Annotated in this window: 49 protein-coding genes and 1 pseudogene (1 of these 50 only partly in view); 21 read left to right on the forward strand and 29 right to left on the reverse strand. The window is 38.1% G+C overall.

Annotated elements, in window-relative coordinates:
- The first annotated feature begins 10 nt into the window (after nt 1–10).
- On the forward strand, nt 11–412 hold the full coding sequence (locus tag FJR11_RS01460) for a hypothetical protein (RefSeq protein ID WP_168501952.1): 402 nt from the start codon (nt 11–13) through the stop codon (nt 410–412).
- 34 nt (nt 413–446) lie between these two features.
- On the opposite strand, the gene FJR11_RS01465 is transcribed toward FJR11_RS01460, so the two are convergent.
- Nucleotides 447–905, reverse strand: coding sequence for an MgtC/SapB family protein (locus tag FJR11_RS01465; RefSeq protein WP_168501953.1), 459 nt, complete (start codon nt 903–905; stop codon nt 447–449).
- A 127-nt stretch (nt 906–1,032) separates the two neighbouring features.
- Here FJR11_RS01465 and FJR11_RS01470 point away from each other — a divergent pair, with 127 nt between their 5' ends.
- Nucleotides 1,033–3,357, forward strand: coding sequence for a putative PEP-binding protein (locus FJR11_RS01470; RefSeq protein WP_168501954.1), 2,325 nt, complete (start codon nt 1,033–1,035; stop codon nt 3,355–3,357).
- A 139-nt stretch (nt 3,358–3,496) separates the two neighbouring features.
- Here FJR11_RS01470 and FJR11_RS01475 read toward each other — a convergent pair whose 3' ends face one another.
- From FJR11_RS01475 to FJR11_RS01490, 4 genes are all read right to left on the reverse strand, one after another.
- A complete protein-coding gene (locus tag FJR11_RS01475) occupies nt 3,497–4,033 on the reverse strand; it encodes a shikimate kinase (protein ID WP_168501955.1) in 537 nt (178 codons plus the stop codon).
- Between the two features lie 48 nt (nt 4,034–4,081).
- Entirely contained in the window at nt 4,082–4,723 is a 642-nt protein-coding gene (locus FJR11_RS01480; protein ID WP_168501956.1) for a LapA family protein, read from the reverse strand.
- Nucleotides 4,724–4,874: 151 nt separating this feature from the next.
- Nucleotides 4,875–5,495, reverse strand: a complete 621-nt coding sequence (locus FJR11_RS01485) for a flavin prenyltransferase UbiX (RefSeq protein ID WP_168501957.1) — start codon at nt 5,493–5,495, stop codon at nt 4,875–4,877.
- Nucleotides 5,496–5,547: 52 nt separating this feature from the next.
- A complete protein-coding gene (locus FJR11_RS01490) occupies nt 5,548–7,896 on the reverse strand; it encodes a ribonuclease R family protein (RefSeq protein ID WP_168501958.1) in 2,349 nt (782 codons plus the stop codon).
- 883 nt (nt 7,897–8,779) lie between these two features.
- Here FJR11_RS01490 and FJR11_RS01495 point away from each other — a divergent pair.
- A complete protein-coding gene (locus FJR11_RS01495) occupies nt 8,780–9,487 on the forward strand; it encodes a hypothetical protein (RefSeq protein ID WP_168502150.1) in 708 nt (235 codons plus the stop codon).
- 209 nt (nt 9,488–9,696) lie between these two features.
- On the opposite strand, the gene clpP is transcribed toward FJR11_RS01495, so the two are convergent.
- The 8 genes from clpP to FJR11_RS01540 all read right to left on the reverse strand — a co-directional run bounded on the left by clpP (nt 9,697) and on the right by FJR11_RS01540 (nt 17,646).
- On the reverse strand, nt 9,697–10,302 hold the full coding sequence (gene clpP, locus FJR11_RS01500) for an ATP-dependent Clp endopeptidase proteolytic subunit ClpP (protein WP_168501959.1): 606 nt from the start codon (nt 10,300–10,302) through the stop codon (nt 9,697–9,699).
- A gap of 664 nt (nt 10,303–10,966) precedes the next feature.
- Nucleotides 10,967–11,926 (reverse strand): FTR1 family protein, encoded by a 960-nt coding sequence (locus FJR11_RS01510; protein WP_168501961.1) that lies wholly within the window; start codon nt 11,924–11,926, stop codon nt 10,967–10,969.
- A gap of 90 nt (nt 11,927–12,016) precedes the next feature.
- On the reverse strand, nt 12,017–12,451 hold the full coding sequence (locus FJR11_RS01515; RefSeq protein ID WP_168501962.1) for a bacterioferritin: 435 nt from the start codon (nt 12,449–12,451) through the stop codon (nt 12,017–12,019).
- A gap of 180 nt (nt 12,452–12,631) precedes the next feature.
- Nucleotides 12,632–13,660, reverse strand: a complete 1,029-nt coding sequence (locus FJR11_RS01520; RefSeq protein WP_168501963.1) for a helix-hairpin-helix domain-containing protein — start codon at nt 13,658–13,660, stop codon at nt 12,632–12,634.
- A 210-nt stretch (nt 13,661–13,870) separates the two neighbouring features.
- On the reverse strand, nt 13,871–14,896 hold the full coding sequence (locus FJR11_RS01525; RefSeq protein WP_168501964.1) for a multicopper oxidase domain-containing protein: 1,026 nt from the start codon (nt 14,894–14,896) through the stop codon (nt 13,871–13,873).
- 434 nt (nt 14,897–15,330) lie between these two features.
- Nucleotides 15,331–15,906 carry a Uma2 family endonuclease gene (locus FJR11_RS01530; RefSeq protein ID WP_168501965.1) on the reverse strand — a complete coding sequence of 192 codons (576 nt, stop codon included), beginning with the start codon at nt 15,904–15,906 and terminating at the stop codon, nt 15,331–15,333.
- A 202-nt stretch (nt 15,907–16,108) separates the two neighbouring features.
- Nucleotides 16,109–17,086 carry a tetratricopeptide repeat protein gene (locus FJR11_RS01535; RefSeq protein WP_168501966.1) on the reverse strand — a complete coding sequence of 326 codons (978 nt, stop codon included), beginning with the start codon at nt 17,084–17,086 and terminating at the stop codon, nt 16,109–16,111.
- A 227-nt stretch (nt 17,087–17,313) separates the two neighbouring features.
- Nucleotides 17,314–17,646: a XisI protein gene (locus tag FJR11_RS01540; RefSeq protein ID WP_168501967.1), complete on the reverse strand. Its 333-nt coding sequence runs from the start codon at nt 17,644–17,646 to the stop codon at nt 17,314–17,316.
- Between the two features lie 151 nt (nt 17,647–17,797).
- Here FJR11_RS01540 and FJR11_RS01545 point away from each other — a divergent pair, with 151 nt between their 5' ends.
- From FJR11_RS01545 to FJR11_RS01575, 7 genes are all read left to right on the forward strand, one after another.
- Entirely contained in the window at nt 17,798–18,160 is a 363-nt protein-coding gene (locus FJR11_RS01545) for a hypothetical protein (RefSeq protein WP_168501968.1), read from the forward strand.
- Nucleotides 18,161–18,165: 5 nt separating this feature from the next.
- Entirely contained in the window at nt 18,166–18,597 is a 432-nt protein-coding gene (locus FJR11_RS01550; RefSeq protein WP_168501969.1) for an HNH endonuclease, read from the forward strand.
- Between the two features lie 286 nt (nt 18,598–18,883).
- Complete coding sequence (locus tag FJR11_RS01555; protein ID WP_168501970.1) at nt 18,884–19,243, forward strand: four helix bundle protein; 360 nt, start codon at nt 18,884–18,886, stop codon at nt 19,241–19,243.
- 52 nt (nt 19,244–19,295) lie between these two features.
- A complete protein-coding gene (locus FJR11_RS01560) occupies nt 19,296–20,219 on the forward strand; it encodes an energy-coupling factor ABC transporter permease (protein ID WP_168501971.1) in 924 nt (307 codons plus the stop codon).
- Nucleotides 20,212–20,871 carry an energy-coupling factor transporter transmembrane protein EcfT gene (locus FJR11_RS01565; protein ID WP_168501972.1) on the forward strand — a complete coding sequence of 220 codons (660 nt, stop codon included), beginning with the start codon at nt 20,212–20,214 and terminating at the stop codon, nt 20,869–20,871. Before FJR11_RS01560 ends, FJR11_RS01565 begins: the two co-directional genes overlap by 8 nt.
- A 10-nt stretch (nt 20,872–20,881) precedes the next feature.
- Complete coding sequence (locus tag FJR11_RS01570; protein ID WP_168501973.1) at nt 20,882–21,646, forward strand: energy-coupling factor ABC transporter ATP-binding protein; 765 nt, start codon at nt 20,882–20,884, stop codon at nt 21,644–21,646.
- Between the two features lie 78 nt (nt 21,647–21,724).
- Entirely contained in the window at nt 21,725–22,216 is a 492-nt protein-coding gene (locus FJR11_RS01575; protein ID WP_168501974.1) for a hypothetical protein, read from the forward strand.
- 84 nt (nt 22,217–22,300) lie between these two features.
- Here FJR11_RS01575 and FJR11_RS01580 read toward each other — a convergent pair whose 3' ends face one another.
- The 4 genes from FJR11_RS01580 to FJR11_RS01595 form a co-directional block, all read right to left on the reverse strand.
- The gene (locus FJR11_RS01580; RefSeq protein ID WP_168501975.1) at nt 22,301–23,794 is read right to left on the reverse strand and encodes an ATP-dependent DNA helicase RecQ; all 1,494 of its coding nucleotides are present in this window, start codon (nt 23,792–23,794) and stop codon (nt 22,301–22,303) included.
- A gap of 203 nt (nt 23,795–23,997) precedes the next feature.
- A complete protein-coding gene (locus tag FJR11_RS01585) occupies nt 23,998–24,942 on the reverse strand; it encodes an isoaspartyl peptidase/L-asparaginase (RefSeq protein WP_168501976.1) in 945 nt (314 codons plus the stop codon).
- Between the two features lie 22 nt (nt 24,943–24,964).
- Nucleotides 24,965–25,126 carry a DUF2256 domain-containing protein gene (locus FJR11_RS01590; RefSeq protein WP_168501977.1) on the reverse strand — a complete coding sequence of 54 codons (162 nt, stop codon included), beginning with the start codon at nt 25,124–25,126 and terminating at the stop codon, nt 24,965–24,967.
- Between the two features lie 17 nt (nt 25,127–25,143).
- Nucleotides 25,144–28,038, reverse strand: coding sequence for a GAF domain-containing protein (locus tag FJR11_RS01595; RefSeq protein ID WP_168501978.1), 2,895 nt, complete (start codon nt 28,036–28,038; stop codon nt 25,144–25,146).
- A gap of 93 nt (nt 28,039–28,131) precedes the next feature.
- On the opposite strand from FJR11_RS01595, the gene FJR11_RS01600 reads away from it, so the two are divergent.
- A complete protein-coding gene (locus FJR11_RS01600) occupies nt 28,132–29,271 on the forward strand; it encodes a quinone-dependent dihydroorotate dehydrogenase (protein ID WP_168501979.1) in 1,140 nt (379 codons plus the stop codon).
- Nucleotides 29,272–29,345: 74 nt separating this feature from the next.
- Here FJR11_RS01600 and FJR11_RS01605 read toward each other — a convergent pair whose 3' ends face one another.
- From FJR11_RS01605 to FJR11_RS01615, 3 genes and pseudogenes are all read right to left on the reverse strand, one after another.
- Complete coding sequence (locus FJR11_RS01605; protein WP_168501980.1) at nt 29,346–30,092, reverse strand: hypothetical protein; 747 nt, start codon at nt 30,090–30,092, stop codon at nt 29,346–29,348.
- Between the two features lie 607 nt (nt 30,093–30,699).
- A pseudogene (locus FJR11_RS01610) lies at nt 30,700–31,485 on the reverse strand (type ISP restriction/modification enzyme); the annotation flags it as partial.
- A gap of 219 nt (nt 31,486–31,704) precedes the next feature.
- Complete coding sequence (locus tag FJR11_RS01615) at nt 31,705–33,987, reverse strand: CHASE2 domain-containing serine/threonine-protein kinase (protein WP_168501981.1); 2,283 nt, start codon at nt 33,985–33,987, stop codon at nt 31,705–31,707.
- Between the two features lie 740 nt (nt 33,988–34,727).
- Between FJR11_RS01615 and FJR11_RS01620 the strand changes: the two genes are divergently transcribed.
- From FJR11_RS01620 to FJR11_RS01640, 5 genes are all read left to right on the forward strand, one after another.
- Nucleotides 34,728–35,249 (forward strand): NYN domain-containing protein, encoded by a 522-nt coding sequence (locus tag FJR11_RS01620; RefSeq protein ID WP_104387051.1) that lies wholly within the window; start codon nt 34,728–34,730, stop codon nt 35,247–35,249.
- Between the two features lie 370 nt (nt 35,250–35,619).
- Nucleotides 35,620–37,212, forward strand: a complete 1,593-nt coding sequence (locus tag FJR11_RS01625; RefSeq protein WP_168501982.1) for a 2-isopropylmalate synthase — start codon at nt 35,620–35,622, stop codon at nt 37,210–37,212.
- 196 nt (nt 37,213–37,408) lie between these two features.
- Entirely contained in the window at nt 37,409–39,097 is a 1,689-nt protein-coding gene (locus FJR11_RS01630) for an NAD(P)H-quinone oxidoreductase subunit 4 (RefSeq protein WP_168501983.1), read from the forward strand.
- Between the two features lie 83 nt (nt 39,098–39,180).
- Nucleotides 39,181–39,744 carry a hypothetical protein gene (locus tag FJR11_RS01635; protein WP_168501984.1) on the forward strand — a complete coding sequence of 188 codons (564 nt, stop codon included), beginning with the start codon at nt 39,181–39,183 and terminating at the stop codon, nt 39,742–39,744.
- Between the two features lie 63 nt (nt 39,745–39,807).
- Nucleotides 39,808–40,551 (forward strand): ATP-binding cassette domain-containing protein, encoded by a 744-nt coding sequence (locus tag FJR11_RS01640; protein ID WP_168501985.1) that lies wholly within the window; start codon nt 39,808–39,810, stop codon nt 40,549–40,551.
- A gap of 28 nt (nt 40,552–40,579) precedes the next feature.
- Here the strand turns inward: FJR11_RS01640 and FJR11_RS01645 are convergent, their stop codons facing one another.
- A complete protein-coding gene (locus FJR11_RS01645) occupies nt 40,580–41,350 on the reverse strand; it encodes a response regulator transcription factor (protein ID WP_168501986.1) in 771 nt (256 codons plus the stop codon).
- Between the two features lie 870 nt (nt 41,351–42,220).
- Between FJR11_RS01645 and FJR11_RS01650 the strand changes: the two genes are divergently transcribed.
- From FJR11_RS01650 to FJR11_RS01660, 3 genes are all read left to right on the forward strand, one after another.
- The gene (locus FJR11_RS01650; RefSeq protein ID WP_168501987.1) at nt 42,221–42,475 is read left to right on the forward strand and encodes a DUF6761 family protein; all 255 of its coding nucleotides are present in this window, start codon (nt 42,221–42,223) and stop codon (nt 42,473–42,475) included.
- Between the two features lie 361 nt (nt 42,476–42,836).
- Nucleotides 42,837–44,039, forward strand: a complete 1,203-nt coding sequence (locus tag FJR11_RS01655; RefSeq protein WP_168501988.1) for a LeuA family protein — start codon at nt 42,837–42,839, stop codon at nt 44,037–44,039.
- 259 nt (nt 44,040–44,298) lie between these two features.
- Nucleotides 44,299–45,777, forward strand: coding sequence for an MFS transporter (locus tag FJR11_RS01660; RefSeq protein ID WP_168501989.1), 1,479 nt, complete (start codon nt 44,299–44,301; stop codon nt 45,775–45,777).
- On the opposite strand, the gene FJR11_RS01665 is transcribed toward FJR11_RS01660, so the two are convergent.
- From FJR11_RS01665 to FJR11_RS01685, 5 genes are all read right to left on the reverse strand, one after another.
- A complete protein-coding gene (locus tag FJR11_RS01665; protein ID WP_174762885.1) occupies nt 45,768–46,613 on the reverse strand; it encodes a hypothetical protein in 846 nt (281 codons plus the stop codon). The two genes, FJR11_RS01660 and FJR11_RS01665, sit on opposite strands and share 10 nt — an antisense overlap.
- Nucleotides 46,591–50,895, reverse strand: coding sequence for an AAA domain-containing protein (locus FJR11_RS01670; protein ID WP_168501990.1), 4,305 nt, complete (start codon nt 50,893–50,895; stop codon nt 46,591–46,593). Before FJR11_RS01670 ends, FJR11_RS01665 begins: the two co-directional genes overlap by 23 nt.
- Nucleotides 50,896–51,254: 359 nt before the next feature.
- Nucleotides 51,255–51,578 (reverse strand): Grx4 family monothiol glutaredoxin, encoded by a 324-nt coding sequence (grxD, locus tag FJR11_RS01675; protein ID WP_168501991.1) that lies wholly within the window; start codon nt 51,576–51,578, stop codon nt 51,255–51,257.
- An 87-nt stretch (nt 51,579–51,665) separates the two neighbouring features.
- Nucleotides 51,666–51,917, reverse strand: a complete 252-nt coding sequence (locus FJR11_RS01680) for a BolA family protein (RefSeq protein WP_015083324.1) — start codon at nt 51,915–51,917, stop codon at nt 51,666–51,668.
- A gap of 78 nt (nt 51,918–51,995) precedes the next feature.
- A complete protein-coding gene (locus tag FJR11_RS01685; protein WP_168501992.1) occupies nt 51,996–52,571 on the reverse strand; it encodes a hypothetical protein in 576 nt (191 codons plus the stop codon).
- 218 nt (nt 52,572–52,789) lie between these two features.
- Here FJR11_RS01685 and FJR11_RS01690 point away from each other — a divergent pair, with 218 nt between their 5' ends.
- Nucleotides 52,790–54,898 carry a S8 family serine peptidase gene (locus FJR11_RS01690; RefSeq protein ID WP_168501993.1) on the forward strand — a complete coding sequence of 703 codons (2,109 nt, stop codon included), beginning with the start codon at nt 52,790–52,792 and terminating at the stop codon, nt 54,896–54,898.
- A gap of 125 nt (nt 54,899–55,023) precedes the next feature.
- On the opposite strand, the gene FJR11_RS01695 is transcribed toward FJR11_RS01690, so the two are convergent.
- The 3 genes from FJR11_RS01695 to grxC all read right to left on the reverse strand — a co-directional run bounded on the left by FJR11_RS01695 (nt 55,024) and on the right by grxC (nt 56,821).
- Entirely contained in the window at nt 55,024–55,815 is a 792-nt protein-coding gene (locus FJR11_RS01695) for a 1-acyl-sn-glycerol-3-phosphate acyltransferase (RefSeq protein ID WP_168501994.1), read from the reverse strand.
- A 112-nt stretch (nt 55,816–55,927) separates the two neighbouring features.
- Entirely contained in the window at nt 55,928–56,371 is a 444-nt protein-coding gene (tadA, locus tag FJR11_RS01700) for a tRNA adenosine(34) deaminase TadA (RefSeq protein ID WP_254444658.1), read from the reverse strand.
- Between the two features lie 129 nt (nt 56,372–56,500).
- Nucleotides 56,501–56,821, reverse strand: a complete 321-nt coding sequence (grxC, locus tag FJR11_RS01705; RefSeq protein ID WP_168501996.1) for a glutaredoxin 3 — start codon at nt 56,819–56,821, stop codon at nt 56,501–56,503.
- Between the two features lie 149 nt (nt 56,822–56,970).
- On the opposite strand from grxC, the gene FJR11_RS01710 reads away from it, so the two are divergent.
- Nucleotides 56,971–57,671, forward strand: partial view of an amino acid ABC transporter substrate-binding protein gene (locus FJR11_RS01710; RefSeq protein ID WP_168501997.1) — the 5' portion only. 373 nt of this gene lie beyond the right edge of the window; the window shows 701 of its 1,074 coding nt (coding positions 1–701); it begins with the start codon at nt 56,971–56,973; its stop codon lies beyond the right edge, outside the window.

The raw sequence follows: 57,671 nt of genomic DNA on the forward strand, positions 1-57,671 counted from the left end.
ATCCTCAACTATGAATTATATTTTAACTGACAATGAAATTACATCTTTAGGTGCATCATTAAGAGCAATTGCACCAAAATTACTGAAACAAAGTCTACAAGAAGGTAAAATTAGAATTTGGTTTCAAGGGGGAGAACCTTATTTTGATCTGTTTTTTGAATTAAATAATCATGAAATAACTTGGTTTCAATTTACATTACGGGGAAAATCATTATCTTGGTGTATCAATAAACCTATACTAAAAACAGGTATTACTAATGAATTAAATATTGATGATGTTAGTTTTTATGCAGCTAGTAAAACTGTTGAAAATGATTGTGACTCAGATAGAGCATTTATTGATTTAGTAAAATCAATTCTCCAAACCAGACCAGAAGAAGAAATTTTTGTCAAAGCACTAACTTTATTTTAAAGTTTATTCATTATCAATGGGAACTGACAAATGACTAGTAAAACTTTTCTAATCTTTTAAATATGTGTAGAATAATTACAGTTAAAACAGCAGCCATTAATCCTAATTGCCATAAACCACACCCAGCCGCAATTCCCAAAGCCGCAGCTACCCAAATTGCGGCTGCGGAAGTCAACCCATGAATTTCCGGTGATTTTGATGTTTGGGAAGATTCACGTAAAATTTCCCCAGCCCCCAAAAATCCCACTCCTGCGGCAATACCTTGAACTACACGACTGAGAGAATCAGCACTAAATTGTGTGCCACCTATTTGGATAGTGATGAGAGTAAATACGGCTGAACCCAAACTTACCAGCATATGAGTTCTTAAACCTGCCGGTTTATTTTTCAGTTGTCGTTCTAAGCCAATTATAGCTCCAATCAATACAGCAAAACACAAACGAAGCGCGGTGTTTAGCCAGTCACTGCTGGCAATATAGTAAGGGTTAATCAAGTTCTGTTGGTGGTAAATAATTTGACAGTGGAATTTATGAAATTAGCAATAAAATCGGCTTTATTGTCTATCTTAATTGGTAATATAGTATCAAAAAGTATGTAATAAATATTATTTAATAAATTGAGTGGATAAACTCTATTGGCTTGACCAAATTAAACTACAAGACCGCGCCAAAGTTGGCGTTCAGGCGTTTTATTTAAGCAAAATTAAACAACGGGGTTATCCAGTTTTACCGGGTTTTGTGGTAGAGGCAGATGTTTTGCGGCAATTTCTAGAAACTCTCCATAGTTCGGAGTCTTTAATTGCTGATTTACCCTATTCTTCTCTACATTTAGATGTACATAATTGGCGACAACTGCAACAGGTAGCTGGCCGCTTACGTCAGGAAATTATCTCAGCTAATGTGCCACCTCATTGGGTGACGACAATTTTTCAAGCTGCGAGACAATGGCAAAGAAGTAGTTTAATTTTGCGTCCCAGTTTGGCAATATCAACTAACCAAGAAATAAAAAATATATCTGGGTTATTAGAACCAGTATTTTGTCCTTGTGAAGAGGAGGAAATAAGTGTTGCTTTAAAACTGCTTTGGAGTCAATTATTCCGGGCGAGAAGTTTACTATATTGGCAAAGTGTCGGTATTAGTTTGCCAAAAATTAATTTAGGGGTATTAGTGCAACCGGTTGACAATGCCATTGCTTCTGGTGTTATAAATACTAAATTATCAACATGGGATATTGAGGCTACTTGGGGTTTAGGATTGGCAATTACCAACGGTGAAGTATTACCAGATGTTTACTACATAGAACCAAAAACTGGCGTAGTCATAGAACGACAATTGGGTAATAAAATGTTGGCGTATCGTCTTCATCATGGCACTAATTTCTCTGCTGAACCACTGCAACCAACATTAGATAGTAATTTTCTCCTGGCTTATATTTTAGAAGAATCTCAACAACAAGAATATGCTTTACCAGAAGAATTTTTGCAAGAATTAATTACTGTGGGAAATCAAATAGTTGGTGAATTAGGTGAAACTTTAACAATGAAATGGACAGTTGCCAAAGAATCTTTAGCCACTAAACTATATATTACAGAAGTCACTGTTCCCCAACCTGTCAAGAAGAGTGTCCAATTTATTCAAGGTGTTGGAGCAGCTAGAGGCAGAATTATTGCTAACGCCCATATTTTTAGTTCATCACAAAAAGCAATACAAGTTCCTAAAGGAGTAATTCTCATCGCACCAGTGATTACTCCTGATTGTTTGCCCTTACTACAAGGAGTTGCTGGGATTATTACAGAACAAGGAGGATTAACTAGTCACGGGGCGATTTTAGCCAGGGAGTTGGGTATTCCTGCGGTGGTGAGTGCCACTGGTGCCACAACTCTTTTACAAGCAGGTGAAAAATTATTATTAGATGGTGATAAGGGAGAAGTATATCGTCTCACAGAAGATGAAGAAAAGTTTCCTAATGAGGAGATAGAAAAATTAACAAATGACGAGAAAATTGTCAGTTATCAGCCAACAAATTTACCAATAATTGCCACTAAGTTACTCATAAATTTGAGTCAAGGACGATTAATTGAACAAGTAAAATGTTTACCTGTAGATGGGGTAGGATTATTACGTTCAGAATTGATGATGTTAAATATTCTGGAGGGAAAACACCCTAAAGAATGGTTAATAGCAGGAAGACAGTCGGAATTATTGGAGTTATTATCTGAGCAGATTAGGCAATTTGCTCGCGCTTTTTCACCTAGACCTATTTTTTATCGGTCTTTAGATTACCTACCCCATAATTTACCATTATTGAGTGCAGATTCCCCATTATCACAATCATCAATTCTGGGTGAAAGGGGTGTTTTTAGCTATATGCAAAATCCGGCGGTTTTTGAATTGGAATTGCAAGCTTTAGCCATAGTTCAAGCTGCTGGTTATAGAAATATTAATTTGCTATTACCTTTTGTTCGCAGTGTTGAAGAATTTATATTTTGTCGTCAAAAAGTTGAGCAATTTGGGTTAACACAAATATCCCAGTTTCAATTATGGATAATGGCAGAAGTTCCTAGTGTATTATTTCTATTACCTGAATATATTAAAGCTGGTGTGGCAGGTATTTCCATTGGCACAAATGATTTAACTCAATTATTATTAGGAGTAGATCGAGAACAGGGAAAACTAGGAACAATATTTGATGAAAGTCATCCAGCAGTAATGGGGGCAATATCTCAATTAATTAAAATGTCTCAAGCTGGGGGCATTCCCTGTTCTATCTGTGGTCAAGCCCCGGTGCTTTATCCAGAAATTATTGATAAATTAATAGAATGGGGAATTACTTCTATTTCTGTAGAACCGGAAGCTGTGGAAAGGACTTACCAAGCGATCGCTCGTGCTGAACAAAAATTAATTTTAGCAGCAGCACGGCGACAACTTAGCAACTTAAAAAATTAATACAGCACTTCCCGGTATTATGAGGTACAACAAGAAATAATTAACCGCAGATGGAAGAAGATGGACGCAGATAAACGCAGATAAATTTGTACTTAATTAGACTAGAAAAGTTTATATCATTCCCGATTCCCAGAAAGAATTATTGCGGTTTGAGAATACTGGGAATTGTGGCGAGGATGCGTGTGGCAATTTCTTCTGGTGTTTCCGTATCGCTAATAGTAATCTGTAAGTCAGCTTGGGAATACATTGGTTGACGTTGTTCCAAAAGCGATTTCAATTTACCTTCGATATCAGCATCTTGTAAAAGTGGTCTGGTATTATCTTCCGCTAACCGCTGTAATATTATTTGTATTGGTGCATCTAACCAAACTATCAAACCATGACGGAGATAACTCCAATTCTGCTGCTGCATGACAATACCGCCACCAGTAGCTACAATCAATTTAGTAAAGGCACAAACTTGAGCTAAAACATCACTCTCCAGTTGTCGAAACTCTGCTTCACCATTTTCGGCAAATATTTCATTGATAGATTTACCTGCGGCTTTGACTATCACTTCATCTGTATCTACAAATCTATAACCAATTTCTTCTGCTAGTAACTTTCCTACTGTTGTTTTGCCAACTCCCATCATGCCAATTAAATAGAGGTTTACTCCTTTTAATAAATTAGTCACCAGTATTTTCTCCTGCAAAATTATTAATTATTATTATTTAAGCTTAAATTAGCGTTTCTGTGGCTTATTTTCGGCATCATCCTCAAAATCATCATCTTCAAAAAAATCCCAGTCATCATCATCTGTTGCTTGATTTTTACCTGATTCTTGGTAAGGGGGAATAATTACCCGATAATCAGCATCATAAACAGATTCAGTTTTACCCACAGCAGTATTTTTCGGTTCTTGGGAACTATAGGAATAAAAGGAACTACTTCGGGAATTACCTGGAGAACTTTGTTGACCTGGGGACGTTTCTTCTATTGGTTGTGAATCTTCTCTATCATCCCAATCATCTTGATTTCGATTTGTGTCCCAATCGTCAAATTGATCATCAAATTGACTTACTGGGGGTGGGGGACTTTGAGGAGGTGGGGTATTTTGCCTGACACGGGGTGGAGTCGGAATTGGTTTAGGTATAGGTGGTTGTGCTTGTAAATTTAAACCAGTAGCAAATTTTAATACCCTGGTAATTATTAAAGATGTGAAAATACCAGCGGTTATGCTCAATAAAATCCACAATGCTAATGGTAATGCTTGAGTTCGCATCCCCACAAACACTAATGGGAGTGAGGGTGACAAATTTTGGACTAATATTATTATTAGTCCCACCATTGCCGTCCCTAAAATAATTAAGCGAATTACAGCCATAAAAATTCAAACTTGCAGCAGAAATTGAGAATATAGTCAGGAAGAACAAAGAAACATAGCTATTGCCACAAAAGAGCAAAATAGAATTAAAAATTAAAAATTTAGTCCTTCCATTTTTAATTTTTAATTATTACTTATTAATTTTTAATTGCTATAAATGACCTTGCCAGCGCTGAATTGGTATACAGTCAATATCCAATTGATCCAGAGCGCGAGCAACGACAAAATCAACTAAATCCTCAATGGTTTGAGGGTTGTGATACCAGGCTGGAATAGCGGGGACTATTCTCACTCCAGTTTCCGCTAAAGTCGTCAAGTTCCGCAAATGAATTAAGCTAAAGGGGGTTTCTCTGGGGACAATTACCAGTTTACGTCCTTCTTTAATTTGCACATCTGCGGCTCGTTCTAGTAAGTCGGAACTCAGTCCCCCAGCAAGTTTTGCGACTGTACTCATACTGCAAGGGATAATGATCATCCCCAAAGTGCGGAAAGAACCGCTGGCAATACCAGCGCCAACATCACTCCAAGGATGACAGCGAAGTTTACCTTGGGACGGAACTCCCGCTTGTTCTCGCCAAAAATCTTCTTGTTTATCTGGTTCTCCTGGCATTCGGATTTCCTGTTCAGCTTGCCAAACTGTGTAAGTTGATCTAGAGGCTACCAATTCAACCTGATATTCTGCGGCCAAGAGAAATTTGAGAGCGCGAACGGCGTAAATCAGGCCAGATGCACCTGTTACGCCCAGGATTAAAGGTTTTGTGTTATTGGTCATTTGTCAGTGGTCAGTGGTTAATATTTAAGAGCAACTAACAACGGACAACGGACTATTCCTGATCATAGGGTTCTTGATCAAAAGAGTCGGTTTTATTAGGTGAATAAATATCTCCTGTATCCTCATTACTACTATTTGCACCCATGCTTTTGGGTAAACCATCACTACCAACGGTAACTAAATCAATTTGTTGGCGGTAATAATCAACACTCTTAACTTGGACACTGACGCGATCCCCCAGTCGGTAGGAAGCCCGATTTTTGCGCCCAAATAAGGCCTGTTGTCTAGCCCGATATTCATACCAATCGTCTTTGAGGGAACTAACGTGTACCAGCCCCTCTACCCGTAAGGTATTGGCTAGATTGCCTTCCGTGGGCGATTCTACTGGAACTTCAATTTCCACAAAGAAACCGTAGGATTGAACACCGGTAATCACTCCTGAAAATACTTCGCCAATGCGTTGTTTCATCAATGACGCTTTTTGAAGTCCAGCTAAATCAGCTTCAGCTTCTTGAACTTCTTTTTCCCGGTCATTAATCTGCACAATGACTCTGGTTAAGTCACTTTGAAGTTCTTGTTGGAGTTCTGGGGGGAGAACGTTCCAATTAATTTCTTCATGACAATTGGAATGGCGCAGGTTAATCCGATCTTTGACGCGGGTATTCCGGCGATCGCGCCCATGCTCTAGTAAGTTATGATACACCCGTTGCAAGAGAATATCTGGATAACGACGTAAGGGGGCAGTGATGTGGACATATTGGGACAAAGCTAGTCCAAAATGAGAACCTTTGGTGGTGCTGTAGACAGAAGGTTTGAGTGTGTCCTGTAATAAGTAGGTAAGAACTTGTTCCGATGGGGAATCAGCAAAAGCCCCCGTTAAGTGTTGATAATCTAGGGGTTGGATTTCCAATTCTGGATCTAGTCCCAATTCCACACCTAAATTAACGGCCAGTTTCAGCATTTCCTGAACATCTTCGGGATCAGGTGTGCCTTGAACTCGCCATAAACTGGGAACTCCCAAGGCACTGAGATGATCGGCCATGAGTTGATTAACTAATATTACCAACTCAGTGATGAGCGATCGCCCAGGTAAATCATTAACCACAACAGATCCCATTGATCCTTCATCATAGTAGGGATTATGGCTGGGTGGGAGATTCAACTGTAAGCTGCCACGCTGTAGACGTACCTGCTTAATAGCAATAGCCAAAGTCTGCAAATCTTGTAATTTCTCTTGTGCTTCAGCGGCTACTTTGGTGGCTTCATTGGCGAGAATACTTTGTGTATCTACTTGACTGATAGCTACATCTACATTAATCACACTAGGTTGAATTTCCCATTCTACCACTGCTCCCGACTGAGGGTTGATGGTGATGACCCATGAGAGAGCCAAGCGATCGCTACCGGGGACTAAAGAACACCGTTCTATCACCGCTGCTGGTAACATCGGCAGTAATAATTCTCCCAGATACACTGATTTACCGCGCTTGAGTGCTTCCCTGTCTAGGGCTTCATCTGCTTGGATATAGTGGGAAACATCCGTAATATGAAATAGTAATCGCCAATTGTCAGCGGTAGTTTTTTCTACACTGAAGGCATTTTCTACCACAGACTCATCACCATTGAAGCTGGCAATAATAAAGGTAAAAACATCACGTAAATCTAGACGATTTTTGAGGTCTGCCTTCAGGAGTCTCTTGGGTAACTTCGCCGCTGTATCAAGGACATGATCGGAAAAAGTTCGGGATAAGTCATGTTTACAAGTTACCAAATCTATATCCGCTGCGGCTTCGGCATCACTGCCCAAAATTTGCACCACTCGACCCAAGGGGGGATATTGTGCCAGGGGATAACGGAGAATTTCTACGTGAGCCAAGTGGTCAATTGCTTCTTCCAACTTCATGCTGTTGAGTTGTAGTTTCAGTTCAAACAGCAATCTGTCATCTAAAGGAACAGCCCGAAAACCGCCATCTACCTGCTTAATTCTGGCTAGTAAGGTGTGATTAGAGCGCTCCATAATCAACTTGACTTCACCTTCTGGTGAGCGCCGACGACTGCCTTCTTTCAGGACTCTAACTAAAACGCGATCGCCATTCCAGGCATTACTCAAATGACTTTCGCGGATGTAAATATCCTCTGAGCCTTCGCTATCTTGAATCGCAAAGCAAAAGCCCTTACTAGAGCAGCGTAATTTAGCCTCAATCAAGCCTTCTTCGGTAATACGGCGGTATTTTCCCCGTTCCTTGACCAAAAGCCCAATTTTTTCGAGTACATCTAGAGTAATTTGTAGTTTTTCTAGACTTTCTTCATCCTCACAACCCAGTTTCTTTTCTAGAACTTTACGAGCTACCAATTTATCATCTGTGAAATTGGCAAGAAGTGTAGCGATTGAAAATTCCATGCAGTGAACCGACCTTTGGTCAAAACATCATTTTTTGTCGAATTTGGTTCTTCACTGTATACCGTTTGCCTGGTTTGTCTAGAATTTATAGATCATTTCCGTCCTGGACAAAACCCTCAAAGTCTACAGACACTTACGGCTGTACGAATTTCGCGTTTGCGTAGTGTTTCGTAGAGAACGCAAGGCTGCCGATAGCGCAGCATGGCGTTAGCCATAGTTGCGATACCGTGCGGTAGGACGAAGCCCCTACTCTGACTTCTCACTGCACGACAATCTCAGAGTTTGCTTACGTGACCCTTGACTTAATCTAAACAATTCTCACCATGCACTCCTTCCTGATACTTAACGATTAGCCACTAGGTAATTAGGTAATGGGTTTGACAAGAGACTTGGTTTATAGAACTCTCCATACCGCCCATAAGCTATAGACCGAGCTAACCACAGGTGTTGGATTGTTTAGATCGAAGGTAATTTCACGCCATCAGCATCTAAGTTTTAAGTAGGAGAAACTGTCGATAAACCCAATTCTCCCATAATGTAGAATCGGTAACAATTAGGTAAGCAGCAAAACACAAGCAGTAAGGGCGAACCTTATCTTTATTATTGTAGATTTAGAGCGCACTTCTTTGAAAATACTTCTAGATATCTAATTGGGTAATTAGTATAGCATTTAAAAGTACAGGGCAATTTTGTGAACAACTGCTAGTATCAGAACATATTTAATGTCTTGAGTGCTTAGTTCTCAGTAAGACTTTATATTGAAATATGGGGTTTTGTCTAGGGGATGGTCAATTATCAATGATCAATTGTTCCGTGTTCCCTCTTTTCCTGACTAGCAATTTACGTTATGACGATAATTTAGATAAAAATGGTTGAAAGTATTATGTTGGCGGAATTTCAGAACTTGCACCCCAACGGCAGTATGATCTCAGAATTAGTAGAAATTTTTCAAGGGAAATATATCGTCCGTGTCAGTATACAACTGGAAGGGATCACTCGTGTGACGGCCATGGCAGGGGCAGAAACAGTAGAAGCAGCAGAAGATCAAGCTAGAAATCGAGCCTTGATAGTTTTGGGACTTAAAAATGTACCACAGGCGGTGGAAGTAACAAAATTTGCCGCACTGCCAGTTACTCCACCACCAATAAAACCTAGTTTACAGGAATCAAAACCTGTTCCTGCTATCAGCAACACACAGATATATACACCACCTTTCCTAGAAGAGCAAATTGATACTCAAGTTACAAAACCCGAAATATTTCCTCATCAAGAACCAGAATATCCACCATTATCAGAAGTCCCTCCTAGTAATGTCACCCCGTTTACCCCTCGTAGTTATACCCCTTATGAGGATGCTGGTGTCCAGTCAACCGTCGGTAAAAAGAAAAGACATAATGAACCAGTAAATTTATCTGATGTCATTGCCCAAACAGATGTAGAAATTGAGCGATTAGGCTGGACACCAGAACAAGGAAAAGATTATCTAGTTAAAACCTACGGTAAACGAGGACGTTCTCTACTTAGTGAAGAAGAATTACGGAATTTTCTCACTTATCTCAAATCTCAACCAGATCCAATTGCGGGATTTTAGAGTCAGGAGTCAGGAGTCAGGAGTCAGGAGTTCAGGAGTCAGGAGTCAGGAGTCAGGAGTATGGCTAACGCCACGCTTCGCTATCAGGAGTATGGCTAACGCCACGCTTCGCTATCAGGAGGAAGAAGGAAGAAAGAAGAATTTTCTCAATGACAACTGACAACTGACAACTGACAACTGACAACTGACCACTGACTAATAACTAATAACTAAACTAGAGCCACAGGACGACTACCTGCTGCATGACGGTCAATTACTTGGTCAATTAAGCCGTATTCCCTGGCTTCCGCTGGAGACATAAAGAAATCACGTTCGGTATCTTCAGAAATCCGCTCAAAAGGTTGACCAGTATGTTCAGCAAGATACTCATTCAGCCGCTGCTTGTGATACAAAATTTCCCTGGCTTGAATTGCAATATCAGTTGCTTGTCCTTGAGCGCCACCGAGAGGTTGGTGAATCATAATCCGTGAATGGGGTAAACTCATGCGCTTACCCTTTGTACCAGCACTAAGGAGAAAAGCTCCCATACTGGCCGCTAATCCAGTACAGATTGTACAGACATCAGGGCGAATTTGCTTCATGGTGTCAAAAATACCCATTCCCGCTGTCACTGAACCACCAGGAGAATTAATGTACATATATATGTCCTTCTCCGCGTCCTCAGAGTCTAAAAACAGTAGTTGGGCAACAATCAAGTTAGCCAGATTGCTATCAACCTGTTCTCCCAAAAAAATAATCCGCTCACGCAACAGCCGTGAGTAGATATCAAAGGCGCGTTCACCTCGACCCGATTGTTCAATAACGATAGGAATCATTTAGCGTGTTTTTAGCTATTTTCCATTTATTCTATCGGTGACAATGGCTAATTGTGTTGAAATTGCCAATTAACATTAGGAACAAGCCGGTTCAAGATAGCAAATAGACAGTCAAATATAAAATATATATTACACATAAATCAGTATTATTACGGTTATCAATAATTGAGTGCCTGGAGTAAAACAATTAGCTATTTTTACGAATTGAAAAATAAACTTGTATTTTCAGGACACTTTTTGGAAAAAACAAACGTCCAATTTCTTAGGTACATATAAAGAGAGAGCTAGATCACACTTTTTCATATTTTTCTGAGATATTCTCAAATTATATTCACCAAATCCGATAAAGCAATAACACAAAGTGTATTTAGAATAACAAGTTCGTATGGACATCCCATCCATATAAATTAAAGAGAGGGGTATTATGTTAGAAAAACTTATCCAAGCAGCTTTTATTACATTTTTATTGCAACTGATAGCCGTATTGAGCAACACTACGCCAATGCACCCCAAGGCAGTCTCACCTCTTTCTGAAATGTCAGTACCTTTAATTAGTTCGACTTTTAAAGCTTTGAGATAAAACCCAGGGAATAGAAAATAGGGAACAGGGAACAGGGAACAGGTAAAAATTTTAATCTTTTCCCTGATTACCAATCTTTTATTTTTAATTCCGCCCTGGGGTAGTAGTCATAACTTTATTTTTGCTATTCTGATTATCTCCACCTGTGATACTGCGGAAATATAGCCCACCAATACTGATGAGAAATATTAAATATCCTCCGGCTTGAACAATATAAATTTTGTCTCTATAACCAAATAAGGACTTGAGAATGATACCGGGGAACTGTTCATCAGATAAGATTTTTTCAGTATTCCAAACTATGGGACCTAAAATACAAGAGTGAATTCTGGTGAAGTGTTCGTAATAGAAACAAAGATTTTCTGAAGAACGACTACTCAAAGCTAGATTAGCTGTAGCTTCATCAAAATGTTGTAAACCGGAAACGACTAAACCAGAAACAATTAATATTAATAAAACGCCCATAACTTGAAAGAATTGGCGGATATTAATTTTTACACCCCATTTAAACAATAGAACGCCAATTGCTGACGCTGTGGCTAAACCACCCAGTGCGCCTAAAGTCGGTAATAAACCTTGCTGAAAATTGGCTGCAACGAAGAGAACTGTTTCAAATCCCTCGCGGACAATAGCGACTAAAATTAAACTAAAAACTCCCCAACCAGCATGGGAATTTTTGCCTATTGCGTCGGTAACTGCTCCCTCAACTTGCGCTTTCATGAATCTGGCTTGTTTTGTCATCCAGATGAGCATCCAACTGAGCATGACTATTGCTAAAACACTAAATACACCTTCTAATGTTGGCTCAACAACAGAGGTATATTGAGGATTAATTGATCCTAAGAATTTAATGATCCCCGTAAATAAAATACCGATTAAGCCACTGACAAGAATACCAACAATAACGCCAGCATAAACCCAAGGGTTGAGTCGAGATTGTTTGGCTTTTTTTAATAATGCGAGGACAATTCCCACAACCAATGCAGCTTCTACACCTTCTCGGAGGGTAATTACAAAAGTAGGTAAAGCGGTACTAAAATTCATTTTATTAGTTATTTATTAGTTGTAGATTTTTGCTTCTCCTGATTTCTGTAGGGGTTTAGCATTGCTAAACCCCTACAAACTAATGATCTATTAGCTGAAATCGCGTAACATTTTCTTGAGTTCGAGATTGTGCATTTCTTCTTGTCCGATCATGCCACGGGTGAATTCTTCTAAATAAATACTGGCATTATTGACAACTTCTAGAAGACTTTTGTACATATCTAAAGCTTTCTTTTCATGGGATAAACTTTCTTGCAAGATGTCTTTAACGTTATGTTTGAAAGTTTCTTCCATTGGGGCAATTCTCAAGGTAGGATGTCCTTCTAAACCTGTGAGAATTTCTCCTACTTGTTGAGCATGAAGTAAGGATTCTGTGGCTTGCGCTTTGAAAAATGCCACAATGGGAATACGATTAGGCCCTGTCACCATTAAGGAATAATGGGTGTAGCGAACTACCCCTGCTAGTTCAAATTCCATGATGGAGTTGAGAATATCAATGGTTTTTTGGTGGTCGAGTTCTTGCATTAGTTGTTAAGTTGAGCAAAATTACATCAGGAGAGTATTTAGCTACCAATTATTGGTGAGCAGTTATACTTTTTTCAGGTTTTGTAACCCCAAACTATTCTCACTTTTAATTTTTAACTATTTTCTCTCTTATTTACCATTTTAAACTTCTTTTTCTGTACTTCCAATGGTGTGAAAATACTAACTTTGTGCTTTAGTGCTGGTTTTTCTTCGCACTGTTTGGGTGTTTTCCTCGATGGTTTTCACTAGCTTGGTAACATCTTCTGGGGTTTTAACTGCTTGTGCTGGGGGGATAGCAGTAGGCCAAACTTTCACCAATTCCACTAAAGCTGTATCTATGGCTTTGTGTTCTTCAGGATGTTCTTGGGTCATTTGGCTAGAAATACTTTTATATAGTTCCTGAGAATAGACTACAAAACCACGGGAATCTTGATACTCAATGGGTGCGGTAATTTTCCCGTTAGCAATTGCAGCGCCATATTCTGAGTTAGCAGCATCTAATAAACCATTGATAACTTGCAGCACAAATTCGGGTTTGCTACGTTCTTCGGTTGGTAAAACAGCGATCGCAGTATCAACGGCTTGCACAGAAGTGGTAAAGTTAGTTTTTATTTTAGTATCCTTGGGATTGGATTTAACTAAATCGGTTAAACTGACCAAATTACTTTTAAATTCTTTAACTTTGCGTTCTTCTAGTTGTTCTTCAACATCAATATAAATCTCTTCTACTGGATGTCCAATGTGGGGTTGAGCTTGTTTGGGTTGATTTTGATCTAGTAGTTCTTGGGCTACTAAAAGATGTCCTTTCATTAACCCCAATTTGGTCATGTAGTCAATATCTTTAGCTTCACCTGTAAGAACAACTTCCTCAACCGTCACCATGTCTTTAATTTGGTCAAACTGTGGTTGAGTAATGACTTTTTTACTGACTAAATCCGTTGGATTAGCGTAGGGACGATTTGCTTGAATTTTGTTAGATAAAGCCGGAATTCCTAATGTAGCTTCTAATTTATCTAACTGCGATAAAATTGCATTATTGATATTAATTTTAGCCTTACCAGCATGACCGCTATGGGTGCTAGTTTCTGTTACTTGGGCTGTATTTGGTGTTGATTGAATATCTGCTTTTGGTGTGTCACTGGCACAAGAACTTAGAGAAATCATGGCACAAGCAGCGATAGATAAAAATAGGTAACGGAATTTGATCATTTTTGCTCCTGATAAACTGTTAATGTTGGTAATTTAAGGATTTAGTAGTAGATAAATTTGCAAATATTTCGGTTTACATATAATTATGATTTATCATAAATGCAAATATTTATCAACTATTTTTCTAAAAGATAAGTATAAATTAAGTAAGTAAATTTCGGATATTACTAAATTTAAGTTTTACTAAGTTGCTAATCTTTCTGAGTTTTGTCAGGATTTATTGACCGTTTTTTGGGAATCTTTTTCCGCGATTACTTCAAACTGTCCCATACACCCGCTTTCAGCAATTGCATCTTGGTGAGGATGAAACATATACTTACCTGGATAGCGAAAAGCAAACTCTAAAATGTGCCTTTCTGCTACACCCATTGTCAAAACATCAGTTTTCTCGCTGGGAGTCATTGTCATTCCCGAACGGTAAACATCAAAGAAATTCGCATGAAGATGAAAGGTAACAGCAGGATCAAATTCAATAATATTCAAAACATAGGCACGAATTAACTGATTTTGATAAATCTGGATAGGATGGTGCATATAATGATGCGGGACACCATTAAAAGCATAATATTCATTGTGGTTATCATCATTAACATCATAACCAGACATAATTAAAACAATTTCATCAGCCGGGGGACGAGGTTTGGGAGGGTCAACGATAAACATTCCATATAATCCCTTAGCAATGTGACGAGTAACCGGGGCAACATGGCAATGATACAAATGAACGCCATAGGGTTCGGCATCAAATTCGTATATGGTTGCTTTACCATTGCTCACAGGTTTTATACCATCCATTTCAGCGGGATGAACTCCGTGAAAATGTAAAGAGTGGGAATGTCCAGCATTATTGAGAAATAATACTCTTATTCTTTCCCCTTCTTTAGCCCGGAGTGTTGGTCCAGGAATCCGCCCATTTAAATCCCAAATGTTATAGGAGACAGCACTATTAAGCTGAATGGTGGAAGTACCAGCAGTTAGCTGAAATTCGCGGACTGTGCGCCCATTTTCCTGCTTTACTGTCCCATAATCAAAATCTCGTAACACCTGCATGGGGTCAGTAGCACCATTAGATGCTGCCATTTCCATTGGTGGAATTCTGACACTGGCATGATTTTTGACATTCAATATCTGCCAAATTGCTCCTGCGCCAATGACTCCAGCCCCGGAAAATCCCAGTTGTAGCAATTGACGACGACTCCAAATTTTATCTTTACTGAAAGTAAAGTTGTCAGACATGAGACTAATAGGGATATGCGTATATGGAAAATTGCGAATTATTTGCAATTAGCTTTAGGTATCCTATACAACTTAGGAATTATTGTCAATAACTTTGAAAAATAATTTTCAGGATTATCTTGATATATTGGTTTGTTTACCGTTGACTAGAGAACAGATGATGCTTGTACCCTAGTAAATGGAATAAGGTGCTAGGATCACCCAGGTAAGTAATAAATTAGACTCAACTCCATTTGCCTTAACTATAGCGGTTATTGCTTGAATGAGATACAAGAACCCCACCCCCAACCCCCTCCCCGCAAGCGAGGAGGGGGCTTATGACTGTATTTCATTCAAGTGCGTACCGCTATCATATCCTGTAAATCCTTAAATCCTGTACTTCGACTTACTTCGACAGGCTCAGTACAAGTCGCTCAGTAACCGGATATCCTGATTCAGACAAGAGGTAGCATCTGGGAAACTAGAATTTCTAAATCAGGAAAATCTAAAGGAGATATGTTTTGATGTTCTGTGATAATTTCTCGATTTTGATAACCTTCTGTTGTGGGATTTCTAAATATAATTAATTCGCGTTTCACTACATCTAATACCCAATAATCCTTAATTCCTGCTTGAGAATAAGCTTTAGCTTTGATTTCTGTATCTAGTTTTAAACTACTATCTGCAACTTCGATAATTAGATAAATTTCTGCTGGTGTAGGATGATGATCTGCATAGTCTAGAGGATCTATTTTCACTACAGCAATATCTGGTTCTGGTTCAGACCTTTCATTTAATTTTACAGGGTCTTGAATAGCGATGCAAGCTTTATGACCAACTCTGTTTTCCAACAACTTATATGTTCTTCCCACTGCTGAACGGTGGGCTGTTCCTTTAGCAATCATCCAAATTATTTTTCCCTCTAATAATTCTACCCGTTCACTTGGTTCAAATATTCCTGCTTCAGCTATTCTGTGGTATTCATCAACAGTCCACAGCCGCAATTGTAAGGGTGATTCTGTGGTTTGCATAGTTAATTAAGGTCAATATTTATTCTCTATTATATAATTATTTGTCTGAATCAGGATGTCCAGGATTTTAGGATTTTCAGGATTTTTTTGACATAATAGAAATAAATAAACTGTGAACACATAATGACGACTCAATTAATGCTTCAACCTTCATCTTTAATATCTGCTGGTATGAAGATGAGTGAATTTGGTAACATTTATCTCAGGCACTTTTAATATTTTTAATTTTCTTCATAGCATTTTGATATTTAGTTTCATTACCTTCTTTTTTATATATATCTGCTGCTTTTTGATAATCATCAATTGCACCCTGTTGGTCTTCTAAAATAGAACGAATAAACCCCCGCTTGTAGTAGATAAGGGCATCATTGGGATTAATTTTTATAGCTTGACTATAATCATCAATTGCACCCTGCTTGTCTCCCAATTCATAGCGAATAACTCCCCGATAGTAGTAAGCATTGGCATAATTGGGATTAATTTTTATAACTTGAGTCCAATCATCAATCGCTCCCTTATAGTCCTCAAAGAAAACGGGTTCATGACCCAAACTGAAATATTTGTCAGCATCAGAAGATGTCAAACTTTCTAAATAGCCACGTAAAGCCCCAGCATAAAGTAATTCATCTATTCCCACGAAAGCTTTAACACCAGCAGATTTAATTATATTGGTTGGTAAAAATCCAGCCAAAATTAAGTTATATTCAGATTGAGCCTCGCTGACTTCCTCTTGAATTAAAATACAAACTAAAACAGAATTTTTTTCAATTTCTTCTCGGCTAATTGACCATTTAATTGTGTCAAAATTCCCATAACGGGCTTTAACCTGAATACCAATTGATGAATCAGACGTTAAAGTAAAATCAATTTTTCCATCTCCACCAATGCGTTTTTCATAATCAACCTCAGTTACAAAATTACCTAAACGACTTTTAACAACTTCCTCACCCAGCTTTCCCTTGAAATTATTGATAACAACATCACGAATAGGAGTTGAAGAAGTATGTCTATATTTTTCAGCCATATCCCAGCAAAAATCCCGTAATTGCTGTAACCTCTCTCCAGAGATAACCGTCAACTCACTATGCTGGCCTTCCTTCTCACAATGGAGTAAGTCACCAGATTTCAGTCTTTGAATAAAATCAGTCTGCTGTGCTTTGAGTATAGTTGTCCAGTCCATTTGTCAAAACTCACCTTTATCTGACAAAAAGTATTTATTCTATTATTCCCTATTAAGCAACAAAAAGCACTAATCTAGATCACATTGCAGTTTTTTGAGTCCAACCGAAAAGTATTGAATCCTCAAGCCCTTAAAACACAACTCAAGCAAACATCCTGTAAATCCTTAAATCCTGGATATCCTGATATGGCTACGCCACGCTTCGCTATCAGACAATTGAGATTTAATTAACTAACAGCAAAATCTGTATATTTGCGGACAGAAGGCAATTGAAAACCTAAAACAATATCCTCTTTTGGTACACCTAATTCAACCAATTCATTAGCAATTCCTACCTCTGTACCATACTGCTGAATCCAGATTTTATTATCAATAATATCTAAATGTAAAACGGGTCCATAAATACGATTTTGATCACGCCAACCTACATAAACTAATTGATAATGGTCATTTTCAGCATCAAAAATCGTCTGTGCTTGAATACGGTTATCCCAAACCATACTAGCGTGTTGTTTCAGTAAATTCTGAATATATTGCCGATATTCTGCTAATTTTGCCATTCTGATATTACCTCCTGTTCAATATTATAAACTACTAAACAAAGTTGATTTTTTTATAACTTACGCAAGTAGCACACTAAAAATCTGTTGTAGGGTGCATATATTAACATTTTAGAGTTACAATAAAAGATAACAGTTTCATTTTATCAAAATGTCTGAAACTATCACCCTCCAACTACCGGAAACACTGGTGCAAAAAGCCAAAGAAATCGCTGCTTTTACCCATCGTCGCCTTGAAGATGTATTACTAGAATGGATTGACCGTGCCAGCAATGAATTACCTGTAGAATCATTACCAGATGAACAGATTTTGTCATTGTGCGATTTGCAAATGGAAACTCAACAACAAGAAATTTTTAGTGATCTTTTAGCACGTCAACAAGAAGGACAGCTAAATGATATAGAAAATAGCCAACTAGATGAACTTATGCAAGTTTACAGACGTGGTTTAGTGCGGAAAGCAAAAGCCTTGAAAGTGGCTGTTGAACGTGGTTTGATACCTGCAATTAATTAATAGTCATGGCTCGATCTTATATTCCTATTGAAATAGAACGTCGTGTTCGGAAAGATGCTCAAAATCGTTGTGGCTATTGTTTGAGTCCTCAACATTTAGTAATGGCACGTTTGGAAATAGAACATATTATTCCTATAGCGAAAGGTGGTAGTAATAATGAATCAAATTTATGGTTAGCTTGTCCTATTTGTAATAGATACAAAAGTGATAAAATAACAAATATTGATTCAGAAACAGGTGATATAGTTAAATTATTTAACCCACGTACTCAAATTTGGTCTGAGCATTTTTTTTGGACAAAAGATGGATTGCAAATTGTGGGTAAAACACCAACTGGGAGAGCTACTGTTAAAGTTTTGCATTTAAGTGATGATGCAGATGCTTTAGAAGTTCGCAGTTATTGGGTACTTGCTGGTTGGCATCCTCCAGAAAATTAATAAATTCATAATCACGAACAATTATGAGAATATGTCATAAAGATTTATAAATGTTAACGATTTAAAAAATAAATATATAATTTGACGTATTTTTTATTACAAAATTACCCTAAATAAAATTCCCAAATATCTACCAATAGGGTATTGTCAAAAGAGATAACTTTTAGTTTGCTATTAATTTTATTAGCCGTTATATTACTTAAATTGTAAGCTATCAGCTATCAGCTATCAGCTATCAGCCGTCAGCTTAAAACTAACTAAATCAGGAAATCAGGGGAATTTAAGATTGAGAGATTTTAGAGAATTGAAAGTGTGGGAAAAAGCTCATCAGCTTACTTTATCTGTCTATAGGCAAACACAGATATTTCCCAAAGAAGAACTGTATGGATTGACAAGCCAAACACGCCGATCCTGTGCTTCAATCCCTGCAAATATAGCTGAGGGATGTGGCAGAAAAGGAGAAGCAGAACTAGCCCGTTTTCTTCAAATTGCTATGGGTTCAGCCAGTGAACTTGAATATCATTTATTACTTGCTCATGATCTTAACCTACTCCCAGCCAAAAACTATGAATCTCTGGCTAATGACGTGACTGAGATTAAACGAATGCTTACCTCTTTCATTCAAAAGCTGAAAGCTGAAAGCTGAATGCTGAATGCTTATAGTTTGCAAAAAACACATTTCAAAAAACACCAATCTCATGCACATACCCGATGGATTTATTTCTGTGCCAGTTGCAGCCGCCACCAGTTTAGCCAGTGCAGCCGCTTTATTTGTGGCTTTTGAGCGATCGCAAACAGCCTTTGGCATTCGTCGCGCCCCCATTCTCGGCTTAACCACAGCCTTTATTTTCGCCGCCCAAATGATTAATTTTCCCGTAGCGGGAGGAACTAGCGGCCACTTATTAGGAGGGGCTTTAGCTGCCATTATTTTAGGTAGTCCTTGGGCGGGAATGTTATGTATTGCCACAGTTTTAATTATTCAAGCCGTACTATTTGCTGATGGTGGTATCACCGCTTTAGGTGCAAATATTTTAAACATGGGAGTAATCGGCGTTTGGGTAGCATGGGGATTAACCCAAACCTTACAACGACTATTGGGCGGTTCTCAAAGGCGTTTACCCCTGGCAGCAGGGATAGCAGCAGGAGTGAGCGTAGTTGTCGCCGCCGTAGCTTGTGCCATTCAATTAGCCCTGTCTGGTACAGCACCAGCTAACATAGTTTTACCCACCATGGCAGGTGTACATATTTTGATTGGTATTGGAGAAGGATTAATTACCGGGGGTGTATTAACCTATCTAGCCACAGCCCGTCCAGATTTGTTACCAGGTGAAGAACACAAAATTAGAGGCTGGTTAGTTCCCGTTGTGAGTATTTTACTGATTTCGGGTGTGTTGTCTCTATTTGCTTCCGCTTGGCCAGATGGTTTAGAAAAAGTAGCAGAAAACGTGGGTTTTATCAACTTAGCTGAAAATGTGCGGGTAATTGTACCGACACCTTTGGCTGACTATGAGATTAAAGGTTTAGGGCAAATCGGGACAAGTATTGCCGGATTAGTGGGTTCTACAGCTTGCTTTGCTGTGGCTTTTGGAATTGCCAAAGTTATCAAACCGAATAATGCTTAATATTTCCTTGCCATTACGCTTGCAATTATCCCTGATCATTGTGATTGGGGCAGCTTGTTTAAAACATTATACCTGGTCTAATTTACTCGTATATGGGGCGATCGCACTTATCTGGGCTTGTATCTTACAAGTACCCATTCGCAAATTAGGCGGATTACTGGGGACAGAATTAATTTTTCTCTCATTGATGGCTTTACCATTGGGATGGGAACGAGCCAGTTTTTTGCTACTGCGTTCCCTAATTTGTTTAATTGCCATGAATAGTTTTTTATTAACCTTACCCCCCCACAGTTTCGGTATTGCCCTCAAAAGCTTACCAATACCTGCACCATTAAAAGAAAACCTGATCCTCGCTGGGCAATACTTAGAAATACTCCTCTCAGAAGTGACCCGAATGCAGCGCAGCGCCCAATTACGAGGGCTAAAAGGTGCAGGGGGATGGTTACGCTATGCCAGTGCTTCCATGATTGGGGCTTTATATCTCCGCACCCTCGACAGAGCCGAAAGAGTTTATGCGGCCATGGTAGCCCGTGGATATAACGGAAAATTACCCATAGATTCCCCCCTCAAACCAAAAGAACGTTTTATCCTGTTAATAGCTGGGGTAACAGCTACTTGTTTAACCCTAAGTTCCTACCTTACTGTTATTTGAGTGGTGAATCTTGACATCATTAACTTCTAATCCCCAAATTTCCCTCTCTCAACCACATACTAATGTCGTTGAAGTCCAAAATCTGGTATATGCCTATTCACACCAGCAACCCGTATTACAAGAAATTTCCTTTAGCTTACAAACAGGCGATCGCGTCGCTTTAATGGGCGCTACCGGCTCAGGAAAAAGCACCCTCCTAGAAAACCTCATTGGCTTAAAACATCCCCAAAGTGGCAAAATCTGGATTAACAGTATCCCCTTATTACCAGAGAATTTGCCACAAATACGGCAACAAATTGGTTTTACCTTCCAAGATGCTAACGACCAATTATTTATGCCCACAATTCTGGAAGATATTACCTTTGGCCCCCTTAATTATGGTGTTTCATCCATAGCCGCTAAAGATAAAGCCCATCAATTATTAGCCGACTTTGGATTAGAGGCCTACGCCCACCGTTCAGCCCATGAACTTTCTGGAGGACAAAGACGTTTAGCCGCCTTAGCCACGATTTTAGCCCTAAATCCTGCCATTCTCATCTTAGATGAACCAACCAACGGACTTGACCCAGCATGGCGACGACATTTAGCCCAAGTATTATTAAAATTGCCTGTTCAAGTGATGTTAATAGCTTCTCACGACTTAAATTGGCTAGGAAGAGTCACCCAACGGGCTTTAGTCCTCTCTACTGGTAAAATCCAAATAGACAGCGACATTCAACCACTGTTGCAAGATGGCAAAACCTTAGATAAATTAGGGTTGCCAGTAGATTGGTAAACTGCTCAACACAGAAATTCGTAATTGCGAATTGATGATCATCTGATCTAATATTTAGGGAATTTTAATGCGCTTGGGATGTTAATGTTGTTTTCCCGTTATTCAGTTATTGCTCCTGTTAGTCTGAGCATTGCTTTGTTAATTACTAGTTGCAGCGAGAGTAAAGTCTCCCAATGTCAGCGATTGATGACAGTTGTTAATCAAGGTACTTCGTTGATTGATATCAAAAAAGGTCAGCAGGTATCAACAAGCTCGCAATTATCCAAAGATTTGAAAAAGGTCACTAAGTCTATTCAGGAATTAAATTTAAAAGATCCCAAATTGCAAGAATTTGAAACCAAATTTAGCAAAAGCTTTGATCATCTTAGTGAAGCCATAGCCAAAGCCTCTCAAGCTCTTGCAGATACTAAAAAAGCGGAAGCATCATCAGATGGTAGGGCAAAAATTGAAAAAGCTAGAAAAGAAATTGATTCCGCACTGACAACCGCAGCTAAAACTGCTGGTAAAGAATCAGATGCTTTAGGCGTTCAATTAAATAAATATTGTAGCCAGGAATCAACTAAGAATTAAAAATTGAGAATTAAAAATTAAAAATTGCAAGAGTTAGATCCTTTACCCTTGTTTTTTTAATTTTTAATCTTGCATTTTTCATTACTACTTACTAGGCGTTTTGTTAATAGGATTTTGTAAAATGTGAGATGATTGATTTCTGCAATTATCACAATGTCCACAACGCCAATTAACAGTTGCTGCTTTAAAGCCAAAGGCAGTTAATAAAAACTGCCAACGACACTTTTTAGTAGTTAGATATTCACTCATTTGTTTAGCAGCTTGTAATTGTGTTTCTGGTGGATTTCCTGACTGAGAACAAATAGAGTAATGAAAAGGATCAAGCCATTTCAGTTGTCCATTACTATGGAGCAGAGAAAGTGCCACAGCACCAGTAGGAAATTCTTCAATTACAGCATTTACTTCACCCTGGGGTGGAAGTTTTTTGGCTAATTGTTGAGCTTTTTCTTGTTGTGATCGCATTTGTTGTTCAAAAAATTTCTGTCTTTGCTTATCCTCCGAATCTAAAAATCCCGTTGGTTCACTTACTAAAGTTAAAACATCAGCGGGTTTACCATCTCTTCCCGCCCGTCCTATTTCTTGCACATATTCAGATAACAAATATGGCGCATGAAAATGAACCACCCAGCGCACATCTGGTTTATTTATCCCCATGCCAAAAGCACAAGTACACACCACAAATGGGATTTTTCCACCTAACCAACTAGCTTCAATATTCCGACGTTTTTCTGCACCTAATCCCGCGTGATAACTAGCGGTTTGATAACCATTTTCTGTTAACCACTGGGTTAAATTTTCACTATCTCTTCGAGTCCGTACATAAATTAAACCAACTTGATTTGGTCGTTTTTGAATAAACTTTAATAATTGTTGTTTTCTATCTTTAGGAGTCCAAGCAATCCGGACAGTAGGATTTAAATTTTCCCGGTAGGGATTAATCCGAAAAATCTCAGGTTTGTCTAATTTTAAAACTGTAGAAATAATATTTTGGGCTAGAGGATCAGCCGTGGCCGTAAAAGCTGCTATACTAATTTTTGTTCCCGGTGGTTTTGATTTTAGCAACGCTTCACGCACAGCCCCTAAACGCCGATAAGCCGGACGAAAAGTATCACCCCACTGCACCAAACAATGGGCTTCATCCAGAATCAAACCATTAATTTGGAGTTGGGGATTACATAACCTTTTCCACACTGCTGGGCTGAGTAAGGTTTCTGGTGATAAATACAATAATCTTAATTGCTGTCTTTCTAAAGCTTGCAAAGTTGCTTGACGTTGAAATGCAGGTAACTCACTATGTAAAAGTGCTGCTTTTTGCTGTCGTTGACGCAATTCATCAACTTGGTTTTCCATCAGCGCCACCAAAGGAGAAACTATTAAAGTCAATCCTGTTTGTAGTAGGGCGGGAAGTTGAAAACAAATAGACTTTCCCCCACCTGTGGGCATAATAATTAGAGCATCTTCTTGTGATATCAAACAGTTAACAATTTCTTTTTGGGGTGGACGAAAATCGTCATATCCCCAGATCGCTTTTAATGCTGTGCGAACATCATGCCAAGATTGTGCTATTGGGAGATTCATTGTTTTTACCACGGAAGCGCAAAAGACGCAGAGACTATAAAAAATTACAAGCTATAATTACTGTACATCTATATTTTATACCTGTCAGGAAAATAATGTATCAGTTTTAATACTTATTAAATCTGTAAATATCGGGTATTTGGCAAAAGGGGACAACAATTCAAAATTTTCAACCCCTCTTGCCTCTTCCCACTGACAACTGACTAATGACCAATTAGTTCTTGATCATTCCATTCCAATGTATCGCCAATGTTGTCTCCATTATGGTAAGCAGCCAGTAATACTTCACAGGTTTTACCATAGGATATCGCGCCAGTGGCATCAAGGGCGATCGCTCCAAAATCCCGGTTATTCCTCTTAGCTTCCGTAAATGATCGCTGCATCGCCTCTTGTAGAGACATTCCATCAGTGACTCGCACCACAACCTTAGCCGCTAGACACTCATCAATAATATCTTCCCCAATGCCCGTACAACTAACCGCTGCCTGACTAGTTGCATAATTACCTGCTGGCATCGCCGAATCACTGACTCGCCCAATGCGTTCAAAACCTTTACCTCCAGTGGAAGTACCAGCGGCTAATTTACCATAGCCATCTAAAGCGACGACACCAATAGTCCCCCTACCGGCACTTTCTGCCATTTCTGGTTCTGCGACCACACCAGCCATCGTTCTCTTAAAGTTATCTTTGCGTTCTAGCGTCCACTCTTGCAAACGCAAATCAGTTAAACCATTATAAGTAGGAACTTGTAACTCCCGCGCTAACTCAGCCGCACCGTAATCAGACAAAACCCGATCATCGGAATTTTGTAAAAACAGCGCCATTTCAATCGGATTCTTCACCCGTGACACATTAATAACACCACTAAACCGCCCAGTTGTCCCATCCATTATGGAAGCACTCATGCGGATTTGTCCGTCAGATTGGAGGACAGAACCTGTACCAGCATTAAAGCGGGGTTCATCTTCCAACATTTGACAACCTCGAACTACTGCTTCAGCGGCAGTTGCCCCTGTAATTAAGAGAGCATAGACTCCTTCAACAATTTTAGAAAGAGAGTTGCGGACTGCTAGTAATCCCCCCTTACCTTGGAGAGAACTACCAGCCCCACCATGAATAATCAATTTAGGTTGCACTTGTAATGTCATTTATTTTGATAATTGTTAATTGTCAATTGCCATTTTTAGCGTTAGAACGACGACGACGGCAACGTTCTGAGCAATATTTAACTTCATCCCAGCAATCTTGCCATTTTTTTCGCCAAGTAAACGGACGTTGACAGACTACACAGATTTTTTCCGGTAAATCAGATTTAGAACGAACACGCCCCATGATCATCAATTGAAAATTTAAGAACCCAATGTACTACCGTCAGAATTTTGAGCCGCTAAAGGTAATAATAAACGACTGACGACTTTTTTATCTGGTAACTTATATATCTGTAATTCTCCACCCAATTGTTGCATCATCTTTTTACAAATTACTAGATGTAAACCTGGGGATTTATTCAGGTTTGCAGTAGAAAGTGTCACCGGAGATTGGTATTGATTAAATTCTATTAATAACTGTGGTTCAATGATGCCATTATCTGTAATTAAAACTTCTAGATAGTGATCATCTAAGGGACGAGACCAGATATCAACTCTATCACCAATAGGAGAACGTTGACAGGCAGCAACTAACAATTCATGGAGAACCAATTCAATTTTCACAATGTCGCCAGTGGTGGCTAATGTAGAACCTGTATGAGTTTCTTCTCCGGGTAAGGAAGATATGGGGGATGATTCCCGATGATCGTTAGATTCTCCCACATCATGTATTCCTATCCACAATTGTTGCTGTTTGGCAAAAATATCAACTCTTTCTACTCCTCGCTTCAATAGACTGGAAATTGACATAGTTTCTAAACTTATATGCAAATCCCACTGCTCCTGTTTAATTATGCCTGTCATCGAACTAGTGATGTAGTCTAATTGTCTAAACAGCAGCTTATAGCGCATTTGAGTTAGTTCACTAGCAGGTATGCCTAAATCACGGATTTGCCCAAGTACAAGTTTGGCCATTCTATGAATTTCTTCTAAACGACGATGTTTGTACCAATTAAGTTTGCCTAAATTTTCAGTATTAGATTCTAGTTGTTGAATAGTTTGCTGTTGACTTTGCCACCATGCTAATTGATGAATAAGAGTGGATACAGCATTTAAACCAGCCTCTCTCCAGTTATGTTCTTCATAATCCGCCAAAATTATAATGCCGGTGGCTTGGTAATCAGCACTTGTACGTAATGCCATGACAAAAACTTTACTTCTGTCAGGAATTGTTAACCATTGTCTAGTTTCTGATGGTAAATCATAAGCTTTGAGAATCAAGTAACTATTATGGGCTAATGCTAACTCTGCCAAGACATCTTTCTCTAAGGAAACATGAAAATCTGTAACTACCTGAAACTGATGATCTGACATAACCCCTGGAATGATTTCTGCCCAATTTTGCCCAGAATTACCGGAAAGAATAACTGCTAGGGGAGATTCTAAAACAGATGCTATTTGTTGAAGAGCGGCTATTTCAGTTGTATTTGTGTCGCTTTTAGTTTGGGTGAGGATCTTCAGGTATTCTTTAAATCCTTGGAAGATTTTTTGTTGATCTTTGGTACTATCCCGTAGTTGCCAATGATGAACTACTACACCAATATTCTGACTAAAAACCCATAGTAATTCTTTTTCTAAAGTTTTCCAAGATCGGTTGGTTTCATGGGTAACGAGCAAAAGTAATTCTGGTGTCCGCCCTTGAGTACAGTTACATATTAACAGCGATCGCACACCATTATCTAATAACTGCCGTCGCCAATTTAAGAAACGCAAATCTGCCTCAAAGTTTTCAATTTCTAAGGTTTGTTTGGCATTTTGCAAAAGCTGAATATCAATTTCTGCTAGTTCCCTCAGTTCAAATGTCCATAGTCGGCGATTATGCCGCATACTCTGGAAAATAACTTGATAGATATTTTTGTGGGGGTTATAATGTAATAATAGAAATCGTGTGGCAGTTAGCCGTTCTAAAATTCTGCCAGCACAAATATATAAAGCGGAATCTAGATCCTTTTCCCTGTAAATAGCTTGGGCAACTTGATTAGTTAATTGAGTATCCTGTTGAATTTGTTTAATTGTGCCTTCGATAATTTCATTAGGAGCAACTAAGGATATTAATCCGGCTGCACCTTGGACAAAATGTTTTTCTGATTCCATCCACTTGCGGAGTTCATGACTTTCTACAGTGAGAAATCCTAGTAAGTCTTTTTGCCAGATAATCGGTGCTGCCAAGAGTGATTTCACTCCCAGACGTTGCAATAACTTACTTGAAATATTGGTTTTTAAAGAACTAGAATCTTCACTAATCCACACTAATTCATTAGTAGATAAAGCATAATAAAAATCACTCAAATCTTGAACTGTGATGCCAATTGCCCCTGGTTTATGGCTGTCTGTACTACTAATATTAACTAGATTATTACTCATTCGACACCAAAAGTAATTTCCTTCCCTTTCCAACCAATAAATATTTGTGCGACTAGGGGAAACAAATTTATGAGTAGCATCAACTACTGCTTCTAATCTTTTATTAAAATCACTGACAGAACGGACATTTTCTAATAATTGTAATAATGGTTCAGTTGGAGTTGAATCTGGCTTCTGTTGTTTATTACCATTATTATTTTTATACAGTAATATTCCCAATTCACCTATGACTATTAGCAACTTAGCTCTAGCTTCTCCACTCAACAAGTAACCCCAACGTTGTGAACCTAGTAAAACCAACCCTAAACATTTTTCTTTATAGCGAATTGGTAAAAGAATAGTTCCTTGAATGTTATATTTGATAGAGACTTCTTGCCATTCATAGGCGCGAGACTCTCCCCGTAAATTTGCTATGCCTAAAGGACATAATTGAGTAACTACTTTCTCTAGAAAATTTCCCGGCTTAACAACCATCGATCTTCGTAAATAACTGGTTTCTCCATCGGGAGTCAATCCCCCTTTTCCATATAAAGTTTTGTTACTCTCATCGTAAAGAGCAATCCAAATAAATGGGTAGTCAAACCGTTCTTTAAGATAACCAATAGTATTTTTAATCAGTGCGTCAACACTATCATCTTCTCTCAAGTTCTGGAGCAGTTGCCCCAAGGATAGGATTTGTTGTTCAGCAGCTTTAGGTTTTTTTTGCTGCTCATTTTGATCATCGTTTGACATAGTTTGTAGTAATATATTTTAGAATGCCTGGTGAACCTTCCTAATGGATTTTGTCCCTGGTGTCTGTTAATAATTGGTAGATGTTAACCTAAATTGGATATTTATCAAGCAGTAGTTAGTCATTTTTTATTTACTCTGGTAAAAACCGAGCCAGAGTGGTTACACAAACAAACCATTGGTAGTCTAAACTGGCTTACAAAAACCAGCTATAATCCTTCTACTAAGTGGTTAAATAACCTCCTTCAGCAATATTTGTGTGTAAATGATCCGCGATTAGAGCAAGTTTTGTTGGGACTAAAATTTCCCAATCCTCTAGGCTTGGCTGCTGGATTTGACAAAGACGGAGTTGCTGCTAGTATCTGGCATAATTTTGGGTTTGGGTTTGCCGAACTGGGTACTGTCACTTATCACCCACAACCCGGAAATCCCCCTCCTCGCTTATTTCGTTTGCCTTTAGATAAAGCTGCACTTAACAGGATGGGTTTTAATAATTCTGGTGCAGTGGCAATGGCAGCAAGATTGACAGAGGGAAAAAAACACTTAATTCATCCAGTACCCATACCCATAGGAATTAATTTAGGTAAATCTAAGATAACACCCTTGGAACTAGCCGCACAGGATTATCTAGATAGTTTTCGATTACTGAAAGATTTAGGTGATTACTTTGTAGTAAATGTTTCCTCTCCTAACACACCAGGATTGCGATCGCTCCAAGATGCTGCCATGCTTAGTCAGATATTGGATGTATTAAAACAAGAAAACACCGCACAAAAACCCATATTTGTGAAAATAGCCCCCGATTTAGAATGGGAGGCAATATCTGACATTATTACTCTGGCTAAAACCTACCAAATTGCTGGTTTAATCGCCACCAACACCACAATTAGCCGGGAAGGACTCCAAACCCAAATCATTGAAAAAACTGGTAAATCCCCCCAAGAAGAAGCGGGAGGAATTAGCGGCAAACCAGTGCGCGATCGCTCTACAGAAGTAATTCGCTTTATTTACCAACAAACCCAAGGGCAGATGCCGATCATTGGCGTAGGTGGCATATTTACGGCTGAGGATGCTTGGGAAAAAATCACAGCCGGAGCTTGCTTAATTCAAACTTATACAGGCTGGATCTATGAAGGACCAATGATGGTACGCCGCATCCTTGCCGGTTTATTAACCAAACTAGAGGAAAACGGCTTAACATCCATCAGTCAAGCGATAGGCATGGGTAATAGGTAATTGGTGATTGGTAATGGGTAATTGGGGAGAATTAAATTATCTACACCCAGTCCCCAATCCCCAATCCCCAGTCCCTATTCTTCCACGGGGAAAAACTCCTTAGACTTACGAGAATAAGACCAAGCAATACCATCAGGATCACGGGTACGACACCACTCAGCAAAATCTGGGTCATTGCGTCGCTTGTAAACTGTACTGGAATAAACATTTAGGCGTTTGGCTAATTCCGATTGAATGAGTGAACCAAAAACTAACTGTTCTTCCAGAGGTTTCTTAACTTCCTCGTGGGTAGGTTCGGGTAAGGATTCAGATTCAGATTCAGGTTCAGATTCAGATTTTATTTCCTCCTCCTGGGCTATTGGTGGAGGTGGAGCTAAAAACGAACGGGCAATTTTCGTAACTGGTTGAGCCGGCAGTTTTTCCACCGATTCACTACTATCAAGAATATCGCCGAGAATACTAGCAGTAATAAAGTAGTACGATTGCTCTTCATTTTCTGCGTCCAGTACACTAGCGCCAAATTCCTTAGCTTTACCATCTAAATAGCGTTTTGCCACCTGTCCAGAAAAATTACCCTTGATTGCCAAATCCATTGGTGTAATTTTCCCGTGGTTTTCGCGAATTAACTGATAAAAAAGCGGGTTAACTTGGTTACACCACTTTTCCCATCTATATTGCTGCCAAAGATTGAAAACCATCAGCAGACCCAAGATTAGCAGTAAAACCTTCCAGGTATTGACAACGAAAACAATCAAAAACGATAACGGCAAAATGAGAACGAGAAAACTTTTGCCGTAATTTTCTATGGGTGTTTCACTCATGCTGATTTTTGCCAAGTGAATTTTTACAAAATAATATTTCTATATTGGCAAAAATTTGGACATTTGTTTGTATCTTTTGGCAAAAATATCGCCAATTACTTGGCAAAAGCTACTTATACAGGGAAAAAGTGACAGCTTACACCAAGAAAAGAAATTTTTCTCTAGCTACTTGACAACTAGAAATTTACGTACTACATCAATACTACAAATGACATTCCCAAAGGAGTTAGCTTTTGCGTGACAGAGCGCCCACCTTGCCTTTTTAGTCCGACCTATCGAGGGTTATCGGATTTGACACTCCCCGTTCTAAAGACACAGGGAGTGTCAACTAAGCTGTCACGCATTTAAATTGTTGGTTGAGACGAGGGAACAGGGAACAGATAAGAGTTTGAGGGCTTATTTTCTAACTTCACCAAATCAAATTTAGATGCGCCTTAGCTTAGTTAAGTCTGGCAATGGATAATTGGTGATAAAATCTCAGTATTAATCCTGTTCATCCTTAAATCCTGGACATCCTGATTCTGACAATTTTTCTAACTAGCAACTTATTTTGGATGTTGTGATTTTGTGATGTTGGGTTTCCTTATGTCAACCCAACCTACGTTATTTATTTGCTCATTTGTTGAATTATTTCCATTGTTTCAATGCTGACTGTACAGACTCTCATTAATAAATCTATGACAATTTCTTTATAATCTGCGAAACGATAAGTATTGAATTTTTCGGCAATGGTTGGATCTTTTGGTTTCTTTTCTTTATATTGATCTAATATCCATTCTAACGCACAACGATTACCCAGCATATATTCCCAAGCTATTTTAGGAATGTTTTCTAATGTAGTGACATCATCTAAGATAATACTATTTTTGGTTTTATCGGCTTTTAATTTTGCTTTGGGTGTTTTTTGATTGTCTTTTAAGGGAATATCAAGACGGGTTAAGTTATAAGGTGTGATTGTTTCATAATTAATATGTAATTCCATGAGTTGTTTACCCCAGTTAACCCATTTTTGGAAGTTTTCATAATATGGTAAACGAGGAAATTCGCGTTTGAGGTTGAGTTCGTATTTGGTGCGATAAGCTGGGTTATGTAAGACTGCGTAGGTATAATGAAAAATGTCTATTTTGGTAATTGTTGGATCTTGGTAATGGGTTTGAATTTGTTTTAGTCCCCAGTCGGTTATATTATCAATGCGGTTTCCTATTTTGTCGTAACGGTAGAGAGGGAGACATTGAGAATCACCGGTTAAATGTAAATCAATAATTGAATTACTACTTAAACAATGAAAGGGTTTTGTATTTCCTAATGCTGAAAAAGCTATATATATATTATCTAATTTGTCACCTCTATGAATTTCCAACCAGTACGAAGGCATTCTATTAAAATGTCTATCAAGATAAAAAAAGCTTTATTCATTGAGGAGATTTTGAAAAGCGACACGAATAGAAGTTTCTTTGCGAGAACCACCATATTGAATGATTTTTTCTACTTCTGCTTGGTATTGGGTTACTAATAGTCGAGACATTTATAAAACTCCTAAATGATTTAAATTAATGGGTGTTGTTGTAAAAAAACAAGATTTTGCTGTGGGATAATTTCAAAATATATTTTTTTACTCATCTTCTATCCAAGGTTTGGTAACAGAATCACTATCAATGTCATCGTCTTCTGAATAGTCTATTACTGTTTCTATTTTTCCTTGTTGAGAAATTGGTATTTTATTCAAAGCTTCTAGCGCGTCAAATGCAGAATTATATCTCAGTTTATGATCATCCATAACCATGTGATTGATAATTTCTGCTAAAGGTTCACTAACTTTTGCATAATCTAACCAGATTACTTCCCCATTGCTATCATGTTTTAATTCATGGGGAGAAATACCAGTTAAGGCTTTAATTCCAATCATTCCAATAGCATAAATATCACTATTATATTGAGGACGACCAAAACATTGTTCACTTGGTGAATAACCTTTAGTCCCAATACCAATTGTGAAAGCCGTTGACTCAAAACTTTCTGTAACTTGGGTACTAACTTCTTTGACAGCCCCAAAATCTATTAATACCAGTTTTTGATCTGATCGACGACGAATAATATTATTAGGTTTAATATCTCGGTGAATCACCCCATTGTCATGGACAAATCTTAATATTTGTAAAAGGTCTTTGAGGATTTCAATAACTAAATTTTCTGGAAAAGTTTTACCTGATACTAACTCTTTATTTAAGGGATGACCAAGGATATATTCTTGAATTAAATAAAATTCTTCATCTTCTTCAAAATAAGCTAAAAGTTGGGGAATTTGATTGTGTGTTCCCAATTTTTCGAGGGTTTTTGCTTCTGAACTAAATAACCGTCTAGCCAGGGCTAAATTTTCCTCTTTAGTTGTGGCTGGTTTGAGTTGTTTAACAACACATTGGGGATGATCAGGACGTTGGATATCTTCAGCAATATAGGTTTCACTAAATCCCCCAGCACCAAGAACTTTAATAATTTGATAACGGCCGCTGAGTATTTTTCCTTTGACTTCCGAATCTCTTTTTTCAATCAGGTCTTGTAGGTCAGTTTGTTGATTTAAAATTTCTTGAACAACGGGAGAAAATTGATATTTTTGAAAAATCGTAACTAATTGTTGTTTGTTATTTTTTTCTTTGATAACTTCCAAACCCAAGTAACCAATCCCATTTAAAGTAATTGCTATAATTGGGATTGTGGTAGGAAGCATTAATTGTCCATAAATAAAACTGCTATAACTAATTCCTCCCCAAACTATAGCCACAGCCATACTTAATAAAAGTCTATTAATCCCATGTTTATTTTTAGTTACGACTAAACCTGTACTACCAATTATTATCAGAACAAACAAACCATTTAGTATAGTATTATTAATGGCTGGGGCAATGGTTTTATTAGTCATTAAACTAGCAATTGCATTTGCATGAATCTCTACCCCAGACATTCGTTGATTTGGGGACATAGCCACCGGATGAATATCATGAATTAACTGGGCTGTAGCTCCAATAATCACAATTTTATTTTGGAAAAATTTGCCCTGTTGTAAATAATTATTCCAGTTTTCTGGGTCGAGGACAGACCAAAAAGAAATTGTCTCAAATGTCCCCTCATTCCCCGAAAAATAAATGCGATCACCCTTTGGTGGTGGATATTTTACCTGTGCAGATGCTAAAATTGCTTCTGCAAAGGAGGAAATTTTTGTACTCGTGGGATTATCTACAGACAAAGACTTGATAAACTCACTAGCCAAACGGTGAATTTTACCATCTACCTCTAAACGAAAATTTACCACACCAATAGATACTGATGCAGAACGAAACATTTCCTGGGGCTGGGTTAGTTGGCTAAATTCTCCTTGATGTGTATCGAAATTTTCGTAAAGTGCTGCCAAGGTAACTTTATTGCCGTATTGTTGTAATACTGCTTGCAATTGGCGATCATCCACTTCACCGTAACCGCTGGGTTTGTCAAAAACTATATCTAAGGCTACTGACTTCGCACCAGCTTTCATCAATTTAGTGATGACATGAGCATAAGCTTCACGCTTGTAAGGGAAAGATTTCAGCGGTTCTAAGTAGCCATACTGTTGCGGATCTGATTTATAGTACTGTTCAGGAGTTGTAATGGACTGATCATCAATTGCTAAAATGACAATATCTTGTGGCGGTGCTATTGCTCCCCGCAATTGAAACCAAGTTGTCATCACTTGATTTTCCATCCATTGGACTCCAACACCGTCAGAAACACTCAGTAATGCTGCTATCAAGGCGGAAGTAACAGTTAGTAAATGACTCAAGCCTACGACTCTCTGAGACTGCTTTCCTGATTTGCCAACAGAAGCTGATTTTTTAGTTAAGCTAGATATAGGCTCTTTTGCCATATTATGTTACTGGTTAGTTTAAGTACAACACTTTTATTGATTCAGAACCCTGTTCAACTGCTAAAAACTTCAAATTTTAAGACTTAAATGAGTATTTTATCCCTTTGTCCAGTATCCTCTAATTTCCATCCAACTTATATCAGTATATTCGCCGTACAAAAACTCTATAGAGATACATCCCCACCTTGTATATAACTAAACCTCTCTCTGTAATAGCAGATAAGGGAAGTTGTAATAAAAATTTATATTCCGAGTCATCAACTTATTCAAACTGGTGTCATAGAGTATCAAGCAACATTTAGGTGTTCATTTAGGATATCCTAGATGCGTATCCTCAATAGTTTTCTCTGTTTGCTGAAGTATTGATAATTTTCTTAATTTATCCCTACAGTTGACCAAAAAATCTATTGATAGATATCAGCCTATCCCCTGCTAGAAATCCTATACCATACCTCTTTAGGAGTAAAATTGTATATTATCTAGTTCAGAATGCTGTTACTATGTCAATTTTATTGGTAGATTTTGATCAGACAACATATTTATAAGTACCGGAGGTGAAACCAGTTCAATAATTAGGATCTCAACTGGAATATTTTGGCCAATTTCTGGATTTAAAAGAGGTAAGATAATAGCTATACATAATTATGTACCTTAAAGATATTAGCGAAATTACCACTTGATAATTGCTATAATCTATTCTTCCCTCTAACATTCTTATCTATTATTAGGTGTAAATTTTTATGGGTTCTCCAATGAATCGTCTGTCTATTTTTGTAGATGGAAACAATATGTTCTATGCTCAACAAAAAAATGGTTGGTTTTTTGACCCCCGCCGCGTTTTAGAATACTTCAAATACGAACAGTCAGAAACTACATTAATCAATGCCTTCTGGTACACTGGATTAAAAGACCCACAAGACCAAAGAGGTTTCCGAGATGCTCTCATCAGTTTAGGATATACAGTCCGCACGAAAATCCTGAAAGAGTATTATGATGATGCTTCTGGTCGTTACTCCCAAAAAGCGAATTTAGATATTGAAATTGTCGTTGATATGTTTAATACGGTAGATCAATATGACCGAGTTGTATTATTCAGCGGAGATGGTGATTTTGAAAGAGCTATCGAACTATTACGCTCAAAAAATACGCATATTACGGTAGTATCAACAGAAGGAATGATCGCTAGAGAGCTACGTAATGCTACCGATAGATATATAGACTTGAACGATATTAGAGACAGAATAGAAAAAACTGACGGTTAATTACCTTAGTATTTATTTACCAAAAAACTGGGTTTAAAGCCCCGTCATTTGAGGACGGCTTTTTAATAGAATAGTGGAAACAGGCAGGGCATTGTCTGTTGGGCGAGATAGTGTAAGACGGGCTATGCCTGCAACTGTTGTTTGAACCCAGAATCTCTGCACTCTCAGGGCGGGGAGTATGTCAAAAATCTCAAAGTTAAAAACTAAACTTCACAGTTCAAGTTATTTTATCAAAAAAGAATTGAGGAATTAGAAGTCAGTCATGAGCATAAATTTTCTAGAACTGATAAATCAAACCACATTTGATTAATTCTAATTCCCTTATTTTCTTTTATTCAGCCCAATCTCAAAACTAAACAAGGTTAAGCTCATGAGCAAGCAAGCCGACAGAATTATCATCTTTGACACAACATTGCGCGATGGAGAACAGTGTCCAGGAGCAACTCTCAACATAGACGAAAAGCTGGTTATTGCTAAACAACTAGCACGTTTAGGGGTAGATATTATTGAGGCTGGATTTGCTTTTGCTAGTCCTGGAGATTTTGAAGCAGTTAGCAAAATTGCCCAAACTGTGGGAACAGAAAATGGTCCGATAATTTGTAGTTTGGCCAGAGCCAGACATGATGATATTAAAGCCGCAGCAGCAGCCATCAAACCAGCAGCAAAAGGGAGAATTCATACTTTTATTGCTACCTCTGATATTCACCTGCAATATAAGTTAAAAAAGACCAGACCAGAAGTAGTAGCCATTGCTGAAGAAATGGTTGCTTATGCCAAAACCTTCACCGATGATGTAGAATTTTCTCCTGAAGATGCGGGACGATCTGATCCAGAATTTTTGTATGAAGTTTTGGAAAGAGCGATCGCGGCTGGGGCAACAACTGTTAATATTCCTGATACCGTAGGTTACACTACTCCCAGCGAATTTGGGGCAATCATTAAAGGCATTACTGAAAATGTCCCCAACATTGATAAAGCCATTATTTCTGTTCACGGCCATAATGATTTGGGTTTAGCAGTTGCTAACTTTTTGGAAGCTGTGAAAAACGGCGCTCGTCAACTAGAATGTACCATCAATGGTATTGGTGAAAGAGCCGGAAATGCAGCTTTAGAAGAATTAGTCATGGCTTTGCACGTCCGCAGACAATATTTTAATCCTTTTTTGGGACGCGCTGAAAATTCCGAAGCACAACTCACGAACATTGACACCAAACAAATCTATAAAACCTCCCGTTTGGTTTCCAGTTTAACGGGAATGTTGGTGCAACCAAATAAAGCCATTGTGGGTGCAAATGCCTTTGCTCATGAATCTGGAATTCACCAAGATGGGGTATTGAAAAATAAACTCACCTATGAGATTATGGATGCCCAATTGATTGGTTTATCAGATAATCAAATAGTATTGGGTAAGCATTCTGGCAGAAATGCTTTTCGGACACGGTTGAAAGAATTGGGTTTTGAACTATCAGAAACCGAACTGAATAAAGCCTTCGTCAAATTCAAAGATGTAGCCGATAAAAAGAAAGAAATCTCTGATTGGGATTTGGAAGCGATTGTCAATGATGAAATCCAACAAGCGCCAGAGTTATTTAAAGTCGAGTTAGTACAGGTTTCTTGTGGTAGTAACACCACACCCACCGCTACGGTGACTCTTCGCACTCCCAGCGGGGAAGAATTAACTGATGCGGCTATTGGTACGGGTCCAGTAGATGCAGTATACAAAGCTATCAATCGGGTGGTTAATGTACCGAATGAGTTGATTGAGTTTTCTGTACAATCAGTCACTGGGGGAATTGATGCTTTAGGAGAAGTAACTATTCGCTTACGCCATGAATCCCGTGTATTTTCAGGTCATGCGGCTAACACAGATATTATTGTGGCATCGGCTCAGGCTTATGTGAATGCACTGAATAGATTGTTTTCATCTTTGCAGCAGGAAGTGAAGGAAGAAGTAACAGCGTAATACAAGGGTGGGTTAGATAGGTTAAATCGTTTAACCCACTATGAATAAGGCTTTTTCTAATCTACTCAATGCTAAGTATAAGATTTATTGAAGTAAATATTCTCTTATGCCAAGCTGGGGTAAAAACTTATAAAGAAATTGTTAAAAAGTTTAGTACAATAACATTATTCACTGATAAGTATTTTTTCCTATTGACATGATAGCGGCTCAATTTCCTTGGCTTACCGCGATTGTCCTATTTCCACTTCTGGCATCCTTTCTCATTCCTGTATTGCCTGATAAAGACGGCAAACTTGTCCGTTGGTATGCACTGGGCGTAGGCATTGCTGACTTTGTATTGATGTGTTATGCCTTTTGGAAGCATTATGATGCGACTAATGCTAATTTTCAACTTGTAGAAAATTATGTTTGGATGCCTCAGTTGGGCTTAAACTGGGCAGTTTCCGTGGATGGGATTTCCGCCCCACTGGTACTTTTAGCGGGATTTGTTACCACCCTTTCAATTTTTTCAGCTTGGCAAGTTGACCGCAGACCGAAGCTTTTCTATTTTCTCATGCTTGTGTTGTATTCCGCACAAGTTGGGGTATTTGTCGCCCAAGACTTGCTGTTATTTTTCATTATGTGGGAAGTCGAATTAATTCCCGTATATTTACTAGTTTGTATTTGGGGTGGACAACGACGACGCTACGCAGCTACAAAATTTTTACTTTATACCGCAGCAGCTTCTATATTTATCTTGGTAGCAGCCCTAGGAATGGGGTTATATGGCGGCGGAAATGTCACCTTTGATATCGCTGAACTTGCCCATAAAGAATATCCCCTCACTCTCCAACTCCTACTATATGCAGGGTTGTTAATTGCCTTTGGCGTAAAATTGGCGATTTTCCCATTGCATACTTGGCTACCTGATGCCCACGGAGAAGCATCTTCTCCTGTGTCCATGATTTTGGCGGGTGTATTGTTGAAAATGGGCGGATATGGACTAATTCGCCTGAATCTTGACTTACTCTCTGATGCTCATGTTTACTTTGCCCCGGTTCTCGCCATTCTCGGTGTTGTCAATATTATCTATGGTGCTTTAAATTCCTTTGCCCAAACGAACATGAAACGGCGTTTGGCTTATTCATCAATTTCCCACATGGGTTTTGTATTAATAGGAATTGCCTCTTTCACCGATTTGGGTATCAACGGGGCAATGCTGCAAATGATCTCCCATGGTTTAATTGCTTCAGTGTTGTTCTTCCTCGCTGGTGTAACTTATGACCGTTCCCGCACAATGGTGATGTCAGAAATGGGCGGTATTGGTCAAGCCATGCCCAAAGTATTTGCTTTATTTACAATGGGGGCAATGGCATCTTTAGCTTTACCGGGAATGAGTGGCTTTGTCGGTGAACTTTCGGTGTTTGTGGGGATAACAACTAGCGATGTTTACACCTCGACATTCTGCACCGTTACAGTTTTCCTAGCCGCTGTGGGCGTTATCCTCACACCTATTTATCTGCTTTCCATGCTGCGGCAAGTATTTTATGGTTCTGGTGCAGCCCTGATTTGCGATATTAACAACGCAGGTTTTGAAAATCAGGAAGACGAAGGAACGGCTTGTTTTGGTACAGATTGCCTGTTACCAACGGAAACTGTATATACTGATGCCAGACCCCGTGAAGTGTTTATTGCTGCCTGTTTTCTAGTGCTGATTATTGGCATTGGTTTCTACCCCAAGGTAGCTATGCAAATGTATGATGCGAAAACTGTGGCTGTGAATGCTCATGTTCGCCAATCTTATACCATTATTTCCCAAACCAATCCCCGTGTTTATGCTAGTGGATTTTTAAATCCCCAAGTTGTAGGAACTGAATTAACTCCAGTTTTAGGAACTTTAAAATAGATGATTTGCTGATAGCGCGGCTTTAGCCATATTGTTGTTATTTTTCCAGTTACTATAAAGGTAATGTCAATCATGATAGAGCCGTGACAGCAAACTCAGCTAATCAATTAACTTCTGTTTTCCGTTTGTCTCCCCTAATTCGGATCACACTGTTAAGTTTATATTTAGCATTAACAGTTCCTTTACCTTTTTTAGCGCAGGCAACAGCCGCACCTACTCCCCCTTCTTTGCTATGGGTGGGAATTGGTTGCGGTTTTGTGTTGTTATATGCGGTGTTGACTGAAAGAGTTATCTTAGACGAGGAAGGGATAAAAGTGACTTATCCAATTTGGGTTCCTCGGTTTCTTCGTCCTGGTTGGAGTCTATCTTGGTCAGAAGTAAAAGAACTAAAACCGCGTACTACGGGTCAAGGTGGGTTAGTATATTATTTCCTAAGTCAAGATGGTAAAGCTTATTTATTACCCATGCGGGTGTCTGGATTTGCCAAGTTTGTAAATATCGTCCAAGCAAAAACTGGCATTGATACCACAGATGTTCGTTCTCTAGCACAGCCTTGGATGTATCTAATTTTATTAGGTTGTACTTTCTTATTGCTATTGGTAGATGCTTGGACTATTCAAACTGCATTGGTAATTGGTAATTGGTAATGGGAATAATTCTTTCCCCCTGCTCCCTGCTCCCTGCTCCCCTGCTCCCCTGCTCTCTTCCCTATGCTGCGGCTAGAATCTATTAATCTTTATAGACGTTTACAGCATCAACACCAATACCCGATTTTACAGGATATTACCTTTGAAGTATCACCGGGCGATCGCTTGGTAATTGTTGGTGAATCTGGTGCTGGTAAAACTTCCTTATTACGCCTCATCAACCGTTTAAGTGAACCCACTAGCGGCAAAATTTATCTCAAAAATCAGGAATATCGCCAAATTCCCGTTATCCAACTGCGTCAACGGGTAATGCTTGTACAACAAGAATCTAAGCTGTTGGGGATGACAGTTGGGGAAGCCTTGGCCTATCCTTTAATTCTACGCGGTCTACCTAAGCAAACCATTCAGGAAAAAGTCAGTTATTGGCAAGAACAACTGCAAATTCCTGAACAATGGTTAGGACGAACCGAGGTGCAACTTGCTGCTGGACAAAGACAGTTAATTGCGATCGCTCGCGCCCTAGTTACCGAACCCCAGATTTTACTCTTAGATGAGCCTACTTCAGCCTTAGACACTGCCACATCTACTCACTTAATCAATACCCTAACCCAACCAAATCAACCCCATTCCTCGGCGATTTTGATGGTAAATCGCCAAATTGATTTAGCTCAAGAGTTTTGTACCCATCTCTTACACCTTCAGCAAGGTCAATTAGTGGTCAATCAACCTACTTCTGAGATAGATTGGGGCAACTTAGCAACCAGCCTGACTCAAGCAGAAACTCAAGCATTAGCAGAATGGAGTTAACTCATTGCCTCTTGCCTTGTTCCCTCTTTTAAGAGCTTTGAGTAGTTAGTACAGGAAGTTGATTAGTAAATCTCTCTCTTGGTAGTTTGGTTTGTGTTTGGGGAATATTGGTGTTCAAAATTTCCATATTAAACCGGTATCCCACATTGCGGATAGTTTGGATTAAGCTGGGTTGACGTGGATCAAGTTCCACTTTTTTCCGCAGTGATAAAACATGAGTATCAATGGTGCGGGGGTTATCAATAGCGTCAGGCCAAGCACGACGCAATAATTCCGATCTACTTAAAGGCACTCCTCCAGCTTGTGCCAAAACATATAATAAACTGAATTCCTGGGGTGTTAAGTCAATAAACTCCCCTTGGAAACGAACCCGGCGCTGGACTAAATCAATTTGCAAACTACCATAATCTAAATAAGCTGGTGCATTAGGTGTCCGGTTACGACGAATAATCGCCTCAACCCTAGCCAAAAATTCTTGCATTCCAAAAGGTTTGCTTAAATAGTCATCTGCTCCCGCTTTTAAACCTGTCACAATATCAGCTTCATTGGTGCGAGCGGATAACATGAGAATTAAAGGCTGTTGTTGACGATGCAACCAGCGGCAAAACTCCACACCATCACCATCTGATAAATCCGCATCTAGAATGACTAGAGTGGGTTGATGGCTCAGAAATACTTCTTTTGCTTGATAAATACTGGCAGCTTGATGAACTCGGTATTCTAGTTGTTGCAAGTGCCAACCCAACAACGACCTCAGATGGGGATTCCCCTCAACAATTTCTATACAAACCGAACCCACAGTTGCAAGACCCCTTAGCGTTGATGAATCTCAAATTAACAATCTCATGCTCAAGGTTTTGTAGTTTTTGTTACTTCAATAAACATATTCTTTACATTTACCCCAAGAAAACCTTGCAAAAAATTTATTTTCTACCCTGTTTACAACAAAGCTAGTAGCTTTATTAAATTTTTATTACGTTTATATTATATTAGCTCAACTGGCTATTTATCTAGTTTGCCATGGTGAGAGGTAAATAAAATTACTTTACTACCACTTGTAGCGATATGCACTAGAATAAGCTACAAAATTTACAAAAAAAGCCATACAGGATTCTTCCTTCTTCTTCTTTCCTCCTGACTCGGTGACTCCTATAACCTATCATTAAAGTTTATTTTTAGTGATCTGTCCTACTCCTTAAGAGATATGGTAAACTTGTAGAACAATCATTTAGCAAAGCGAGTAGCATAAAAATCACACCCGATTACAACCAAAGGTGGAGACGACTTGTTATTTATCCCCGAAACAGCTAATAGGTTCTAAAGCTTGATTATACAAATTGACCCGCTAAGGACTAGATTTGTATTCCCAAGAAAATACGCACAAAAATTGGATAAAAATCAATCAGCCTTTGTGGTTTTCAATATATGGCTAATGCCAAGCTCCGCTATCAGATAAAACTTTTGACTAAAAAATCGTAAAAATACCTTACCAATTCACCATATTTTCAGTTTTTTTGGCGTAGGATCTAATTAAGTTTTTAGCTGCTGGGGGGTCTCACCCAAGGTAAAAATATTAACTTATGAGTTAATACATAAGGGGGAAGTGATACTTCATTGAACGTGAATCATTATCTACAATTCTCATTGCAAAGAGATTAATACAGCAGTTATGCTCCAAGACACACAAACCATCCGCTACTACCAAAGACTTACCGACGCCTTCGTCGAATTATGGAATCGCGGTTATCGTATGGATGATATGCGGATGTATTTGGACGGATACCTTGCCGCACTTAGACAGAGTAACATCATCGAACCATATTGGATTCATCGTTTAGAAGAGGAAGCCAGCCGCTACTTGCATGATGTATCTAACTTCGCAATGGTTCAACCGGAACCCGAAAAACAGCATGGTTACTACTAAAGGTACTGTCTAATTTTGTTGACTGTCTACCATTACCGCTGATGATCATAGCACAATTTTTGCATTGGTCAACGGGGCTTAGTGGTATGAAATTGGGAAAATATTACATTTGATCAGATCAAACCCCTCAGCCGTATACAACTGAGGGGAATTTTACTGGCATATTATAATCAGCGCGTATGATTGAGATTAATTACAATTAATTTTGTAGTAACGCAAAACAATCAAAAAAATTTATAAATTTTGAATTATTAATTCTTGTCTGTGTATAAAATATATGAAATTACTAAAAATATGAGCTATAGCTTATAAATATTTGCTAGAAAAATTGATATTAAATAAACTGAGACTTAGGGTAAATATGGTGCAAATTCTTGACTCTACTTTAAGAGAAGGAGAACAAACTCCTGGAGTTTATTTTTCTCCAGATCAAAAAATGGTAATTGCCCAGTTTTTAGATCAGATAGGAGTTGATATTATTGAAGTTGGTAATCCCGCAGTAGATAGTGAAATTGCCCTAGCTATCAAGCGGATTTCTCAAGCTGGGCTTAATGCTAAAATAGGCGCTCATTCCCTTTGTAAAATAGATAATGTGCGAAAAGCCTTAGATTGTGGTGTTGATTTTTTAGGGATATTTTTTAGTGTTTCTAAAAAGCGGTTACAACAAGATTATAATATTCATTTAGATGTAGCCATTGAAAAGATTATTGAAGTAGTTACTTTTGCCAAAGAACAGCAGCATGACTTATTAATTAGATATACACCAGAAGATACAGTGCGATCGCCGATAGAAAATGTTGTTGCCGCAGCCAGTGCCGCAGTTAAAGCTGGAGTGAATATCATTAGTATAGCAGATACTACTGGCTACAGCACACCCTTTCATCCGCAGCGCAGTATGTATTTTTATGTAAAAACCCTGAAAGAAGAACTAGGAAATCGTGGTTTGTATCCACAAATAGAAGTGCATTGTCATAATGATAAAGGGTTAGCTTTAGTTAATGCTTTAGATGCTTATAGAGCAGGTGCAGACATTATTGATGTAACAACAATGGGATTAGGAGAAAGGGCAGGTATTGTTGATTTAGCCGAGCTATTGATCAATTTAATAGATATGGGTGAAGCAGAAAAAAATTGGCAACTTAACTATATAGACGATTTATATAATTTTGTTAGTCAGCATTCTCATATTTCTATTCCTCCCCATACACCTATTACTGGTAAAAATGCCTTTACTCACTATGCTGGAGTTCATGTTAAAGCCGTAGCCAAAAATCAGCAGCTTTATCAAAGTTTAGATCCGCATATTCTGGGCAAAAAAAGTAGCTTGGCATTAGGGATGCAATCAGGATATACTGCTGTTGAACTAGCTCTAAAGCAGATTGGTAGAGGAGAATTGGCTGAAAATAAAGACTTAGTAAATAAAATCCTCCAAAAAATTAAAGTAATTGCCAAAAGAGGAACTCCCATTGATATAGAAAAAGAATTGCCAGAAATTATAGTCCGTTTTAGTGTAGCTAATCATCCTCATTCTCTTGGGAACGAAATTTGTACTTTTTCTGTTTGAGTGAGGGAATTAGGATATGAAAATATAAAATCTGCTTTATTGCTAAATTCCATTATTTCTTGAAGTATTTCGACTTATTTATAAAGGAACAAAATAAGCAATAATTTTCTTTAATAAATCCTTTGGGATAGATACAAAAAATTGTAGGTAAATAAACTACAAAATTCTAATCAAAAATTAAGTATCAAGGAGCTTTTACTCCTTCTTTCTTCTTTCTTCTTTCTTCTTCTTACTGACTCCTGACTCCTGCTATATAATAATGTTAAAAACTCAAGAACCACAATTAAATTATCCCAAGCAAGAAATAAAAACATCTGAAAAATGGTGGACTATATTGGGCGTGAGTATTGGTATATTTATTTTTTCCTTAGATGTTTATATAGTTAATCTAGCTTTACCAATTATGCTGGAATCGCTGCATACTACCTTTGGGAATAGTCAATGGGTGGTATTGAGCTACTTACTAGCAATATCTATTTTTGTTTTGAGTGCGGCTAAATTAGGCGATATGTGGAGCAAAAAAAAGTTGTACATTATCGGCATGATAGTGTTTACAATTAGCTCCTTACTATGTGGACTTTCCCCAAATATAGGCTTTTTAATAGCTTTTCGTGCCATTCAAGGAATAGGGGCTGCATTTATATCAGGAATAGGAACAGCAATGATTGTAGAGGTTTTCCCAGTAGAAGAACGAGGGCTTGGTTTAGGTATTCGGGCTGGAGTTTTTGGCTTGGGAATGATGTTAGGACCGACAATAGGGGGGATACTAATTAGTATCGGAGACTGGCCTTTAATTTTCTTTATTAATGTGCCAATTGGGATTCTAGGAATTTTAATTATGGCTTATTTTGTGCCACCTTCTATTATCAGTGTTGAAAAACAGAAGTTTGATGTTATAGGAACTATAGTTCTCACCGTCATGTTAACCTGCTTTATCTTGGGAATAACATTATTAGAAGAACAGAATTATGATTTAAATATTATCCTGTCTTTGCTATTTTTATCTATGATTGCTTTGGGGTTTTTCGTGTTCGTAGAAATGCGGACTTTAAACCCTATTTTAAACTTGAGAATGTTTAAATCTTTAGATTTAAGCTTAGGTTTAGGATTGCGGTTTATAGGCAACCTCGTGATTGCAGGAGCAATATTTATTCTCCCTTTCTTTTTTAAATTAGTCAAACAATATCCCACTGATAAAGCTGGTTTTTTATTAGCAATTCCACCAATTATTATTGTCTTAACAGCACCTATGGCTGGGATGCTTTCTGATAAATTTGGCCCACGAATTATTACTTTAATAGGATTAATATTAATGGCTGTTGGTTGCTTATTAATTAGTACCTTTAACACCGAATTAACTATCATTAACTATATGATTGCTATTATCCCCTATGGGTTAGGAATAGGGATGTTTCAATCTCCTAATAATAGCGCCATTATGGGAGCAGCACCACAAGATAGTTTAGGGGTTGCTTCAGGTTTATTATCTTTATCACGAATATTAGGACAAACTATAGGTGTGCCATTAGTGGGGGCTTTATTTTCATTTGTGACTCTTAATAATACCCAATTAACAACAAATATTGATGTCACCAATGCACCAATCAAATCATTAGTTTTAGGTACACAAATTACCTTTGAATTTATTGCTATTCTCTTACTTGTTTCTACAGTATTAGCTATTTGTTTATGGTGGTTAGAGGAAAAACAAGTATCAACTTCAAAAGCTTATTTCTGATTAAGAATTTCCTCCCGCTGTAAATTGATAGTTTCCTGAGATAATTGACATAATTCTGCTAGGGATATTTTTTCTGCATTGTATAATTCTTCAATTTTCTTGGTAGCAGCTTCTAAAATTTCCTTACCACTTCTAATTTGGATGTTTAATTTATCTTGATTATGATCAAAAATCACAAACAGAGATATATTTCTCTCAATAATTTGTGTAGTCCCTTTCACTTTAAAATCAGTCACAAATTTTCCTTCTGCGGGAACATGAAGAGGTAAATTACAAGACTGAATAATTTCCTGGATATCTGCAAGTTGTAAACTAGAAATTGGCGGATTTTTTTGTTCAATATTGACAAAATCTGTTAAATCTGGCTGGTTAATCACAATATCTTCCAATGATTCATATTGAAATGTAATTTTTCCAGCTAAATTATCAGTAATCGCATAAATTGACACAGAGTATGGACGCTTAGGTACAGAACCCTGGGCATAGAATAAACTCCCCTCCTCTGTGACAGTAATTTGAGATGTATCCGCTAGGGTTTGCAAAGATTGTAGATTAGCAATGGTACTTTTAATAAATACAGAATCAAGCCCTAAGATAGATGCTAAATCATTAGCTGTAGGTGGAGGATTAAACTCCATACCAGCACGAATAATAAATTCTTCTAAGACATTAAATTTGCGAGGTTCTTTAATAGTTAATTCTAAAGAATTTTGAGTCACAGTATAGCCAAATTGACGCGCAGCTAAAACTGATAAACCAGAACTTTCAGCTTCAATTTTCTCAACTAGATATTTCAGATTTTCATCAATTGGTTTAACTACAGAAGTAGGAAACATCAATAAAACCTCCATGATGATTAACAGTGTTAGCAACTTCAGAATACATATTACCTACTGTACCGGGTTTAGTTGTAAATAAATCATGACAACCGACAATTACCAATAATTCTTGAGCGCGGGAAAAAGCCACATTCACCCGTTCTGGTTTATTAGCAAATCCCACATCTCCTTGCTGATTATTCCGCACCATACTGACAATTACCACAGGTCTTTCCATACCTTGAAATCTATCCACTGTACCCGTTCTAATTTGTAAAGAAGGGAAAAGTTCAGATTGCAAACGTTCATCAATTTTTCTTAATTGAGCGCCATAAAATGTAATAACAGCTATTTCTTTTTTCGGTTCTCCATTGGCAACTTTATGCACCCAAACTTGCTCAAATTGTTGACAGATACTTTCAATCACATCAATTTCTTTAGTATTAAAAAATGAAGTTCCATTGCGTTCTTCTTGAAATTCATTTTCTCTGGGCATTTTTACCCAACATAGATGATTGTAAGGTTGAATAATTTCCCCTGCTAAATTATGAGCGCGTTTTGTATCAGGTTCTAAAATCCCACATTCCAATTTACCATGATAAAATTGATTAATTGCGCCCATAATCATCGGGTGCATTCGATATTGAGTATTCAGCATTTTTTTAATGCTTTTATCAGCGGTTTCAAACTGACTTTTAAATAATGATTCTTCTAAAAATTGTAATTCTTCCCTAGTATTCCCCATTGTTTTCGCAACTTCTTCCACAGTGCTAGTATCAAGCATAGGTGGTAATTGCCGATGATCTCCTACCATGACTAATTTTTTACCTTTCAAAGCCGGAATTAGCAGTTCTGGGGGGGTGCATTTACTAACTTCATCAATAATCACAACATCAAAAGATTGAAATTCTTCCGAGAAATTATAATTTGCAGCTTGAACACAAGTAATACCGACAACGTTAGCATTATCTAAATAAATTCCCCTTAAATCTTTGCTATCTTGTTCTGAAGGTTGACGGAGTTTTGCTACCCAATCTTGAACGAAATTCTGATATTTGTGCAGATAATTTTCTTCACTTTTTAGCTGTCGTTTCCATGACTTGAATTTATTTTGAATATTGCATAAAGATCCTAAATTTAATAAATCATCATTAGATAATTCTGGTTTTAATTTATCTGGGATTGTTTGCCAAATTGAGTGCCACCAATTCCGTTCGCTAATTAAACTATCTGCCAACTGTAATTGTAATTGCTGTTCTAAATCAGATATTTTTATGTGTAATTCTGCAAGTTCTTGTTGATAAATATCAGCTTCTGCTTGCAAATTTGTGAACTCTTGATTGAAAGAGTCTTTAATTGTTTCTAAAACAGTAAAAGGTGCTAGTGATGAAATTAGAGGTTCTATTTCATGAATACGATTTTCCCAAAACTTAACTTGTTGGGAAAATTCCTGGGGTTGTTCCCACATATTTGCTTGTCTAGTCAGATATTTTTCTACTAAAATCTGTAATGGTAGCGGGATATTTTGCTGTTTATGAAGTGCTTGTAAGTTATTGATAACTTCTGCAAGTTTTAAATTAGCAGCTTCTTTACTTTTCTTTAACTGAGATTTAGCTTCAGATATTTGTTCTGAAGAAATTTCATTTTCTGGAAGTTCTTGAAATTGCTGTTGCAAAATTTCTAATTGTTGTTCAGCTTCAGTTTTAACTCTTAAAACACATTGACGAGCATGAACTAAGATAATATCTAGTAATTCTTGGGTAATGCGGGTAAGAGTAGCTTCAATATTATTCCATTCAAAGGACTTACCATAGATTTTTTCCAATCTAATTAAAAAGACTTGAGTATTTTCAACTAGCAATTTTCGCTGTTTAGGGTGGAGGAGTTGATAATTTTGGAGTTTTTGATAGGTTGTTTGCCATTGAATTTGATCGGGTTTTGATAATACTATAGGAATTTGACTAAAACTTTGTTGTAGAAAATAACTAAAATCATGTTTTTTGCCTTTTCTATCAGTAAAGTCACCTGCTATTTCATAAGAGATGGCTTTTGTTAATACTCCCCAATCTGGTAAACTGATTTGATAATTTTTAGGAACAATAGATAATTTTAATGTCTTAGCAAACATCAATAAACCTAATGGTAAATCTACCATATTTTCTGTTAATGGTAAATTAGATTGTTGACATTCTTTTAAGACTTGATACAAGTTATTGGAAGCTGTAGATTTCCATTCAACGACGGCTTCAATAATATAATCAATTTCCCGTTTGCGATTTTCCCAAATTTGGATTGTTGGCTGTAAATCGTTGTGGTTATGACAATTTTGATGATCTGTTTCTAATTTCTCCAAAGATACAGAATGCTGTTGGAAAATATAAACTAATTTTGCTACTTCTGCAATAGCTAAACCGACATCATTAGCATCCTTGAATCCCGGTTTAAATTCAGAAATATGAGTTGTGATATTTTCCTGTAACCAAACAGCTAACCCAAATGCACCAAACCCCGGACGAGTAAAACCAAGTTCCTCAATACATTTGATAGCTTGACGCACATTTTCTCGAAAATTCGCTACTTCTTGGTTATTTTCTGTATAAGGTTTAATTTGTGATAAAAAACCTTTAATTTCTGAAGATTCCCAATCTATATTTGTGGCATTTTTCAGAATATTTTCTAATCCAGTAATTAAGGATTCAATTTCATTTTTATTGACTAAAGTTTGATGATACTCAATTTTTTGCTTTTGATGAGATACTTCTAAATTTTCTTTTTCGGCTTTGAGTTCATTCTGTTGCTGATTTACTGCTTCTTCTGCAATAAAATAGTCTGTAAATCGTGTTGATAATGGTAATAATTCATTGATAATTCTGATATTTTCGTGACGTTGACTGAGATTATTTTCACAATCAGTAGCGGTATTTTGTAGCCATGTACCAATTACTTGATCTTCTAAAAATGGCTGTCCTTCCTCTCCTACTTTCTCGGCTCGTCCCTTTCTAATAGCGCGAATAACGGGATTGTGAACTAAGCGACTGAGGGCGTTATCAACTGCTAAATTGGCTTGTGAGGTAATTAATGTCCGTCCTCCGCGCAAAGCTACTTGATAGCAAATTTCGGCAATTACGGTAGTTTTTCCTGTACCTGGTGGCCCTTGAATCAGCACTAAATCCTCTGCGGAAAGTACCTTTTCAACTGCGGCTTTTTGTCCAGCATTAGCAGAAGATAATAATAAATCTTTTGAGTTTAGTTTAATCCTTTTTATAATCGGTCTGGCTTGGGAAGCGTCAAATAGAAAATTACCCAAATAGGGATTTTGAGTGCGTCCTTGTTTTAATTGTTCTAAGGCTTTTTCTTTCCGTTCGATTTGTTTGATGTCTCCAGCAGCATCAAAAAATAAGTACCCATTATTGGGAAGTTGATAATTACCTTTGGCTATATATTCGATGATTTCCCGTTCTAATCGAACATGAATGAAATTATGTTTTTGATCAATTTTTTCAATAGTTCCTAATTGACGACTGTTGCGACGATTTCTATCTGTGGGTACGGAATCTAAAAATTTAACTTCTTGATTTTTAGCTTTTTTTACCCGTTCCCAAAAGTTATCTACACCTAAAATATTTTCTTCAGAACCGTTAAGAGTAGCTGAATTAACTTTAACTTCTAAAGCGATTTGTCGAGAACTTGAGCCATTATTAGAAATTCGGAAGGATACACAAAATTGTCGAGATTTTGCAATGCGTTCTTCAACTTTTAAAAAAGCTTTCCAGGCTTTAAGTTGATCTTCTGTGGGGATATGATTTCCACAAATTGGCATATTTTTGATTTTTGCCAATAATGGTTTGGGAATATCCAGACGATGTTGATGATTGGGACTTAGCCGCAACCAATAGGGTAAAGAATAACCGTCAATATTTCCCCGTGATTCTTGTAGTAAATAAGCGGATAAAATTTTAAATCCCCCATATCCATCTTGACGAATAGCAGCTTTAAATCCTAAAGTTTTTCCTAGTTTTTTGAGTTTTTTTGGTAATTGAAAGTTTTCTTGATCTGTGGCTATTGTTAGTTCCCAAATTTCTTCTCCTGGTTCTTTTCCTGTTCCTTGACGACGAATATAAAATAAGCCGGGTTGTTTACCAACTAAATCAAATAATAATTCATTGGCGCGTTCTCGCCGTTCTCGAAAGTCAGGATATAATTGTAGAGATGATTGACCTTCAAAATGGCGAACTAAATTATCAACGGCTGAACCGATGAATGTATAACCGCAATCTTCTATCTTTGTTTTATTATTCATAGTTTTGGTAAAAATATCAGTAATAAATAATTTAATATTTAGGGTTTGCTGAAAAAGTCTTTTCGTGAGGGCTAGGAGTCAGGAGTCAGGAGTCAGGAGGAAGAATTAGAAGGAGGTAAGAATAGTCTTAAATTTAAGAAAGTGATAGGTAAATGAACGGTTTCAACGCTTATTCCTTGCACATTATTCACCTTTACCAAGCATGAAACTCTTATATATATCTAGGTTTTCAGTTTATATGGCTTACGCCACGCTACGCTATCAGCAAGCCCTATTTAAAAATAAATTTGAAATTGTCGCTAATAGATATCAGGTGTTGGGTTGCGTTCCTTAACCCAACCTACACCTAATAGCTGATATTAAGAAGCTAGTGCTACTTCTACCTTTTGTTGTAATTCACCTTTGTTGTACATTTCAATCAAAATATCAGAACCGCCCAGGAATTCACCACTAAGGTATACTTGGGGAATTGTTGGCCAGTTGGAATATTCTTTGATGCCTTGACGAATTTCTTGATCTGCAAGTACGTCCAGGGTTTCAAAGGGAACTCCCAAGGTATTAAGAATTTGGACAACGTTATTAGAGAAACCACATTGGGGCATTAATTTATTGCCCTTCATGAAAACCATAATTTTGTTTTCTTTTACCAAGTTATCAATTTTTTCTTTGGTTTCTGGGGTCATGATTAGTTATTTCCTTTGTTACTGAAAGTCAATATGTTGATACAAGTTTAGATTTTGTCTTGTCAATGCAAAATCCTCAATCTTAAATTAGTTTGTTGCTTGCCAAGCTTCGGGAGTGTAGGTTTTAAGAGCTAAAGCATGAATAGCTTCGCTGGATATAGCTTGTTGCAATGCGCCATAAACTAATTGGTGTTGTTGCACCATTCCTTTATCTGCAAACTGCGATGAAACTACTGTTACCTGATAGTGATCACCACCACCTGTCAAGTCTTGTACTTGCACTTGGGCATCCGGCATTTGTGCCTTGATCATTGTCTCTACCTGTTGCGGACTTATCATCGCAATTCCTGAAAAAACTTACTTCTCTATTATTAACAGATATGTAGCAGTTGCCTGTTGGTTGTGACCATTTGTCGATTATTTCTTACCTTGACGGGGAAATGGTACATCCACAAAACCTAGTTCAAATAATTGTTGATAAGCTTTTGTGCCTAATTCTCTGGTGGGATTTTGACTTTTAATAATTTGTACCAGCAGCGGTACGGCTAATTCTGGCTGGTTTTGCGCTCGATATACTAAGGCTAACTGATAGGTAGCTTCATCTCGTTTTTGGGCAGTTGCTAGAGCATTTTTGCGGTGAGAATCGGAAGCACGAATATCAATGCCCGCAAAACTAGAGTTTAGGTCTTGATAAAAGCCTGACAACTGATTATAAACCTGACGGGCTTCTTGGAGTTTTTTGGCGGCTAGGGGGTAGTTTTGACTAGCAACTGCTTGGGCTGAATCTTTCATCAAGCGATCGCCTCCCTCCATACTTAAGATATTATTACTTTGTCCCGTAGGGCTAAGGGTATTAATCTTTTCCGTATCAATGGGTTTTGCTTGGCTTGTAGGGTTAGATGAATTTGTACCCTGAGCATGGACGGGTGATAACATCATTAAAAATGATATTATTGATAAGGACGTGAAGCGAATTAAGGGAGCAGCACTCATAAGACCTCGCGGTAAGTGGGAAACTTCGTGTATATTAACTCTCTTTGTACCGGAGATAAAGTCAAGCCACTTGATAAGTTTCTATAATTTAGACTAAAGATTGTCTGAATCAAGTTCCCGTTTGCGGGAACAGGTAACAGGTGATAGATCACTAATTACCAATTATCAGTTTAAACTAGAAACTGCATAACTGCGGTTATTAAAATCATACTTAAATTATGAGTGATAATATTAATTCTGCGAATTTTCCTGAATCAGATGTAGCAAATAACAATCAAGCATTAACCTTACAACGTGGTGGTGAAGAGTTAATGCTAGAAAAAACATTGTATCGCTTTACTATCCGTCCTAATGATAATTTTCCTCGTGAAACATTATTTCAAGTACCTGGAAGTGTATGGCGGCGAAGTATACCTCAAGCAAAGCTAGAACTATACACTGTTTTTCCTAATCAGCTAGAAGCAGTCATGTCTCAACTCCGTGCTGATGAAAATGTGGACTTTGTTAGTCATGTTTATACACTGGAAAATAATCCTGGTACTTTTGTTTATCTCAGTGATCAAATTACAATTCAATTTGCCACTTGGGTAGATAATACTAAAATTAATACTATTGCCAGTACATTTAATTTAGTTCAAGATCAACCAGTGGTTGGCATCCCAAATACTTTCGTTTTTCTTGTTAGTAAACAAGCCACAGAAAACCCAATTAAAATTACCAATCAGTTACAAACACTGCCAGAAGTTTTAGCGGCTGAACCGAATATTCTCATTCAGCAAGAACCCCATTATAAACCCAAGGATTCCCTCTATTCCCAGCAATGGTATCTCAATCATAATAGTGGCAATCAATTGATAGCGGGTTCCCATATTTCTGTAGAACAAGCTTGGGATACTACTCGCGGTGTGCGTTCTGTAGTAGTAGCTATGGTGGATGATTCTTTTGATTTAAAACACCCAGATTTTCAAGGTCCTGGTAAAGTTGTTGCTCCTAGAGATTTAAAGGAAAATGATTTTTTACCCTTACCTGGAGAAAAAGAAACTAGTCATGGTACTGCTTGCGCGGGACTAGCTGTAGCTGAAGAAAATGGTTCAGGAATTGTTGGAGTTGCCCCTGGTTGTGCAATGATGCCCATTCGGACTACTGGTTTTTTAGATGATAAATCAATTGAAGATATCTTTAATTGGGCAATTGAAAAGGGCGCAAGTGTAATTTCTTGTAGTTGGGGAGCTTCTGCTGTTTATTTTCCCCTTTCTATTCGGCAAAAAGCCGCTATTAGTCGGGCTGCTACCACTGGACGTAATGGTAAAGGATCTGTGATTGTTTTTGCAGCCGGAAATGCTAATCGTCCGATAAATGGGACTGTTAATGAACAGAATTGGCCGAAAAATATTGTTAAAGGTAATACTAATTGGTTAAGCGGTTTTGCAGTCCATCCTGATGTCATTACTGTATCTGCATCTACTAGTTTAAATAAAAAGGCTGCTTACAGTAATTGGGGCGGTAATGTTTCTGTGTGCGCTCCTAGTAATAATGCTCCCCCAGGAATGTGGTTTCAAGAAACGGGTTTTGTGTATACACAACCAGCAATTGTTTCTTCCCTGTTTGGAGTAGGAATGTTTACTACAGACCAAATAGGGGCAGCAGGTTATGATGCTGGCAACTTTACTAAAAACTTTGGTGGTACTTCCAGTTCTACTCCCATAGTCGCAGGAGTAGCGGCTTTAGTATTATCAGCTAATCCTGATTTAACAGCCCAACAAGTGAAACGGATTCTGCAAGATACGGCTGATAAAATTGTTGATAATAACCCTGATCCTCAACTGGGAGTCCATGGGGGTACTTATGATAGCAATGGTCATAGTCAATGGTTTGGCTATGGCAAAGTCAATGCAGCTAAGGCAGTTAGACTAGCACAACAGATGGGTCTAGTTGCCAAAATTACTAATAAACAAACACAGGTAAAAAACACCCAACCAGTGAATATTCCCGATAATAATCAACAGGGAATTAAAAGTGCGATCACTATTAATGAAGCCTTTAATGTTGCCGATATTCAAGTTACAGTTAATATCACCCATGATTTTTTAGGAGATTTAGAAGTTTATTTAATTGCTCCCAATAATCAGCGGATATTATTGCAAAGTCGGACATTAGGTCGTCGTAACCAATTACAAAATACTTACACGGTGCGATCGCATCCCGCTCTCAAACAATTACTTTCTCTACCGGCAAAAGGACGCTGGCAATTACAAGTTATTGACTATGCTGCTCAAGATGTGGGCAAACTTAATAACTGGGAATTAGTAATTGGACACGGGAAGTAGTTGATATATATCAGGGAATAGGGAATAGGCAATTTCTTCCTCCTTCTTCTTCCTGACTCCTGACTCCTGACTCCTGACTCCTTCTTCCTGACTCCTGACTCCTGACTCCTGACTCCTGACTCCTACTAATTATGAATTTCTGCAAAAATGCGATGGCCAAATGCTGATTCTTGATGGCTTAATTGTTGTAATTGATGGGTTAAATCTGCTGTAAGCCTTTTGGCTTCTATCTTTAAATTTCCATGGATATAATCTGTAACTTTAATCGGTTCACCAATGTGAATATTTACATCTGTACCCCAATTAGGATAGGGTTCGCTGTACTGGATGCCTACAGGTATAACTTGAATTCCGAGTTCTGGATGACTAGATTCAGTGCTGACAGCTAAACGAGCGATTCCCGACTTAAGGGGGTGAAGTAAACCATCACGATGAATACCACCTTCAGGATAAATAACTAACATTTCACCCTGCTGCATTAACTCTACTGTATGCCGGAGAGTGGCGATCGCTGGACGTTGAATATTAACAGGAAAACCACCCATTCGCAGTACAAACCAACCTTGCAACCCCTGACATTCATTACTCGTTACCATGAATCGCATATCCCTACCTGTCACATGACGACCAGTAGCGTAGGGTAAAACTAAGGAATCCCAACGGGAACGATGGGTAGGAGCAAGAATTACCGGACCAGTTGTCGGAATATTTTCTCGTCCAGTAACTTTAATATTTCCAAAGAAGGATGGCAAAACTATGTAACGTCCTAGAAGATACGCTATAGGAATTAACCAAGGAGAAACCCGTGAACTACTCTGAGCCATCAACGGTGGCCGAGCGGACTCAATGTGAGGATTTACACGGGTAGTTATGGTTTGTGAATGACGGGTAGTAGAAGCAAAGTATGATTTGATCATAACGGTGGCCGATTTTTTGGCGAATAAAAGATGACGCAAACTTGATTATGTCCACCGTAGATTTTCTGGGGTAATTTTTGTTTTCCCATCTGGACAGTTTTACCTCTGTCTGTTATTTTTGCTGACGACGTTGGGTAGCAAACCAACTTTGTAATTGTTCTCGACAATCTGATTCTAGAATACCTCCTAGCACTTTTAGCCGGTGATTAGACGCAGGATGATCAGGGATGTTGATAACAGTACGAATCGCGCCAGTTTTGGTATCGTCCACTCCATAAATCAATTTTTCCAATCGGGCATGAACTATAGCACCAGCGCACATTGGACAGGGTTCTAGCGTGACATATAAGGTACACTGATGCAATCGCCAATTTTGTAAATTTTGACTAGCAGCGCGAATAGCCATAATTTCTGCGTGTGCAGTAGGATCTTGATCCCGTTGCTTCCGATTTTCACCTACAGCAACCAGGTGATCATCCCTGTCAACAATCACAGCCCCTACAGGAACTTCACCAGCATCACCCGCCACCCGTGCCAATTCCAGGGCGTGATTCATCCATTTTCTATGTTTTAAGTATTCTGGGGATTCCAGCATTGGGGGAGTCAAGAGTTAATGAACCACGTTCGCGAAGCGTCCCGTAGGGATAGGCACGAAGGACACGAAGGAAGAAGAAGAAGAAGAAAATTACCCATTACCTATTACCTGAAATAACAGCGGGTCAAGTTGGGCTTTTGTATCTAATTGATACAGGTCATCACAACCGCCAATATGTTGATTATTAATGAAAATTTGGGGGACGCTACGGCGACCGTCGGCGCGTTCAGCCATATTTGTTCTAGCTGTTTCGTCGCCGTCAATTTTGTATTCTGTGAAATTAACACCTTTCCACCATAGTAGGATTTTGGCGCGGATGCAGTAGGGGCAAGTTTGCCAAGTATAGATTTCTACATTGGCTTTGATCCGCTCAGGATGCCGACCCAGAAGGGAATTGAGAAATTTTAGCATATTATTCATTTATGAAAGCTTGAGTGGCGTTAGCCATACTCCTAAGATGATATATTTATCCTCAATATTAATAAATTTTTCGACTCCCTTGTAATTTTTTTAAGACTTTTGTGTAAAAAAACCGGATGAGGATTAAATTTTTGTTATCTATGAAATGTAGGAAATTATCTGTAATTTTATCTGGTATTGCGACGTTAGGGTTAATGTTTGCGCTGAGTGCTTGTAGTGATGAACCACAGAACACTAGCAGCAATTCCCAAGCACAAGTAACTCGCGTTCTCTGGAATCGCATTAAGAGCCGTGGACAGCTTGTTTGTGGCGTTAGCGGTGAACTACCAGGATTTAGTTTTGTAGGGACTGACGGCAAATATAGCGGCATTGATGTTGATATTTGTCGGGCTATAGCAGCAGCGGTATTTGATAATCCAGATGCTGTAGAATACCGCAATCTCAACACGAAAGAACGATTTACAGCTTTACAAACTGGAGAGGTAGATATTCTCAGTCGCAATACTAGCTGGACTTTTAGCCGCGCAACTTCCCAAGGATTAGATTTTGCACCTGTGGTATTTTACGATGGTCAAGCTGTCATGGTTCGCAAAAATAGCAATATTAAATCTATCAAAGACCTGAAAGATAAAGCTATTTGTGTGCAAACTGGAACTACTACCGAACAAAATTTAGCAGACCAAATGCGGAAACGGGGTATTACTTATAAACCCGTTGTTTTTGAAGATGTGAATGTTACCTTTGCTACTTATGCGGAAGGACGTTGTGATGCTGTGACAACAGACCGTTCTGGTTTGGTTTCCCGACGGACAACCCTACCGAAACCAGAAGATAACGTGAT

It is taken from the genome of Anabaena sp. UHCC 0187 (assembly GCF_009712035.1).
GTDB lineage: Bacteria > Cyanobacteriota > Cyanobacteriia > Cyanobacteriales > Nostocaceae > Dolichospermum.

Coding starts and splice junctions, on each gene's coding strand:
- FJR11_RS01460 (WP_168501952.1), top strand. CDS start 11: ATGAATTATATTTTAACTGACAATGAAATTACATCTTTAGGTGCATCA.
- FJR11_RS01480 (WP_168501956.1), bottom strand. CDS start 4,723: ATGGCTGTAATTCGCTTAATTATTTTAGGGACGGCAATGGTGGGACTA.
- FJR11_RS01485 (WP_168501957.1), bottom strand. CDS start 5,495: ATGACCAATAACACAAAACCTTTAATCCTGGGCGTAACAGGTGCATCT.
- FJR11_RS01490 (WP_168501958.1), bottom strand. CDS start 7,896: ATGGAATTTTCAATCGCTACACTTCTTGCCAATTTCACAGATGATAAA.
- FJR11_RS01495 (WP_168502150.1), top strand. CDS start 8,780: ATGTTGGCGGAATTTCAGAACTTGCACCCCAACGGCAGTATGATCTCA.
- clpP (WP_168501959.1), bottom strand. CDS start 10,302: ATGATTCCTATCGTTATTGAACAATCGGGTCGAGGTGAACGCGCCTTT.
- FJR11_RS01510 (WP_168501961.1), bottom strand. CDS start 11,926: ATGAATTTTAGTACCGCTTTACCTACTTTTGTAATTACCCTCCGAGAA.
- FJR11_RS01515 (WP_168501962.1), bottom strand. CDS start 12,451: ATGCAAGAACTCGACCACCAAAAAACCATTGATATTCTCAACTCCATC.
- FJR11_RS01520 (WP_168501963.1), bottom strand. CDS start 13,660: ATGATCAAATTCCGTTACCTATTTTTATCTATCGCTGCTTGTGCCATG.
- FJR11_RS01525 (WP_168501964.1), bottom strand. CDS start 14,896: ATGTCTGACAACTTTACTTTCAGTAAAGATAAAATTTGGAGTCGTCGT.
- FJR11_RS01530 (WP_168501965.1), bottom strand. CDS start 15,906: ATGCAAACCACAGAATCACCCTTACAATTGCGGCTGTGGACTGTTGAT.
- FJR11_RS01535 (WP_168501966.1), bottom strand. CDS start 17,086: ATGGACTGGACAACTATACTCAAAGCACAGCAGACTGATTTTATTCAA.
- FJR11_RS01540 (WP_168501967.1), bottom strand. CDS start 17,646: ATGGCAAAATTAGCAGAATATCGGCAATATATTCAGAATTTACTGAAA.
- FJR11_RS01545 (WP_168501968.1), top strand. CDS start 17,798: ATGTCTGAAACTATCACCCTCCAACTACCGGAAACACTGGTGCAAAAA.
- FJR11_RS01550 (WP_168501969.1), top strand. CDS start 18,166: ATGGCTCGATCTTATATTCCTATTGAAATAGAACGTCGTGTTCGGAAA.
- FJR11_RS01560 (WP_168501971.1), top strand. CDS start 19,296: ATGCACATACCCGATGGATTTATTTCTGTGCCAGTTGCAGCCGCCACC.
- FJR11_RS01565 (WP_168501972.1), top strand. CDS start 20,212: ATGCTTAATATTTCCTTGCCATTACGCTTGCAATTATCCCTGATCATT.
- FJR11_RS01575 (WP_168501974.1), top strand. CDS start 21,725: ATGTTAATGTTGTTTTCCCGTTATTCAGTTATTGCTCCTGTTAGTCTG.
- FJR11_RS01580 (WP_168501975.1), bottom strand. CDS start 23,794: ATGAATCTCCCAATAGCACAATCTTGGCATGATGTTCGCACAGCATTA.
- FJR11_RS01585 (WP_168501976.1), bottom strand. CDS start 24,942: ATGACATTACAAGTGCAACCTAAATTGATTATTCATGGTGGGGCTGGT.
- FJR11_RS01590 (WP_168501977.1), bottom strand. CDS start 25,126: ATGGGGCGTGTTCGTTCTAAATCTGATTTACCGGAAAAAATCTGTGTA.
- FJR11_RS01595 (WP_168501978.1), bottom strand. CDS start 28,038: ATGTCAAACGATGATCAAAATGAGCAGCAAAAAAAACCTAAAGCTGCT.
- FJR11_RS01605 (WP_168501980.1), bottom strand. CDS start 30,092: ATGAGTGAAACACCCATAGAAAATTACGGCAAAAGTTTTCTCGTTCTC.
- FJR11_RS01615 (WP_168501981.1), bottom strand. CDS start 33,987: ATGGCAAAAGAGCCTATATCTAGCTTAACTAAAAAATCAGCTTCTGTT.
- FJR11_RS01620 (WP_104387051.1), top strand. CDS start 34,728: ATGGGTTCTCCAATGAATCGTCTGTCTATTTTTGTAGATGGAAACAAT.
- FJR11_RS01625 (WP_168501982.1), top strand. CDS start 35,620: ATGAGCAAGCAAGCCGACAGAATTATCATCTTTGACACAACATTGCGC.
- FJR11_RS01630 (WP_168501983.1), top strand. CDS start 37,409: ATGATAGCGGCTCAATTTCCTTGGCTTACCGCGATTGTCCTATTTCCA.
- FJR11_RS01640 (WP_168501985.1), top strand. CDS start 39,808: ATGCTGCGGCTAGAATCTATTAATCTTTATAGACGTTTACAGCATCAA.
- FJR11_RS01650 (WP_168501987.1), top strand. CDS start 42,221: ATGCTCCAAGACACACAAACCATCCGCTACTACCAAAGACTTACCGAC.
- FJR11_RS01655 (WP_168501988.1), top strand. CDS start 42,837: ATGGTGCAAATTCTTGACTCTACTTTAAGAGAAGGAGAACAAACTCCT.
- FJR11_RS01660 (WP_168501989.1), top strand. CDS start 44,299: ATGTTAAAAACTCAAGAACCACAATTAAATTATCCCAAGCAAGAAATA.
- FJR11_RS01665 (WP_174762885.1), bottom strand. CDS start 46,613: ATGTTTCCTACTTCTGTAGTTAAACCAATTGATGAAAATCTGAAATAT.
- FJR11_RS01670 (WP_168501990.1), bottom strand. CDS start 50,895: ATGAATAATAAAACAAAGATAGAAGATTGCGGTTATACATTCATCGGT.
- grxD (WP_168501991.1), bottom strand. CDS start 51,578: ATGACCCCAGAAACCAAAGAAAAAATTGATAACTTGGTAAAAGAAAAC.
- FJR11_RS01680 (WP_015083324.1), bottom strand. CDS start 51,917: ATGATAAGTCCGCAACAGGTAGAGACAATGATCAAGGCACAAATGCCG.
- FJR11_RS01685 (WP_168501992.1), bottom strand. CDS start 52,571: ATGAGTGCTGCTCCCTTAATTCGCTTCACGTCCTTATCAATAATATCA.
- FJR11_RS01690 (WP_168501993.1), top strand. CDS start 52,790: ATGAGTGATAATATTAATTCTGCGAATTTTCCTGAATCAGATGTAGCA.
- FJR11_RS01695 (WP_168501994.1), bottom strand. CDS start 55,815: ATGATCAAATCATACTTTGCTTCTACTACCCGTCATTCACAAACCATA.
- tadA (WP_254444658.1), bottom strand. CDS start 56,371: ATGAATCACGCCCTGGAATTGGCACGGGTGGCGGGTGATGCTGGTGAA.
- grxC (WP_168501996.1), bottom strand. CDS start 56,821: ATGCTAAAATTTCTCAATTCCCTTCTGGGTCGGCATCCTGAGCGGATC.